General features: G+C 71.9%; 53 protein-coding genes. 24 read left to right on the plus strand and 29 right to left on the minus strand.

What is annotated here, in order from left to right; genetic code table 11:
- Positions 1-257: 257 nt before the first annotated feature.
- The 3 genes from C7C45_RS08155 to groES form a co-directional block, all read right to left on the minus strand.
- Positions 258-1,976, minus strand: a complete 1,719-nt coding sequence (locus tag C7C45_RS08155) for a molybdopterin-dependent oxidoreductase (protein WP_110563031.1) — start codon at positions 1,974-1,976, stop codon at positions 258-260.
- Between the two features lie 126 nt (positions 1,977-2,102).
- Positions 2,103-3,740 (minus strand): chaperonin GroEL, encoded by a 1,638-nt coding sequence (gene groL, locus C7C45_RS08160; RefSeq protein WP_110563032.1) that lies wholly within the window; start codon positions 3,738-3,740, stop codon positions 2,103-2,105.
- A 70-nt stretch (positions 3,741-3,810) separates the two neighbouring features.
- Positions 3,811-4,125, minus strand: coding sequence for a co-chaperone GroES (groES, locus tag C7C45_RS08165; RefSeq protein ID WP_030330046.1), 315 nt, complete (start codon positions 4,123-4,125; stop codon positions 3,811-3,813).
- 259 nt (positions 4,126-4,384) lie between these two features.
- Between groES and C7C45_RS08170 the strand changes: the two genes are divergently transcribed.
- The 8 genes from C7C45_RS08170 to C7C45_RS08205 all read left to right on the plus strand — a co-directional run bounded on the left by C7C45_RS08170 (position 4,385) and on the right by C7C45_RS08205 (position 11,923).
- On the plus strand, positions 4,385-5,581 hold the full coding sequence (locus C7C45_RS08170) for a THUMP-like domain-containing protein (RefSeq protein ID WP_110563033.1): 1,197 nt from the start codon (positions 4,385-4,387) through the stop codon (positions 5,579-5,581).
- A gap of 10 nt (positions 5,582-5,591) precedes the next feature.
- Positions 5,592-6,071, plus strand: coding sequence for a Cys-tRNA(Pro) deacylase (gene ybaK / locus C7C45_RS08175; protein WP_110563034.1), 480 nt, complete (start codon positions 5,592-5,594; stop codon positions 6,069-6,071).
- A gap of 180 nt (positions 6,072-6,251) precedes the next feature.
- Positions 6,252-7,346 (plus strand): sugar ABC transporter substrate-binding protein, encoded by a 1,095-nt coding sequence (locus tag C7C45_RS08180; RefSeq protein WP_110563035.1) that lies wholly within the window; start codon positions 6,252-6,254, stop codon positions 7,344-7,346.
- 111 nt (positions 7,347-7,457) lie between these two features.
- Entirely contained in the window at positions 7,458-8,276 is an 819-nt protein-coding gene (locus C7C45_RS08185; protein WP_110563036.1) for an ATP-binding cassette domain-containing protein, read from the plus strand.
- Positions 8,273-9,535, plus strand: coding sequence for a sugar ABC transporter permease (locus C7C45_RS08190; protein ID WP_110563037.1), 1,263 nt, complete (start codon positions 8,273-8,275; stop codon positions 9,533-9,535). Before C7C45_RS08185 ends, C7C45_RS08190 begins: the two co-directional genes overlap by 4 nt.
- 22 nt (positions 9,536-9,557) lie before the next feature.
- Positions 9,558-10,739 (plus strand): ROK family protein, encoded by a 1,182-nt coding sequence (locus C7C45_RS08195; protein WP_110563038.1) that lies wholly within the window; start codon positions 9,558-9,560, stop codon positions 10,737-10,739.
- Positions 10,740-10,758: 19 nt separating this feature from the next.
- Positions 10,759-11,058, plus strand: coding sequence for a DUF1707 SHOCT-like domain-containing protein (locus C7C45_RS08200; RefSeq protein ID WP_110563039.1), 300 nt, complete (start codon positions 10,759-10,761; stop codon positions 11,056-11,058).
- 124 nt (positions 11,059-11,182) lie between these two features.
- Positions 11,183-11,923 (plus strand): DUF4142 domain-containing protein, encoded by a 741-nt coding sequence (locus C7C45_RS08205; RefSeq protein ID WP_110563040.1) that lies wholly within the window; start codon positions 11,183-11,185, stop codon positions 11,921-11,923.
- Positions 11,924-11,947: 24 nt separating this feature from the next.
- On the opposite strand, the gene C7C45_RS08210 is transcribed toward C7C45_RS08205, so the two are convergent.
- Genes C7C45_RS08210 through tsaB form a run of 4 tightly spaced genes read right to left on the minus strand, consistent with a single transcriptional unit; the run spans position 11,948 to position 14,412 of the window.
- Positions 11,948-12,202: a hypothetical protein gene (locus C7C45_RS08210; protein WP_053660576.1), complete on the minus strand. Its 255-nt coding sequence runs from the start codon at positions 12,200-12,202 to the stop codon at positions 11,948-11,950.
- Positions 12,203-12,216: 14 nt separating this feature from the next.
- Positions 12,217-13,263 carry a tRNA (adenosine(37)-N6)-threonylcarbamoyltransferase complex transferase subunit TsaD gene (tsaD, locus tag C7C45_RS08215; RefSeq protein ID WP_110563041.1) on the minus strand — a complete coding sequence of 349 codons (1,047 nt, stop codon included), beginning with the start codon at positions 13,261-13,263 and terminating at the stop codon, positions 12,217-12,219.
- On the minus strand, positions 13,256-13,738 hold the full coding sequence (gene rimI / locus C7C45_RS08220) for a ribosomal protein S18-alanine N-acetyltransferase (protein ID WP_110563042.1): 483 nt from the start codon (positions 13,736-13,738) through the stop codon (positions 13,256-13,258). Before rimI ends, tsaD begins: the two co-directional genes overlap by 8 nt.
- Positions 13,735-14,412, minus strand: coding sequence for a tRNA (adenosine(37)-N6)-threonylcarbamoyltransferase complex dimerization subunit type 1 TsaB (tsaB, locus tag C7C45_RS08225; protein ID WP_110563043.1), 678 nt, complete (start codon positions 14,410-14,412; stop codon positions 13,735-13,737). Before tsaB ends, rimI begins: the two co-directional genes overlap by 4 nt.
- A 407-nt stretch (positions 14,413-14,819) precedes the next feature.
- Here tsaB and C7C45_RS08230 point away from each other — a divergent pair, with 407 nt between their 5' ends.
- Positions 14,820-15,524, plus strand: a complete 705-nt coding sequence (locus C7C45_RS08230; protein ID WP_110563044.1) for a helix-turn-helix domain-containing protein — start codon at positions 14,820-14,822, stop codon at positions 15,522-15,524.
- 98 nt (positions 15,525-15,622) lie between these two features.
- Here C7C45_RS08230 and ung read toward each other — a convergent pair whose 3' ends face one another.
- From ung to C7C45_RS08260, 6 genes are all read right to left on the minus strand, one after another.
- A complete protein-coding gene (ung, locus tag C7C45_RS08235; RefSeq protein WP_110563045.1) occupies positions 15,623-16,324 on the minus strand; it encodes a uracil-DNA glycosylase in 702 nt (233 codons plus the stop codon).
- 65 nt (positions 16,325-16,389) lie between these two features.
- On the minus strand, positions 16,390-16,872 hold the full coding sequence (gene tsaE / locus C7C45_RS08240) for a tRNA (adenosine(37)-N6)-threonylcarbamoyltransferase complex ATPase subunit type 1 TsaE (RefSeq protein WP_110563046.1): 483 nt from the start codon (positions 16,870-16,872) through the stop codon (positions 16,390-16,392).
- Positions 16,869-17,972, minus strand: a complete 1,104-nt coding sequence (locus C7C45_RS08245) for an alpha/beta fold hydrolase (RefSeq protein ID WP_110563047.1) — start codon at positions 17,970-17,972, stop codon at positions 16,869-16,871. The genes tsaE and C7C45_RS08245 overlap by 4 nt, the downstream gene beginning before the upstream one ends.
- Positions 17,969-19,087, minus strand: a complete 1,119-nt coding sequence (gene alr, locus C7C45_RS08250; protein WP_110563048.1) for an alanine racemase — start codon at positions 19,085-19,087, stop codon at positions 17,969-17,971. Before alr ends, C7C45_RS08245 begins: the two co-directional genes overlap by 4 nt.
- A gap of 89 nt (positions 19,088-19,176) precedes the next feature.
- Entirely contained in the window at positions 19,177-20,646 is a 1,470-nt protein-coding gene (locus C7C45_RS08255; protein ID WP_110563280.1) for an NAD(P)H-hydrate dehydratase, read from the minus strand.
- Between the two features lie 55 nt (positions 20,647-20,701).
- Positions 20,702-21,070 (minus strand): holo-ACP synthase, encoded by a 369-nt coding sequence (locus C7C45_RS08260; protein ID WP_110563281.1) that lies wholly within the window; start codon positions 21,068-21,070, stop codon positions 20,702-20,704.
- A gap of 175 nt (positions 21,071-21,245) precedes the next feature.
- Between C7C45_RS08260 and C7C45_RS08265 the strand changes: the two genes are divergently transcribed.
- Positions 21,246-21,542: a hypothetical protein gene (locus C7C45_RS08265; protein ID WP_110563049.1), complete on the plus strand. Its 297-nt coding sequence runs from the start codon at positions 21,246-21,248 to the stop codon at positions 21,540-21,542.
- Positions 21,539-23,131, plus strand: coding sequence for an alpha/beta hydrolase (locus C7C45_RS08270; RefSeq protein ID WP_110563050.1), 1,593 nt, complete (start codon positions 21,539-21,541; stop codon positions 23,129-23,131). The genes C7C45_RS08265 and C7C45_RS08270 overlap by 4 nt, the downstream gene beginning before the upstream one ends.
- A gap of 4 nt (positions 23,132-23,135) precedes the next feature.
- Here C7C45_RS08270 and glmS read toward each other — a convergent pair whose 3' ends face one another.
- On the minus strand, positions 23,136-25,049 hold the full coding sequence (gene glmS / locus C7C45_RS08275) for a glutamine--fructose-6-phosphate transaminase (isomerizing) (protein ID WP_110563051.1): 1,914 nt from the start codon (positions 25,047-25,049) through the stop codon (positions 23,136-23,138).
- A gap of 603 nt (positions 25,050-25,652) precedes the next feature.
- On the opposite strand from glmS, the gene C7C45_RS08280 reads away from it, so the two are divergent.
- Both C7C45_RS08280 and C7C45_RS08285 read left to right on the plus strand, forming a co-directional pair.
- Positions 25,653-26,312 (plus strand): MmpS family transport accessory protein, encoded by a 660-nt coding sequence (locus C7C45_RS08280; RefSeq protein ID WP_110563052.1) that lies wholly within the window; start codon positions 25,653-25,655, stop codon positions 26,310-26,312.
- A 39-nt stretch (positions 26,313-26,351) separates the two neighbouring features.
- Positions 26,352-27,548, plus strand: a complete 1,197-nt coding sequence (locus C7C45_RS08285; RefSeq protein ID WP_110563053.1) for a pyridoxal phosphate-dependent aminotransferase — start codon at positions 26,352-26,354, stop codon at positions 27,546-27,548.
- Between the two features lie 72 nt (positions 27,549-27,620).
- Here C7C45_RS08285 and glmM read toward each other — a convergent pair whose 3' ends face one another.
- The 9 genes from glmM to C7C45_RS08330 form a co-directional block, all read right to left on the minus strand.
- Positions 27,621-28,979: a phosphoglucosamine mutase gene (glmM, locus tag C7C45_RS08290; RefSeq protein ID WP_110563054.1), complete on the minus strand. Its 1,359-nt coding sequence runs from the start codon at positions 28,977-28,979 to the stop codon at positions 27,621-27,623.
- Positions 28,980-29,095: 116 nt separating this feature from the next.
- The gene (rpsI, locus tag C7C45_RS08295) at positions 29,096-29,563 is read right to left on the minus strand and encodes a 30S ribosomal protein S9 (protein WP_110563055.1); all 468 of its coding nucleotides are present in this window, start codon (positions 29,561-29,563) and stop codon (positions 29,096-29,098) included.
- Positions 29,564-29,583: 20 nt separating this feature from the next.
- Positions 29,584-30,027 (minus strand): 50S ribosomal protein L13, encoded by a 444-nt coding sequence (gene rplM / locus C7C45_RS08300; RefSeq protein WP_053653864.1) that lies wholly within the window; start codon positions 30,025-30,027, stop codon positions 29,584-29,586.
- Positions 30,028-30,236: 209 nt separating this feature from the next.
- Complete coding sequence (locus tag C7C45_RS08305) at positions 30,237-31,619, minus strand: MFS transporter (RefSeq protein WP_110563056.1); 1,383 nt, start codon at positions 31,617-31,619, stop codon at positions 30,237-30,239.
- A gap of 140 nt (positions 31,620-31,759) precedes the next feature.
- Entirely contained in the window at positions 31,760-32,053 is a 294-nt protein-coding gene (locus C7C45_RS08310) for a hypothetical protein (RefSeq protein WP_110563057.1), read from the minus strand.
- On the minus strand, positions 32,043-32,300 hold the full coding sequence (locus C7C45_RS08315; protein ID WP_088950199.1) for a DUF6364 family protein: 258 nt from the start codon (positions 32,298-32,300) through the stop codon (positions 32,043-32,045). The genes C7C45_RS08310 and C7C45_RS08315 overlap by 11 nt, the downstream gene beginning before the upstream one ends.
- Positions 32,301-32,390: 90 nt before the next feature.
- The gene (locus C7C45_RS08320; RefSeq protein WP_110563058.1) at positions 32,391-33,086 is read right to left on the minus strand and encodes a class I SAM-dependent methyltransferase; all 696 of its coding nucleotides are present in this window, start codon (positions 33,084-33,086) and stop codon (positions 32,391-32,393) included.
- A 418-nt stretch (positions 33,087-33,504) separates the two neighbouring features.
- Positions 33,505-33,699: a DUF397 domain-containing protein gene (locus tag C7C45_RS08325; RefSeq protein WP_030489632.1), complete on the minus strand. Its 195-nt coding sequence runs from the start codon at positions 33,697-33,699 to the stop codon at positions 33,505-33,507.
- A complete protein-coding gene (locus C7C45_RS08330; protein WP_110563059.1) occupies positions 33,696-34,463 on the minus strand; it encodes a DUF5753 domain-containing protein in 768 nt (255 codons plus the stop codon). The genes C7C45_RS08325 and C7C45_RS08330 overlap by 4 nt, the downstream gene beginning before the upstream one ends.
- A gap of 381 nt (positions 34,464-34,844) precedes the next feature.
- On the opposite strand from C7C45_RS08330, the gene C7C45_RS08335 reads away from it, so the two are divergent.
- The 6 genes from C7C45_RS08335 to C7C45_RS08365 all read left to right on the plus strand — a co-directional run bounded on the left by C7C45_RS08335 (position 34,845) and on the right by C7C45_RS08365 (position 43,097).
- A complete protein-coding gene (locus C7C45_RS08335; protein ID WP_110563060.1) occupies positions 34,845-35,123 on the plus strand; it encodes a hypothetical protein in 279 nt (92 codons plus the stop codon).
- 439 nt (positions 35,124-35,562) lie between these two features.
- Positions 35,563-37,695 (plus strand): molybdopterin oxidoreductase family protein, encoded by a 2,133-nt coding sequence (locus C7C45_RS08345; RefSeq protein WP_110563062.1) that lies wholly within the window; start codon positions 35,563-35,565, stop codon positions 37,693-37,695.
- Entirely contained in the window at positions 37,692-39,131 is a 1,440-nt protein-coding gene (locus tag C7C45_RS08350) for an FAD-dependent oxidoreductase (protein ID WP_110563063.1), read from the plus strand. The genes C7C45_RS08345 and C7C45_RS08350 overlap by 4 nt, the downstream gene beginning before the upstream one ends.
- Positions 39,128-41,665 carry a nitrite reductase large subunit NirB gene (nirB, locus tag C7C45_RS08355; RefSeq protein WP_110563064.1) on the plus strand — a complete coding sequence of 846 codons (2,538 nt, stop codon included), beginning with the start codon at positions 39,128-39,130 and terminating at the stop codon, positions 41,663-41,665. Before C7C45_RS08350 ends, nirB begins: the two co-directional genes overlap by 4 nt.
- Entirely contained in the window at positions 41,662-42,009 is a 348-nt protein-coding gene (gene nirD, locus C7C45_RS08360; protein ID WP_110563065.1) for a nitrite reductase small subunit NirD, read from the plus strand. The genes nirB and nirD overlap by 4 nt, the downstream gene beginning before the upstream one ends.
- Entirely contained in the window at positions 42,009-43,097 is a 1,089-nt protein-coding gene (locus C7C45_RS08365) for a uroporphyrinogen-III synthase (RefSeq protein ID WP_110563066.1), read from the plus strand. Before nirD ends, C7C45_RS08365 begins: the two co-directional genes overlap by 1 nt.
- 43 nt (positions 43,098-43,140) lie before the next feature.
- Here C7C45_RS08365 and C7C45_RS08370 read toward each other — a convergent pair whose 3' ends face one another.
- The 4 genes from C7C45_RS08370 to C7C45_RS08385 form a co-directional block, all read right to left on the minus strand.
- On the minus strand, positions 43,141-43,764 hold the full coding sequence (locus C7C45_RS08370) for a GTP-binding protein (protein ID WP_110563067.1): 624 nt from the start codon (positions 43,762-43,764) through the stop codon (positions 43,141-43,143).
- Entirely contained in the window at positions 43,745-44,110 is a 366-nt protein-coding gene (locus C7C45_RS08375) for a DUF742 domain-containing protein (RefSeq protein ID WP_007465174.1), read from the minus strand. Before C7C45_RS08375 ends, C7C45_RS08370 begins: the two co-directional genes overlap by 20 nt.
- Before the next feature lie 92 nt (positions 44,111-44,202).
- Complete coding sequence (locus C7C45_RS08380) at positions 44,203-44,610, minus strand: roadblock/LC7 domain-containing protein (protein ID WP_007465177.1); 408 nt, start codon at positions 44,608-44,610, stop codon at positions 44,203-44,205.
- Positions 44,607-47,738 (minus strand): sensor histidine kinase, encoded by a 3,132-nt coding sequence (locus tag C7C45_RS08385; RefSeq protein WP_110563068.1) that lies wholly within the window; start codon positions 47,736-47,738, stop codon positions 44,607-44,609. Before C7C45_RS08385 ends, C7C45_RS08380 begins: the two co-directional genes overlap by 4 nt.
- A 444-nt stretch (positions 47,739-48,182) precedes the next feature.
- On the opposite strand from C7C45_RS08385, the gene C7C45_RS08390 reads away from it, so the two are divergent.
- Positions 48,183-49,361 carry an ABC transporter substrate-binding protein gene (locus C7C45_RS08390; protein WP_110563069.1) on the plus strand — a complete coding sequence of 393 codons (1,179 nt, stop codon included), beginning with the start codon at positions 48,183-48,185 and terminating at the stop codon, positions 49,359-49,361.
- Positions 49,362-49,569: 208 nt separating this feature from the next.
- Here C7C45_RS08390 and C7C45_RS08395 read toward each other — a convergent pair whose 3' ends face one another.
- Entirely contained in the window at positions 49,570-50,430 is an 861-nt protein-coding gene (locus C7C45_RS08395) for an ABC transporter permease (protein ID WP_110563070.1), read from the minus strand.
- 101 nt (positions 50,431-50,531) lie between these two features.
- On the minus strand, positions 50,532-51,563 hold the full coding sequence (locus C7C45_RS08400) for an ABC transporter substrate-binding protein (protein ID WP_110563071.1): 1,032 nt from the start codon (positions 51,561-51,563) through the stop codon (positions 50,532-50,534).
- Between the two features lie 271 nt (positions 51,564-51,834).
- Between C7C45_RS08400 and C7C45_RS08405 the strand changes: the two genes are divergently transcribed.
- The 4 genes from C7C45_RS08405 to C7C45_RS08420 all read left to right on the plus strand — a co-directional run bounded on the left by C7C45_RS08405 (position 51,835) and on the right by C7C45_RS08420 (position 56,889).
- Entirely contained in the window at positions 51,835-52,620 is a 786-nt protein-coding gene (locus tag C7C45_RS08405; RefSeq protein ID WP_110563072.1) for an ABC transporter ATP-binding protein, read from the plus strand.
- Positions 52,621-52,622: 2 nt separating this feature from the next.
- Complete coding sequence (locus C7C45_RS08410) at positions 52,623-53,573, plus strand: LLM class F420-dependent oxidoreductase (protein WP_110563073.1); 951 nt, start codon at positions 52,623-52,625, stop codon at positions 53,571-53,573.
- Positions 53,570-53,881 carry a cupin domain-containing protein gene (locus C7C45_RS08415; protein WP_110563074.1) on the plus strand — a complete coding sequence of 104 codons (312 nt, stop codon included), beginning with the start codon at positions 53,570-53,572 and terminating at the stop codon, positions 53,879-53,881. Before C7C45_RS08410 ends, C7C45_RS08415 begins: the two co-directional genes overlap by 4 nt.
- A gap of 77 nt (positions 53,882-53,958) precedes the next feature.
- Positions 53,959-56,889 carry a hypothetical protein gene (locus C7C45_RS08420; RefSeq protein WP_146247293.1) on the plus strand — a complete coding sequence of 977 codons (2,931 nt, stop codon included), beginning with the start codon at positions 53,959-53,961 and terminating at the stop codon, positions 56,887-56,889.
- Positions 56,890-56,896: the final 7 nt, after the last annotated feature.

Below are 56,896 nucleotides of genomic sequence, written 5' to 3' on the forward strand. Positions count from 1 at the left end.
GAGCAGCAGGCCGCCGACCTGGTCGGCCAGTACTGGAACAGCTGACCCCCGAACGACCCGACCGCTGGCCGGCACCCCGAAACCCGGGGTGCCGGCCACCGGCATATCCACACCCCGCCAGCACGCCTGCGACCAACGCGCCCGCACCCGCGCCGCGCATCGCTGTTGACTGTCACGCGCTGACGCAAACTGTCCAAGGTCTGAACACTTCGCCGTCGATCAGCTGGACGGCCCGGCACTGCCCCACGAAGCGCGGGTCAGCGGACGGTGACGGTGACCGAGTGCCAGCCGGTGGCGCCGTCCGGGGCTACGCTCTGCGTACGCTCGGTCTGGGTCTCGCCGGTCGCGTCCGTAGCCCGGACCTGGAGCCGGTGCTCGCCCGGCGTGGCGTCCCAGCGCCAGGACCACTGGACCCAGGTGTCCACCGACACGGTCGGTGCCAGCTCTGCCTGCTGCCACTCTCCGCCGTCGACGCGTACCTCGACCTGGCGGATGCCCCGGTGTTGCGCCCAGGCCACCCCGGCGACGGTCACCGGGCCGGTGGTCAGCCGGTTGCGCCGTCGGGGGGTGTCGATCCGCGACTGAGTCTTGATCGGCCCCTGGGCGGACCAGCCGCGCGGCACCCAGTAGGCGTCGAAGTCGGCGAACCGGGTCAGCTCCAGCTCGGTCACCCACTTGCAGGCTGACACGTAGCCGTAGAGGCCGGGCACCACCATCCGGACCGGGAAGCCGTGCTCGACCGGCAGCGGCTCGCCGTTCATGCCGACGGCCAACAGTGCGTCCCGCCCGTCGCGGAGTGCGGCGGTGGGGGTGCCGCAGGTCCAGCCGTCGACCGAGCGGCCGACGACCTGGTCGGCGTCCGCGTCCGGCTCGACTTCGTCGAGCAACTCCCGAAGGGGTACGCCGAGCCAGCGGGCGTTGCCGATCAGGTCCCCGCCCACCTCGTTGGAGACGCAGGCCAGCGTGACGTACCGCTCGACGAGGGGCCGGGCCAGCAGGTCCGCGTAGCTGTAGGTGCGCTCGGTGCCGACTCGCCCGTGGATACGCAGCCGCCAGGTGTCCGGGTCCACCTGGGGCACCACGAGCGCGGTGTCGATCCGGTAGAACCCGAAGTTCGAACTGACGTAGGGCGCGACCTGTGCCAGTGAGAGGTCCGCGCCGGCCGGCACGGCCGGTGCGGGGGCGACCGGCGCGGGCAACCGGATCGCGTCCCGGGCGGCGGACACCCCGCGTCGACCGGCGAGCCAACGTCCACCGAGACCGCCGACCAGGGCCGTGCCGAGCAGTACTCCGCTGCCGGTGAGGAACCGTCGCCTCGACTCCGGGTCGACGTCCGACGACGGCCCGCTCGACCCGGCCACCACCGCAGGCTCAGCCGCAGGCCCATCCGAGCGCTCGACCGAGGGCTCGACCGGCGGCTGGGCCGGAGTCACCGGCACCGGCGCGGCGGGGGTCACCGGCACCGGCAGGCCCTCCCGAGCCGACGGGCCGGCTGGCGACACCGGCGCGATCGGGGTGGGTGGCGACCAGGGCCAGGGGTCCAGCTCGAACGGGCCTTCGATGAACAGCCAGAGCACCAGGGCGCCGAGGCCGGCACCGACAAGTGACGGCAGGGCGTCGGCGGCGTCCGCACCGGGGCGGGTCAGCGCGGCGGCCACGCCGATGGCACCGAACGCGGCGATGCCGGCCAGGCCGAGTGCCAGCCGGCGGACGGCCAGCACCCCGAACAGCGCGGCGAACCCTCCGAGCAACAGGCCCGTGATGACCAGCAGTGCGATCTTGTCGGCGGTGCCGAAGATGTCGATGGCGAACTGCTTCAGCGACTCGGGGACGGCGTCGACGACGACCCCGCCGACCGCGACCAGGGGCGCCGACCGGGGACCCGTCAGCACTGCCACCGGTTCGGCGATCCCGATCGCGACGGCGGCGGCGGTCACTCCGGCCAGCGCGGCGTACCGCCGCGACGTGGTGCTCATCGGCCCAGTGTGCGCGATCATCTCGCCCGGTCGCCAACAACGTCAGCGTCTGGTAATGACCCCGCGAAGACGAACCGGGGCGCACCGTCGTACGACGGTGCGCCCCGGACGGGTGTCGCTACCGGGTCAGAAGCCCGGGCCGTGCTGGTGGCCGTGGCCGTGCCCGCCGCCGGCGGCGGCCGGCTCGGCCTGCTCCGGCTTCTCCACCACGAGGCTCTCCGTGGTGAGCAGCAGACCGGCGATCGAGGCGGCGTTGGTGACCGCGTTGCGGGTCACCTTCACCGGGTCGATGATGCCGGCCTTGACCAGGTCGACGTACTCGCCCTTGGCCGCGTCGAGGCCGTTGCCCCACTTCAGGTCAGCGACCTTCTGCGTCACGACGTAGCCGTCGTGTCCGGCGTTCTGCGCGATCCAGCGCAGCGGCTCGACGAGCGACTTGCGCACGACCGAGACGCCGACCTTCTCGTCACCGGTGAAGCCCAGGTCGTCGTCGAGCACCGACAGGATCTGCACCAGGGCGGCGCCGCCGCCGGGCACGGTGCCCTCCTCGACCGCAGCCTTGGTCGCCGCGATGGCGTCCTCGATGCGGTGCTTGCGCTCCTTCATCTCGACCTCGGTCGCCGCACCAGCCTTGATCACGGCGATGCCGCCGGAGAGCTTCGCCAGCCGCTCGGCCAGCTTCTCCCGGTCCCAGTCGGAGTCGGAGGCCTCGATCTCCTTGCGGATCTGGGACACCCGGTCGGCGACGTCGGCCTTCTGGCCGCCGCCGTCGACGATCGTGGTGTTCTCCTTGTCGACCACGACGCGCCGAGCGGTGCCGAGCACCTCAAGGCCGACCTGGTCGAGCTTGTAACCCAGCTCCGGGGCGACCAGCTCGGCGCCCGTGGAGATCGCGATGTCCTGGAGCATCGCCTTGCGCCGGTCACCGAAGCCGGGGGCCTTGACCGCGCAGACCTTGAGGGTCTTGCGCAGCGAGTTGACCACCAGGGTGGAGAGCGCCTGGCCGTCCACGTCCTCGGCGATGATCAGCAGGGGCTTGCTGTTCTGCAGGACCTTCTCCAGCAGCGGCAGCAGCTCCTCGATCGCCGAGATCTTCTGGGTGGTGACCAGGATGTACGCGTCCTCAAGGACGGACTCCTGACCCTCCAGGTCGGTGACGAAGTTCGGCGAGATGAAGCCCTTGTCGAACTGGAGACCCTCGGTCACGTCCAGTTCGGTGGTGAGCATCGAGCCTTCCTCGACGGTGATGACACCATCGCGGCCGACCCGCTCCATCGCCTCGGCGATCAGATCGCCGATCGTGGCGTCCTGCGCGGAGATCGTCGCCACGTTCGCGATCGACTCCTTGCTGGTGACCTCTGCGGCACGGCTGAGCAGCGCCTCGGAGACCTTGGTGGCCGCCGCGTCGATGCCCCGCTTGAGGCCGGCCGGGTTGGTCCCGGCGGTCACGTTGCGCAGACCCTCGCGAACCATCGCCTGGGCCAGCACGGTCGCGGTGGTGGTCCCGTCGCCGGCGACGTCGTTGGTCTTGGTCGCCACCTCCTTGACCAGCTGCGCGCCGAGGTTCTCGTACGGGTTGGTGAGCTCGATCTCCTTGGCGATGGTCACACCATCGTTGGTGATCGTCGGCGCACCGAATTTCTTGTCCAGGACGACGTTGCGCCCGCGCGGGCCGAGGGTGACCTTGACCGCGTCCGCGAGGGCGTTGACACCGTGCTCCAGCAGGTGTCGGGCGTCGTCCGAGAAGCTCAGGATCTTCGCCATGAATGTCCCTTCGAAGCGCCACTGCCCCGGCCCGGCGAGCCGGACCGGGGCAATGGCACTGATCGGTTGCTTACTTCTCGATGACCGCGAGGACGTCGCGGGCGGAGAGCACCAGGTACTCCTCGCCGGCGTACTTGACCTCGGTGCCGCCGTACTTCGAGTAGAGGACGGTGTCGCCGACCTGAACGTCAACCGGAACCCGGTTGCCGTTGTCGTCGACGCGCCCCGGGCCCACAGCGAGGACAGTGCCCTCCTGCGGCTTCTCCTTGGCGGTGTCGGGGATCACGATGCCCGACGCCGTGGTGGTCTCAGCCTCGTTCGCCTGGACCACGATGCGGTCCTCGAGCGGCTTGATCGCAACCTTGGTCGCGGTAGTCACGGGCATACCCTCCTGGGGTACTGGTTTCGTTGCTGGCCGGCGGGGCCGACCAGCGTCAATCTGCCTCATGCCACCGGGCGGGGCCGTCGTCGCGGGTGCCGGTCCGCCTGGCGTGCGCACCCGGGTCGCGAGACCCGGAAGCTGGCACCCTCAGGGTGAGAGTGCTAATCGCAGGTTATTCCGTGGCTAGCACTCCGTCAAGGAGAGTGCCAGCGCGTCGCGCCCCGCCAGCCAGGATTTCCGAGCCGACCGGGACAATGACCGGGTGGATCTCGACCAGCTGACGGCGCTGCGTACCCCCGAGGGGTCGGCCGCACTCACGGCGGCGGCCGGGCTGGCCGGCGGTGACCCGCTGGCCGCGGCGTCGGCGCTGCGCGCTGCCGGGGTGCCGCCGACGCTGGCCGCGGCGGCGCTCACCCAGGCCGAACTCCGCCACCGGGCGGTCGGCAAGTTCGGCCCGGCCGCCGCTGGGATGTTCCTCACCCGCCCCGGCCTGGAGCAGGCCACCCGCCGGGTGGTCGCCGATCGTCGGGCCGCCCGGCTGCACGCGGCCGGCGTCCGCACCCTGGCCGACCTCGGCTGCGGCCTCGGCGCGGACGCGCTGGCCGCCGCCCGCGCCGGCATCCGGGTGTACGGGGTGGAGGCCGACCCGGTGACCGCCGCGATGGCCGCCGCCAACGCGGCGGCGGCCGGACTGGCCGACCTGTTCACGGTCGAGTGCGGCGATGCCACCGCGTTCGACGTCTCCCGCGTCGACGGGGTCTTCTGCGACCCGGCCCGCCGCACCACCGGCACCGGGCGGCGGATCTTCGACCCACGCGCCTACTCGCCGCCGTGGGATTTCGTCACCGGGCTGGCCGAACGGGTGCCGCGCACCGTGATCAAGGTGGCGCCCGGGCTGGACCACGCGCTCATCCCGGCCGGCGCGGAGGCGGAGTGGGTCGGGGTGGACGGCGACCTGGTGGAGGCCGCGCTCTGGTGCGGCGACCTGGCGGAGGTGCCCCGCCGTGCCACTCTCTACCGCCAGCAGGGTGCCGAGGTCCACCGCCACCAGCTCACCGGCTCGGGCGCCGACGAGGCCGGGGTCGGGCCGCCCCGCCGCTACCTGTACGACCCGGACCCGGCGGTGGTGCGCGCCCACCTCGTCGCGGAACTGGCCGTCGACCTGGACGCGACCCTCGGCGACCCGAGCATCGCCTACCTCTACGCCGACCGCCCGACCCGCACCCCGTACGCGCGCTGTCTGGAGATCACCGACGTGCTGCCGTTCTCGCTGAAGCGTCTGCGGGCGTTGCTGCGGGACCGCCGGGTGGGCCGGGTGGAGATCCTCAAGCGGGGTTCGGCGCTCACCCCGGAGCAGTTGCGGCGGGACCTGCGGCTGGCTGGCGACGAGGCGGCGAGTCTGGTGCTCACCCGGGTCGCGGGCGCACCGACCGTTTTGATCGGCCGGCCGGTCGACTAGCGTCGCCGGTGTGGCGGGACAGGGCACTCCGGCGACAGCGCTGGTGGTCAAGCGTGGGATCGCGCATCGCACCCATCCGTACCGGGTGGCACCAGACGCTCCGAACTACGGCGCGTTGGTGGCGGTGGCGCTCGGCGTGGCGCCGGAGCGCGTGTTCAAGTCGTTGGTGACCGAGGTCGACGGCGCGCTCACCGTGGCGGTCGTCCCGGTCACCGGCGAGTTGGATCTGAAGGCGCTCGCAGCGGCGGTCGGTGGCAAGCGGGCGACGCTTGCCGACCGGGCGGTCGCCGAGCGGGCCACCGGCTACGTACGCGGGGGGATCAGCCCGCTCGGGCAGCGCAGGCGACTGCCCACCGTGCTTGACGAATCCGCGCTGGATCTCCCGACGATCTACGTCTCGGCTGGTCGGCGCGGTCTGCAACTCGAACTGGCGGCGGCGGATCTGGTGGCGCTGACCGACGCCCGCACCGCCCCGTTGCAGACCCGCTGACGACTCTCGTTACGTCGACTCCACCGTGGGATACCCGTGGAGTAACAGTCGCGTTGCTGAATTGTTATCGCTGCCAACAAACTCGGTGCATGCGCGGTCTTGTGGAGGCGGTGTGACGCGCAATACGTTGCCGGACACAACAAAAACAACACCTCCCCCACCCCCGAAAGGACCCTGCACATGCGTAAGGGGATCCTCACCATCGCCGCCGTGGGCCTGCTCGCGACCGGCGGCTTGACCGCCTGCAGCGACGACTCCGGCACCGGCTCGGCCGACTCCAAAAAGACTCCCAAGATCGGCGTGATTCTTCCGGACAGCAAGTCCTCCCCCCGCTGGGAGACCGCGGACCGTCGCTTCCTGGAGGAGGCGTTCAAGACCGCCGGCGTCAAGTACGACATTCAGAACGCCCAGAACGACAAGGCCGCCTTCCAGACCATCGCCGACCAGATGATCACCGGCGGCGTCACCGCCCTCATGATCGTCAACCTGGACTCCGGCACCGGCAAGGCCGTGCTCGACAAGGCCAAGTCGCAGGGCGTCGCCACCATCGACTACGACCGGCTCACCCTCGGCGGCTCCGCCCAGTACTACGTCAGCTTCGACAACGAGACCGTCGGGAAGCTCCAGGGCGAGGGTCTGGCGAAGTGCCTGACCGACAAGGGCGCCAAGAACCCCGTCGTGGCGTACCTCAACGGCTCCCCCACCGACAACAACGCCACCCTGTTCAAGGCCGGCTACGACTCGGTGCTCAAGCCGAAGTTCGACGCCAAGGAATACACCAAGGGCCCGGACGACGCCGTGCCGGGCTGGGACGGCCCCACCGCCGCGACCATCTTCGAGCAGCAGCTCACCGCGACCAAGGGCAAGATCGACGGCGTGCTGGCCGCCAACGACACTCTCGGCAACGCCGCCATCTCGATCCTGAAGAAGAACAAGATCAACGGCAAGGTGCCGGTGACCGGCCAGGACGCCAGCGTGGAGGGCCTGCAGAACATCCTCGCCGGTGACCAGTGCATGACCGTCTACAAGGCCGTCCGGGAAGAGGCCAAGGCCGCCGCGGACCTGGCCATCGCGCTGGCCAAGGGCGAGAAGAAGGAGACCGGTCAGACGGTGAAGGACCCGGAGGGTGGCCGCGACGTCCCCTCGGTGCTGCTCACCCCGAAGGCGATCTACAAGGACAACGTCAAGGACGTCGTCGCCGACGGCTACGTGACCAAGGAGCAGCTCTGCACCGGTACGTACGCCAAGCTCTGCGGCGAAGCCGGCATCAGCTGACCGACGCCGCAGTACCCGCCGGGACGACCACCGCCGCCCGGCACGGGAGCACCCTCCCGTGCCGGGCGGCGCCGGCCGGACGGGCCCCGACCCTCCCTTAAGGAGACCCCCGTGTCCGCGACCCCCCTGCTGGAACTCCGCGGGATCGACAAGAGCTTCGGCCCCGTCCAGGTGCTCCGCGACGTCGCCCTGACCGTTCACCCGGGCGAAGTGACAGCTCTGGTCGGCGACAATGGCGCCGGCAAGTCGACCCTGGTGAAGTGCATCAGCGGCATCCACCCCACCGACGCCGGAGAGTTCCTGTTCAACGGTGAACCGGTGCACATCGGCAGCCCCCGCGACGCCGCCACGCTCGGCATCGAGGTCGTCTACCAGGACCTCGCGCTCTGCGACAACCTGGACATCGTGCAGAACATGTTCCTCGGCCGGGAGAAGCACAGCGGCATCGTCCTGGACGAGCCGACCATGGAACAGCTCGCCGCCGAAACCCTGGCAGGGCTCTCCATCCGCACCGTCACCTCACTGCGCCAGCACGTGTCCAGTCTCTCCGGCGGTCAGCGCCAGACCGTGGCCATCGCCAAGGCGGTGCTGTGGAACAGCAAGCTGGTCATCCTGGACGAGCCGACCGCCGCGCTGGGCGTGGCACAGACCGCCCAGGTGCTCGAACTGGTCCGCCGCCTCGCCGACAACGGCCTGGCCGTGGTGCTCATCTCGCACAACATGAACGACGTCTTCGCCGTCTCCGACCGGATCGCCGCGCTGTACCTCGGCCAGATGGTCGCCCAGGTGAAGACCACCGACATCACGCATGCCCAGGTGGTCGAGCTGATCACCGCCGGGCGTTCGGGCGGGCTCGGCCTCGCCACCGACCCGGGCAGCAACGGCGACGGCCCGCAGCCGGCCGACTCGATCTCAGGAGGCGCCCGATGACCACCACCGCCGTGCGGAAGGACGGCCCGGCGGCCGTCACACCGCCGCCGACCGTCGGGAGCCACGTCCGCAACTACCTGAGTCGGGTACGCGGTGGCGACGTCGGCGCACTACCGGCCGTGCTCGGCCTGGTCGTGCTCTGCACCGTCTTCGCGGTCATGCGGCCGTCGTCGTTCCTGTCGGCCGGCAACTTCGCCAACCTCTTCACCCAGGGCGCGGCGGTCACGCTCATCGCGATGGGCCTGGTCTTCGTACTGCTGCTCGGCGAGATCGACCTCTCCGCCGGCTTCGCCAGCGGCGTCTGCGCGGCGGTGCTGGCCAACGTGGTCACCGTGCTCGGCTACCCCTGGTGGGTCGCCGTGCTCGCCGCGGTCGCCACCGGCGTGGTCATCGGCACCACGCTCGGGTTGCTGGTCGCGAAGATCGGCATTCCGTCCTTCGTGGTCACTCTCGCCGGCTTCCTCGCCTTCCAGGGCGTCGTGCTGATGCTCGTGAAGGACGGCACCAACATCTCCGTCCGCGACGAAACGCTTGTCGCCATCGCCAACCGCAACCTCGCCCCCACCCTGGGCTGGGCGCTGGCTGCCCTCGCGGTTGTCGGCTATGGCGCGGTGCAACTGCTGCGGCACCGCAACCGGGCGGCCCGTGGTCTGATCACCGACCCGATCGCGGTGGTGGCGCTGCGGATCGGCGGGCTCGCCGTCATCCTCGGCACGGCGGTGTACGTCCTCAACCTGGAGCGCAGCCGCAACGTACTGATCGTCTCGCTCAAGGGTGTGCCGATCGTGGTGCCGATCATCGCGGTGCTGCTGGTCATCTGGACCTTCGTGCTCCAGCGCACCAGCTACGGCCGGCACATCTACGCCGTGGGCGGCAACCGGGAAGCGGCCCGCCGGGCCGGTATCGGCGTCGACCGGATCCGGATCTCCGTCTTCGTGATCTGCTCATCCATGGCCGCCATCGGTGGCATCGTGGCGGCCAGCCGGGCCAACTCCGTCGACCCGAACACCGGGGGCAGTAACGTACTGCTCTACGCGGTCGGCGCAGCGGTGATCGGAGGCACCAGCCTCTTCGGCGGAAAGGGCCGCGTCCTCGACGCCGTGCTCGGCGGCGCGGTGGTCGCGGTCATCGAAAACGGAATGGGCCTGATGGGTTACAGCGCGGGAGTCAAGTACGTGGTGACCGGCGTTGTGCTGCTCCTCGCCGCCAGCGTCGACGCGCTCTCCCGCCGCCGCGCGGCAGCCACCGGCACCCGCTGACCGCGCGGGAGGTAGCACCACGATGCGCCCAGGACCGAGTCAGGACGACGTGCGACGGCAGAACCTCGGTGCCCTGCTGCGACACGTACACGTCCACGGGCCGACGACGCGCGCCGAACTGACCACCACGCTGGGCCTCAACCGCAGCACCATCGGCGCGCTCACCGCCGACCTGTCCGCAGTGGGACTGGTCAGCGAGGGAGCGCCAAAGGAAACCGGCCGGGCCGGCCGACCGTCACTGGTCGTCCGGCCCGAGTCGGCCCGGGTCTACGCGTACGCGTACTCAGTGGAGGTGGACCGGCTGCGCGCGGCCCGGATCGGGCTGGGTGGGGCGGTCCTGGACCGCCGGGACCTGGACCGGCCGCGTGGCCTGCTGGCTGCGGAGGCCGCGCCGCTCCTGGCCGGTGCGGTGAAACAGATGCAGCAGATCGTGCCCTCCGACGCGATCTGCGTCGGTGCCGGCGTCGCGGTCTGTGGCATGGTCCGCCGCGACGACGGCCTGGTGCGGCTCGGCCCGACCACCGGCTGGGTGGACGAGCCGATCGGCGCGGCACTCGGTGCCGAGTTGGGCATCGACGTGCCGGTCACCGTGGGCAACGTGGCGGACGTGGCGGCGTTCGCCGAACACGCACGAGGCGTGGCGGCCGGCTGCGACAACGTCCTCTACCTGTACGGCGACGTCGGCGTGGGCGCCGGCATCATCGCTGGTGGACGCCGGCTGACCGGGCACGGCGGGTACGGCGGCGAGGTCGGCCACATGAAGGTGGTCCTCGACGGCAGGCCCTGTGAGTGCGGCTCCCGGGGCTGCTGGGAGACCGAGATCGGCGAGCACGGTCTGCTTCGCGCTGCCGGCCGCTCCGGCGCTCGAGGTCGTGGCGCGCTGCTGGCCGTCTTCGATGCCGCCGACCGTGGTGACGCCCGCGCCCAGACGGCCGTCCGCCAGGCCGGCGACTGGCTCGGCTTCGGGGTGGCCAACCTGGTGAACGTCTTCAACCCGGAAATGGTCATCTTCGGCGGGACCATGCGCGACCTCTACCTTGCGGCGGCGGCCCAGATCCGCAGCCGACTCAACTCCAACGCGCTCAGCGCCTGCCTGGAGCACGTCCGGCTGCGTACGCCGAAGCTGGGCGAGGACGCACCCCTGATCGGGGCCGCCGAGTTGGCCTTCGAACGACTCCTCGCCGACCCCCTCGACGTGGGCTGATCCGCGTACCCTGTTCGGCGTGGATGTCGAGCTGCGCGCTTCCGACGACGACCGCAACCGGGTGGTCGCCGAGCTGCACCGGCACACCACGGCAGGCCGGCTGACCCTTGACGAATTCTCCGACCGGGCCGGTGCGGTGTGGACCGCTCGGACCCTCGGTGACCTGGCCGCGCTGACCCGAGACCTGCCGGCCCTGCCCGACCCGACCACCGACGGCGACGAATCCGTCGGGCACGGGCGTCGGGAGTTGCTGATGGTGTTCGCCGCCGCCGCGCTCACCCTGCTGCTGCTTGGCGGCTTCATCGCCGTCACCCGCTGATCCGGCTCGCCCTCCGATGAACTGATCGCGCGATCAGTCCGTATCAGTGGGCGGACGGGCAGCCGGCAGGTGTGGCTGCCCGGTCCAGACGCGTTTCGGTCCGGACCGAGGAGGCACCACAGACATGGCACCGCTCAGATCCGCCCGTCGCCGGCTGGGCATCCGGACCCATCGAGCGGCGCTGCTGCTCATCGCGATCATCGCGGGGATCGGTGTCCTGCCCGGCGTCGCCATCGCCGCGCCCGCTGGCGGCCAGCAGCTCAACGCCGCCGACATGACGCTGCTCAACGGGGTGCGACTGGCCGGGTTGTGGGAGATGCCGGCCGGCCAGATGGCCGCCGAGAAGGGGCAGTCGGCCAAGGTACGGGAGATCGGCGCCGGCATCGCCAGCGAGCACCAGCGGCTCGACCAGCTCACGGTGGACGCTGCCAACAAGTTGGGCGCGAGCATCCCCAGCGAGCCGACGGCCGAGCAGAAGGGCTGGCTGGCGGAGATGCAGAAGGCCTCCGGCGCCCGGTTCGACCAGATCTTCGTCACCCGACTCCGGGTCGCCCACGGCAAGATCTTCCCGGTGATCGGCGCGGTCCGCGCCAGCACCCGCGACGCCACCGTCCGCAAGCTCTGCGACGACGCCAACAGCTTCGTCATGCACCACATGCAGATGCTGGAGAGCACCGGGCTGGTCCGCTGGCCGGAGCTGCCGCCGGCGGCGCTGCCCGCCCCCGGTGAGGATGGGCTGCTGGCCGCCGCCAAGGCGAACGCCGGCCCACAGGTCGGGGTCAGCAGCACCGTCGTCTGGCTGGTCTTCCTCGCCGCGCTGGGCACCGGCGGAATCGCCACGTACCGGATGCTGCGCCGCAGTTGACCGATCGCTCGGTGGTGGCTCGCGTCAGCGGTCGACCTGGGTGAAGTCCCAGGAGTGCGGGGCGCGGGCCACCAGCAGGGCGGGCGGATCCGGCAGCGGCCGGGGGTTGCTGCGCCACTTGGAGATGACCACGACACGGTGGTCGGTGGAGGAGAAGACCTCGCTGGACACGTGCAGCGGGTCATGCTCCAACTCCGGCAGGGCGGTGTCGCACACCCAGGTGATCAGGTCGGCGACGCCGTACGCCTCGGCCCGCGCCTCCCACATCCGCACGATCATGTCCGCCGCTTCCGTCACACGCTGACCGTGGTCAACGGCAGTGCCGAGTCGGCCGGCAGGTCCAGTCGGCTCGGTGCGACCCCCGCGGCGACCAGGTGCGAACCGAGCGCGGCCACCATTGCTCCGTTGTCGGTGCACAGCTTCGGCCGGGGCACGCGGACCCGGATGCCGTACTTCTCCGCCCGCTGCTCGGCCATTGCCCGCAGCCGCGAGTTCGCCGCCACTCCCCCGCCGATCACCAGCGTCTCGATGCCCTGCGCACGGCAGGCGGCGAGCGCCTTGCTGGTCAGGACGTCACAGACGGCCTCCTGGAAGGACGCGGCCACGTCGGCCACCGGCACCGGCTCACCGGCACGCTGACGCGCCTCGACCCACCGGGCCACCGCCGTCTTCAGCCCGGAGAACGAGAAGTCGTACCGGTGGGCGGCGAGATCCTTCGCGGCAGTCAGACCGCGGGGGAAGGCGATGGCGGCGGCGTCGCCGGCCCGGGCCTCCCGGTCGATCGGCGGGCCGCCCGGAAACGGCAGCCCGAGCAGCCGGGCGACCTTGTCGAACGCCTCGCCGGCCGCGTCGTCGATGGTGGCCCCCAGCGGGGTGACGCCCCGGGCCAGGTCGTCGACGAGCAGGAGGGACGAGTGACCGCCGGACACCAGGAGCGCGATGGCGGGTTCGGGCAGTGGGCCATGTTCGAGGGTGTCCACCGCGACGTGGGCGGCGAGGTGGTTGACGCCGTACACCGGTTTCTCGGCGGCGAGCGCGTAGCCCTTCGCGGCGGCGACCCCGACCAGCAGCGCGCCGGCCAGCCCCGGCCCGGAGGTGACCGCGATCGCGTCGATGTCGGCCAGGGTGACGCCGGCCTCGGTCAGTGCCCGGTCCATGGTCGGCACGATGGCCTCCAGGTGTGCCCGGCTGGCCACCTCGGGCACCACACCCCCGAACCGGGCGTGCTCCTCGACGCTGGAGGCGAGCGCGTCGGCCAGCAGGGTGTGCCCCCGCACGATGCCGACGCCGGTCTCGTCGCAGGAGGTCTCGATACCCAGGATCAGTGGTTCGTCAGCCATGGTCGTGTGATCCGTCCCCGGTCGGCTCGGCGTCGCGCCGCATCACCAGCGCGTCGGTGTTGCTCGGTTGGTAGTAGCCGCGCCGCACCCCGATCGGCTCGAACCCGTACGTCGCGTAGAGCCGCTGGGCGGCGGCGTTGTCCACGGCGACCTCCAGCAGGGTGCTGCGGGCGTCGCGCCGGGCCGCCTCGGCGAGCAGTTCCTCCAGCAGGGCACGGCCAACGCCGCGCCGCTGGACGTCCCGGCGGACGGCGATGTTCTGCACCCACACCTCGCCCGGCGGAACACCGGCGAGCCCGGCGTAACCGAGCACCGAACCGTCCGCGTCGACGGCGACCCGGTAGTGGTGCCCGTTGGCCAACTCGTTCCAGAACATGGCCGGCGACCACTGCTCGGCACCGAAGAGGTCAGCCTCGATCGGCAGCACGTCGTCGATGTGCCACCAGCGGAACGGGTCGAGTCGTACCGCGGTCATGGCAGGACCGGTTTGCGGCCGGTCGCCGCCACCGCGTCCGGGCGACGCAGGTAGAGAGGGGTGAGCCGCTCGCTGGGCGCGCCCGCCCGGATCCGCTCGGCAGCCAGCGACGCCAGCACGGTGGCGTCCGGGTACCGCGGCTCGACCCGAACGGGCAGATCCAGGGTTTCGGCGTACCGGTGCGCCCCGTCGCCGACCGCGATCGTCGCCCCCAACTCGCGGGCGCGCGCGGCGGCGACCACCGGCGTGGACACCTCGGGCCCGACGACCCGCTCGCCAGCGCCGTCGTAGACGGCCCAGTAGAGCTCCTTGCGCCGGGCGTCGCTGGCGGCCAACACCGGCTCGCCGGACGCCGCCGGGTAGCCGATGGCATCCAGCGAGCAGACGCCGTACGTGGGGATGCCGAGCACCTGACCCATCGTCGCGGCGGTTACCAGGCCGACCCGCAGCCCCGTGAACGGCCCCGGGCCGAGCCCGGCGACGATGGCGGTCAGGTCACGCGGGCGCGCGTCGGCATCGGCGAGGACCGCGTCCACCTGGGGCGCGAGCAGTTCGCCGTGGGCGCGGGCGTCGACGGTGCACCGGTGCGCCCGGGACGCCACGCCGTCCGCCGAGACCTCCACCAGCGCCGCGGTCACCGCGGGGGTCGAGCTGTCCACCACGAGTACGAGCACGGTAAGCCAGCCTAGCCGCCCCGCCAACGCCCCCAGCCCCGCCCCGCCCCTGCACACCGCGACCCGGACACGTCCCTCCCACACCAGCGGCCCGCCGGGGCCCGCCGGTTGGTCCGGCGCGACCGCACGGCCGAACCCACCGCACGGCCCCACCCACCGCACGGCCGAACCCGCCGCACGGCCCCACCCGCCGGGCGGCCGACATGGGAGAGGGCGACGGGCGACTCTCCCCACTGAGCGGTATACCTGTGAGTCATAGTTATGACTCACAGGTATACCGCTCATCAGGGAAAGGCCCGGTCGCCGAGACAGGTCACCCGCGGGCCAGTGAAATGGGACGAAGGCCGCCCAGTCGTGAACCCGCCTCAACGCTGTTCGCCACGGCCGGTGTGGTCCACCATCCCGACATGCCAACCACGCGCCTCGTCACCCTGCTCGGCAGCGCCGTTCGACAGCAGCGGCACCTACGCGACCTGACCCAAGTTGAGCTGGCTGAGTTGGCTGGGGTCAGCCAGGCGGCGGTGGCCCGGATCGAGAGCGGCAACCGCGCGCCCAGCATCGCCGTCCTCGAAGCGTTGCTCGCCGCGATGGACGTCCAACTGGTCGTCGGGGTCGAGCCGCTGGACGCGCACCTCGACGCACGGATCGACGACCTGGCCGCCCGGCCGATCGGCGAGCGGATCGACGGGTTGGGCCTGGATCGGTTGCTGGACCAGCTCTCCGACTTTCCCCAGGTCATCACCGGGAACACGGCGGCGCTGCTGCAGGGCGCGCCGGTGCCGGTCGAGGCCCTGGAGATCGCCCTGCGCTGGCAGGACTCCAAACCGTTCACCCGCTGGCTGGAGACGAACTACGGCCAGCGGTGGAACGCCCGCTGGGGTGAGTTCGGCGGAGTGTGGCTGGAGCCGGAGGAGCCGGGTGAGCATCGTTGGTCGACCCGGTACGGCGAGGTCAGGGCAACAATGTGCGACGAGCTACCCGAGACGATCGAGGTGCAGCACGGTGGGCGGATCTACCGGGTGGTGCCGCTCGTCGAGCTGGAGTTGACCGAGCCACGCGCCGGCGAGCTGTTGCGCCGCTACCGCGACCGGCAGACGGCCAGCGGAGGCTGAACCAGCGCCGGCGCGTGGCCAGCAGGAGCGTCGACGGCCGGCTCAGCCGGCGGCCCAGTCGACAGCCGGCTCAGCCGGCGGCCCAGTCGACAGTCGGCTCAGCCGGCGGTGCGCTCCCAGTCGATGGTGGGCAGGCCGGCGTCGGCGAGCGCCTTGTTGGCCGCGCTGAACGGGCGGCTGCCGAGGAAGCCACGCGGGTTCATCGGGCTGGGGTGGCCGGCCTCCAGCACCACGTGCTGCGGGTTGGTGACCAGGGCGGCCTTCTTGCGGGCGTAGCCACCCCAGAGCAGGAAGACCACCCGGTCCGGCGACGCGTCCAGCGCCCTGATGGTCGCGTCGGTGAACTCCTCCCAGCCGGAGTTGGCGTGCGAGCCCGGGGTGGCCTGGCGGACGGTCAGCACCGCGTTGAGCAGCAGCACGCCCTGTGCGGCCCAACCGTCGAGGTTGCCGCCGCGCGGCTTGGGGACGCCGACGTCCTCACCCAACTCCTTGAAGACGTTGCGCAACGACGGCGGCACCGTCACACCGTCTCGGACGCTGAAGCTCAGCCCGTGCGCCTGCCCGGCCCGGTGGTATGGGTCCTGCCCCAGGATCAGCACCCGGGTGCCCTGCGGCGGGCAGAGCCGGTATGCCGAGAACAGGTCCTCCAGGGGCGGGAAGACGGTCTGTGTCGCGTATTCCCGGGCAACGAACTCGGCCAGCGCGGCGGTGCGGGCCGCGTCCAGGTGCGGGGTGAGCACGGCACGCCAAGGCTCCGGCAGCAGGGCCAGCAGGTCAAGGGCGGGGGCGTCGTCGGGCATCAAAAACCTCTCACAGCGCGGGTCGGTCCCCCGCACTCTAGGCATCGGGTACGACAGCCACCGACCTAACCCAGGTCGGCGAGCCGCCGGGCCCAGTCCCCACCGATCGGATCCAGCTCGACGATCCGGGTGTCGTCGTCGCGGCGGTCGATGCGAACCCGCAGGTGCGCGTCGACGAGTTGCTCCACCAGGCCCTCGCCCCACTCCACCACCGTGACCGAGTCGTCGACCGAGGCGTCGAGGTCCAGGTCGTCGATCTCGGCGCGCGGATCGGTGGCGTCACCCAACCGGTACGCGTCGGCGTGCACCAGGGCCACCCGGCCGCCCCGGGACGGATCGGGACGGTGCACCCGGGCGATCACGAAAGTCGGCGAGGTGATGTCCCCGACGACACCGAGGCCGGCGCCGACGCCCTGGGTGAGCGCGGTCTTGCCGGCGCCCAGCGGGCCGGTCAACAGCACCAGGTCACCTGCTCGCAGCAGCCCGGCCAGGCGCCGGCCGAACTCCCGGGTGTCCTCGACGGTCGGCAGTTTGACGACGTGACTCACCGTTCCTCCGGCTCTCCAAGTGACTCGAGGAACCGCGCAAGCGCGGCGTTGACCTCGTCAGCGTGCTCCAGCATCACCACGTGACCGCTGTCCTTGATCTTGACGAACTCGGCGTGCGGCAGCCGCCGGACGATCTCCTCGGAGTGGGTCACCGGGGTAATCATGTCCTTGTCGCCGACCACCACCAGCACCGGCGTCGCGGCCAGCGCCGCCAGAGCCGGAAAGCGCGAGTGGGTGGCCAGGGTCCGCAGGTAGCGGGTCACCGTGTCGGCCGACGTCCGAGAGTTCATCATCTCCACGAAGGACACGAGCGCCGGGCTGGGCTTGCGGGTGCCGAAGCCGTACTTGCGGGTCAGCAGCCAGGCCACGTTCGACGTCGACTTGCGGGCCTTGTCGATCACCGGCCCGCCGTACCGGGTGGCGTTGCTGACCATGTAGAGCACCGGGCCGCCGACCCGGCCGAGCAGCGCGGGCGCGACCAGCTTGGTCTCCGCGATGAGCCCGCCCGAGGTGGCCATCAGGACGGTGCCCACCACCCGATCACCGAACAACTCCGGAAACAGCTCGGCGAACGCCATGATGGTCATGCCGCCCATCGAGTGGCCGACCAGGACCAGTGGCCCGTCCGGGGCGGTGCGGTCGATCACCTGGCGCAGCGTCTGGCCGAGCACCGTCAGGTCGTACTCTCCGGTCTCCAGCCGGCCGGACCGACCGTGACCGGGCTGGTCGTACGACACGATCCGGTGGTCACCGCGCGCGGCGAGCATCTGGCGCTGGAAATGGAACGTCCCCATGTCCAGGCAGAAGCCGTGCACCAGCACCACCGTCGGGTGCCCCGGCACCGGCCTGGTCGGCTCGACCACCTCGACGTGGATGTCCGTGCCGTCCGGCAGTGCGAGACGGAACGCCTCGTCGTACCGCTGCTCGCCGAACGTCTCGTGCGCGTAGCGGTCGGTCGGGTCGGTCTTGAGCCGGCGGACCAGGGTCCGCTCGGTCGCGACGCCGGCCGCCAGACCCGCCGCGGCCACCCCGACCGCGGCGCCGACGATCCCCGCGACCCGGCCCGCCGCGGTCCGCGGACGCGGAATGCGATAGCTCATGCCCGCTCGCCGTCGTAGACGCGCGGCACCCGGGTACTGCCGAACCGGGTGACGATCTCGTAGTTGATCGTGCCGACCGCCTCGGCCCAGTCGTCGGCCGTGGGCTCGCCGTCGGCGCCGCTGCCGAAGAGCGTCGCCACGTCGCCGTCGGCCACCGGGTCGTCGCCGCAGTCGAGCACGAACTGGTCCATGCAGACCCGCCCCGAGATCGTCCGCCGTACGCCGCCGAGCTGCACCGGCCCGGTGTTGGAGGCGTGCCGGGGAACCCCGTCGGCGTACCCGAGCGGCACCACGGCCAGGTTCGCCTCGCTCGACGTGGTGTAGGTGTGGCCGTAGGAGACGCCGGTGCCGGCGGGCACCCGCTTGGTGAGCATCACCCGGGCGCGCGCGGTCATCGCCGGCCGCAGCCCGTACGTCTCACCGGCCACCGGGGAGAGCCCGTAGATGGCCAGACCTGGACGGACCAGGTCGAAGTGCGTGTCCGGGCGGGTCAGAGTCGCCGCCGAGTTGGCCAGGTGTCGCCAGCGCGGGCGCAGTCCGGCCCGCTCGACCATGGCCAGCCCCTCGTGGAAGACGGCCACCTGACGATCGGTGGTGGGGTGGCCGGGCATGTCCGCGTACACGAAGTGGCTCCACACGCCGACCACCTCGACCAGGCCGTCGGCCTGCGCCTTGGCGGCGGCGTCCAGCAGCGCCGGCCAGTCGGCGACGGTCGCCCCGCCCCGGGAGAGCCCAGTGTCGATCTTGAGGTGCAGGCGGGCGGGGCGTCCGGCGAGCCGGCTCGCCTCGATCATCTCGTCCAGCTGCGGCAGGCTCGCCGCGCCCAGGTCCACCCCGGCGCTGACCCCGTCGTGCAGCGGCAGCCCAGGCGCCAGCAGCCAGGCCAGCACCGGCACGGTCACCCCGGCCCGACGCAGGGTGAGCGCCTCGTCGAGGGTGCAGACACCGAGCCAGTCCGCCCCGGCGTCGAGCGCCGCGCGGGCGGCCGGCAGCATGCCGTGGCCGTACCCGTCGGCCTTCACCACGGCCATCAGCTCGGCCGTGGTGCCGGAGCGGAGCGTGCTCACGTTCTCGCGGATCGCGTCAAGATCGACGCGTACCTCGGCCTGCCACATGCGCCCAGCCTACTTTCCGCCGAGATCACCGCGGGCGGCGACGCACGTCCCGGGCAGTCGATCCGATCGTCCCGCCTGGAACCGACCGATCAGCCCAGCCGGGCGACGACCGGGCGCAGGGCGGTCACCACGTCGGGCGCGGTCACCGGCCCACCCCGGGCCGCCTCCCGGCCGGCGAGCCCGTGCAGGTACGCGGCCGAGGCCGCGGCCCGTTCGGCGGGCACCCCGGCCGCCAGCAGTGAGCCGAGCAGCCCGGCCAGCACGTCGCCGGTGCCTCCGGTGGCCAGTGCCGGGGTGCCGGTCGGGTTGACGTACGCCCGACCGTCCGGCGTACCGATCACCGTGCGGTCCCCCTTGAGCAGCACCACCGCGTTCATCCAGGCGGCCAGCCGCAACGCCGCGCCGACCCGGTCGGCGCCGGGCTCCTCCCCGCAGAGTCGGGTGAACTCCCGGTCGTGCGGGGTGACCACGATCGGCGCGTCCCGACCCCGCAGCCGGTCGGCGAGCGAGCCGTCCACCAGCAGGGTCAACGCGTCGGCGTCGAGCACCACCGGCACCGAGGTGGCCAGCACGGCGCGCAGTTCGGCAGCCGCGTCCGCACCGGTGCCCAGCCCGGAGCCGCAGACCCAGGCCTGCACCCGACCCGAGTCGGCGACCCGCCCACTGGCGATCACCGACGGGTGCTGGTGCAGCACCTCGGTGCGGGCGCCGCCGGCGTAACGGACCAGGCCGGTCGGCCCGGCCAGAGCGCCACCCACGGAGAGCACCGCCGCACCCGGGTAGGTCGCCGAGCCGGTCGCCACACCCACCACTCCCCGGGTGTACTTCTCCGAGGCCGGGCCCAGCTTCGGCCACCAGTCGACCAGGTCGGACCACTCGGTGACCCGGAGCGCCGGGGTGCCGCGCAGCCACGGGCGCAGCCCGATGTCGACCAGCTCCACCTGCCCGGCCAGGGCGGCGGCCGGCCCGACCACCAGTGCGGGCTTCAGCGCGCCGAAGGCCACCGTCACGTCGGCGCGGACCGCGGTGGGTCGGCCGGACGCGGACAGCGGCACGTGGCCGGTGTCCACCGCGACCCCGCTCGGCACGTCCACCGCCAGCACCGTGGAGCGGTCGCCGTCGCGCCCACGCAGCTGGCAGAGACCCCGGACCACCTCGTCCGCGTTCGCCCGCAGACCTCCGGTGCCGCCGATGCCGACGATGCCGTCGAGGACCAGGTCGACCGGGCCGGTCGGACGGTCCACCAGTCGACCGCCGGCAGCTCGCAGCGCGGCCAGCCCGGCGGCGTGTGCACGCCCGGGGGTGAGGAGCAGGGCGGACACGTCGACACCCCGGCGGGCCAGTCGTTCCCCGGCGTACAACGCGTCGCCACCGTTGTCGCCGGAGCCGACCAGCAGCAGCACCCGACCGCCGTAGACTCCGCCCCGCTCGGCGAGCAGCAGCGCGGCACGGCGGGCCAGCCCGGCGGCGGCCCGCTGCATCAGCGTGCCCTCCGGCAGCGTGCCCATCAGTCCCGCCTCGGCCGCCCGTACGTCGGCCACCCGCCACACCGATCTCATGCCACCGTGTCCCATTCCGTTCGAGGGTGGACCCGATCGGCCCGCCCGGCCGACGTCACCGTTCCGCGACCACCATCGCCGACGCGATCCCCCCGTCGTGCGACAGCGAGAGATGCCAGTGGTTGACCCCGCGGGCGTCGGCCGCCGCCGCGACGGTGCCGGCGACGGTCAGCCAGGGACGGCCGTCCGGGTCGGACACGATCTCGCAGTCGTGCCAGTGCAGCCCGGCCGGAGCACCGAGCGCCTTGGCCACGGCCTCCTTCGCGGCGAACCGGCCGGCGAGCGACTCCGGGGAGCGCGGGTTGCCGGAGCGGGTGTGCCGCTCGGCTGTGGTGAAGAGTCGGTCGGCGAGCAGCGGCGTCCGTGCCAGGGCCCGGGCGAACCGGTCGACCAGGACGACGTCGATGCCGACAGCGACGATCACCACACCACCCTACCGGCGGCCGAGGCCGCAGATTAGCCGTCGGGCCCGCCGTGGGCAACGCCTGTGGACACGCCGGGGTACGGCCCACCGCCGGCTGTCCACAGGGCACCGCGGGGTCGCCGGGGCCGGGCCTAGCGTCAGCTCGTCGATGCCGATCGTCCACGGGGGTGTGGTCATGAACGATGAGCCGTTCGCTGTCCGGCCGGAGGAGCTGCGGGCGGTTGCCGTCAGCCTCGACGACGAGGCGCACCGGCTGGCGTTGGGTCTCGCGGGGGCGACCGGGCTGCTGGTGGTGGCGCCCGAGTGGCGAGCTGGCTCAGCTCTGGCCGGGTTGGAGGCAGCCGGGCATGCCTGGTTCTGCCGGCTGGGCGCCCAGGTCGCGGTGGCCTCCGGTGGGGTCCGGGAGGCGGCCGAGGCGTACGAGACGGTGGACGACCGGGCCGCCGACCGCTTCGCCAACCTGCCCCGGTGACCGTCGGCTACCGGCAGCTCTGGGCTGCCGATCCGGGCGGATGGCGGGTCGCCGGGGCGGCCTGGGCGGGGCTGGTCGGGCCGGTCGACCGACGCGTCGACGAGCTGCGTGGGGCCGCTGGGCGATTGCGGGGCGATTGGTCCGGTGCGGCCGCCACGGCGGCTGACGCTCGGTTCGCCGGTCTGGCCGACGAACTGACCTCGGTCGCGCCCGCGCTGATCGAGGTCGACCAGGTGCTGTCCGACCTGGCCGGACGGCTGACGGTGGCGAAGGCACGGCTCGCCGCAACGGTCGCCCAGGCGGACGCCGCCGGGCTGATGGTGGACCGCGCGGGCGGGGTGCACATCGATCCCACCCGGGTCTCACCCACCGAGCGGGCCAGCGTGGCGGCAGCCCGGGTGGCGGCGGCCCTGCGCGACGCGCTCGACGGGGCCGGGGCGGCAGATCGGGCCGCCGCCGACCGGTTGGATGAGTTGGCCCGGGCCGCCGACTCCGGCTGGGCCTCCCCGCCACCGCCGGGCCGGCCGGCTGCCGGTGCCGCACCGGCGCTGGTCCGCGCCTGGTGGTCCGGGTTGACACCGGCGCAGCGACGGTGGCTGATCGGGCACGAGCCGGCCCTGGTCGGCCGGTTGGACGGGTTGCCGGTGGCCGCCCGTGACCAGGCCAATCGGCTGCGGCTCGGGGTCTGGCGCGAGGAGTTGCTGGCTGAGCGGCGACGCTTGCTGGCTCGGGTGCCGCCGGGGCCGCTCACGTCGATCCGGCTGCACGGGTTGGCCGGACGGTTGGCCGGCCTGGACGCGCTGGCCGGGCGGCTGGCGGCCGGCGGGGAGCCGCGGGCGTACCTGCTCGGGTTGGATCCGGCTGGTGAGGGTCGGGTGGTGGTGGCGCTCGGCGATCCGGACCATGCCGACCGGGTGCTGACGTACGTGCCGGGGATGACCTCCGGCCTGGCCGACGCCCCGGGTGAGCTGGGCAGGGCGGCGCGCGTGCTGGACCGGTGCGTCGAGCTCGCCCCGGGTGAGCGCAGCGCGGCGGTGCTCTGGTTGGACTACGACGCTCCGGACTTCCTGGGCGAGGCCGCCTCGGCCGGCCAGGCCCGGGACGCCGGCCCGGCGCTGCACCGCTTCCAGGAGGGGTTGCGGGCCAGCCACGAGGGGCCACCTGCCCGGCAGACCGTGCTCGGGCACAGCTACGGGTCACTGGTGGTGGGAGTGGCCGCCCGGGAGCACGGGCTGGCCGCCGACGCGCTGGCCTTCGTCGGCTCACCGGGGGTCGGTGCGTCGCACGCCGCCGAGTTGGGCGTGCCACCCGGGGAGGTCTGGGCGAGCAGCGCTCCTGACGACGTGATCCGTGCGGCCCGCCCGCCGGATGAGCTGGGCCGACGGGCCCTGCTGGGTTCTGCCCCGCTGGCGGCCGTGCTGGGTTGGCCCAACCGGACCGGGCACGAGCTGTGGTTTGGTCACGACCCGTCAGATCCCGGCTTCGGCGGCCGGGTCTTCGACAGCGGGCGGGGCGGGCACACCGGTTACTGGGACCCGGGCAATCCCGCGTTGGACGGGATGGCCCGGGTCGTCCTGGGCCGCCGCTGAGGGCTTACTCGACGGTGACCGACTTGGCCAGGTTGCGGGGCTGGTCCACGTCGTGCCCACGGGCGGCGGCGATCTCGGCGGCGAGCACCTGCAGCGGCACCGTGGTGACGAGCGGGGCCAGCAGCGTCGGCGTACGCGGCACGTAGATCAGGTGGTCGGCGTACCGGACGACGGCCTCGTCACCCTCCTCCGCGATCACGATGGTCCGCGCGCCGCGCGCCCGGACCTCCTGGATGTTGGAGACGACCTTGTCGTGCAGCATTCCCCGGCCGACCGGCGAGGGCACCACGCAGATCACCGGGGTGCCCTTGTCGATCAGGGCGATCGGGCCGTGCTTCAGCTCACCGGCCGCGAAGCCCTCGGCGTGCATGTACGCCAGTTCCTTGAGCTTCAGCGCTCCCTCCAGGGCGACCGGGTAGCCGACGTGCCGGCCGATGAACAGCACGGTGGGCTCGGACTTCAGCTCCCGGGCCAGCTCACGGACGGGCTCGATCCGGGCCAACAGCTCGCGCAGCTTGCCCGGCATCTCCTGCAGTTGGGCGACCACCGCGCCCACCTCGTCGGCGAACTTGATGCCGCGCACCTGGGCCAGGTGCAGGCCGATCAGGTAGCAGGCGACGAGCTGGGTGAGGAACGCCTTGGTGGAGGCGACGGCGATCTCCGGCCCACCGTGGGTGTAGAGCACGGCGTCGGATTCACGCGGGATGGTCGAGCCGTTGGTGTTGCAGATCGCCAACACCCGGGCCTTCTGCTCCTTGGCGTGGCGCAGCGCCATCAGGGTGTCCATCGTCTCGCCGGACTGGGAGATCACCACGATCAGCGTGGACCGGTCGAGGACCGGGTCGCGGTAGCGGAACTCGCTGGCCAACTCCACCTCGCACGGGATCCGGGTCCAGTGCTCGATGGCGTACTTGGCGACCATGCCGGAGTGGTACGCGGTGCCGCAGGCCACGATAAAGATCTTGTCGACGTCGCGCAGATCCTGGTCGCTGAGGCGAACCTCGTCGAGGGCGATCTCACCGGTTTCGGTGAGCCGGCCGAGCAGCGTGTCGGCGATGGCCTGCGGCTGCTCCTCGATCTCCTTGAGCATGAACCAGTCGTAGCCGCCCTTCTCGGCCGACGAGGAGTCCCAGTCGATGTGGAAGTCCTTGCCGGTGGCGGGCTGGCCGTCGAAGTCGGTGATCTCGATGCTGTCACCGGTGATCAGCACGATCTGGTCCTGGCCCAGCTCGACCGCTTCCCGGGTGTGCTCGATGAACGCGGCCACGTCGCTGGCCAGGTAGTTTTCCCCGTCGCCCCGGCCGACCACCAGTGGCGAGTTGCGCCGGGCACCGACGACCGCGCCGGGCACCGAGGCGTCGACGGCGAGCAGGGTGAAGGCGCCTTCCAGCCGCTGGCAGACCACGCGCATCCCGGCGGCGAGCAACTGCGGGCTGTCCGGCTGACCGGCGGCGCGCAGGTCGGCCAGCGCGGCGGAGAGCAGGTGCGCGGCGCACTCGGTGTCGGTGTCGCTGGTGAACTGGACGCCGTCGGCCTCCAGCTCGGCGCGGAGCCTGGCGAAGTTTTCGATGATGCCGTTGTGGATCACCGCGACCCGGCCGTCGCCGGCGACGTGCGGGTGGGCGTTGCGGTCGGTCGGGCCGCCGTGGGTGGCCCACCGGGTGTGCCCGATGCCGGTGGTGCCGTCACCGATGCCGATCGGGCTGGCCGCGCAGGAGGTCGGGTCGTCGGCGGCCCGCTCGGACAACACCTTCTCCAGGTTGGCCAGTTTGCCGGCCTTCTTCTCGGTCAGCAGCTGGTCGTCGCAGACGATCGCGACGCCCGCCGAGTCGTAGCCGCGGTATTCCAGCCGCCGCAGCCCGTCGAGGACGATGCCGAGTGCGGGGCGTGCGCCCGCGTATCCCACGATTCCACACATGGCTCGCAGCCTAACCCAGTTTCACTCATCTTGGGTGCTCGAAAGTCGGGTTATCAATCACGGAATCTGAGCGATCGGTGGGTGGCGGCTCGCAACGGGACGAGCTTCCCGGCTCGCCCAGTGCCCCAGCCTCGGCGGACGGGGTTGCGGCGGGCCTTTGGAGTACGAAAGTCTCTCGGCGGGTTCGGCGTGCCCGTCCACGGCCCGTTCGTCCCATACCCACTCCCGCCCGGAGCAGCCATGTCCGACGCGCCCCCGCCCGAGCCGTCCCCCTCCTCCCCTCCGGACCCGCCGTCGCCCCCACCACCACCGCCGGATCCGACGGCGCAGCCCGCCTCGGCTCCGTTGCCGGTGCCCGACCCGTTGGCCCCGGGCCAGCCGTGGGCACCGCCGACGCCCTGGACACCGACCCCGTGGACACCACCTCCCCCGGCCGCACCCTGGACGCCGACCCCGTGGGCCCCGTCTCCGCCGGCCGTGCCCTGGACGCCGGCCCCGGGGGCGGCCCAGTGGACCCCCGAACCGTCGGCGCCTCCCGGGCCGCCGCCGCCCGACGACTCGGGCCCGGCACCCGCCGGATCGCCGCCGCCGGCAGGGTGGCCCATGCCCGCCGCACAGCCACCCTCCGCAGGCTGGTCGCCACCGGCCGGCGGATGGCCGCCGCCCGGCTATCCACCGCCGTACGCCTACCCCGGGCACCCACAGATCAGCGGCAGTCCGGCGACGGACAGCGGCCGGGTCGTCGGGATCGTCATCGCGGTCTTCGCGGTGCTGGTCCTGATCATCTGCGGCTGCCTGTGCGCGGGTGGCCTGCTACTCAACAGCGACAGCCCGGATCCGGTCGCCGACGACCCGTACGTCCTTCCCGACGACGACTGGACCGGACCCACCGCCGGGCCGCTCATCCCGGAGCGACCCACCGCGCCGCCGCCCACCCGGGCACCCACCCCCACCAAACAGCCGATCACCGCACCGACCTCGGGGCCGGCCCCGCTGACTGTCGTCTACGAGGTCACCGGGTCGGGTACGGCGGACATCGCGTACTTCGACGCCGAAAGCGACCTCATCCACGTTGACGACACGAAGCTGCCCTGGCGCACCACCATCAGGACCAACGGCCAGAGCCGGGTGATGGTGGAGGCCACCTGGCCCGACATCGACTATCACGGACCACTCGACTGCACCCTCACCGTCACCGGTGTCGGCAAGCCGGTCGTCGACAAGACGCGGGGATACTGGCGGACCACCTGCTCGGTCGAGTGAGGCTGGGGTTCACCCCGGGGGCACCCGTAGGCTGGCGCGGTGACGACGAGCACCGATGTCGACCCGCTGGTGGCCCGGATGCGCCCCTTCGGCACGACGATCTTCGCCGAGATGTCCGCCCTCGCCACGCGGACCGGCGCGGTCAACCTCGGCCAGGGCTTCCCCGACACCGACGGCCCACCGGAGATGCTGGCCGCCGCCGCCGAGGCGCTGCGCGGCGGGCAGAACCAGTACCCGCCCGGGCCGGGGATTCCCGTCCTCCGTGCGGCGGTCGCGGCCCATCAGCGGCGGTTCCACGACCTGGAGTACGACCCGGACAGCGAGATCGTGATCACCGCGGGCGCGACCGAGGCGGTCGCGGCGAGCATCCTCGCCCTCTGCGAACCGGGCGACGAGGTGGTCTGCTTCGAGCCGTACTACGACTCGTACGCCGCCTCGATCGCGCTGGCTGGCGCGGTCCGGCGGCCGGTGACCCTGCGCCCGGCGGCCGACGGCCGGTACTCCTTCGACCCGGCGGCGCTGCGCGCGGCGTTCGGCCCGCGCACCCGGCTGGTGCTGCTGAACTCACCGCACAACCCGACCGGCAAGGTCTTCGCCCCGGCCGAGCTGGCGCTGATCGCCGAGTTGTGCCAGGAACACGACACGTACGCGGTCACCGACGAGGTGTACGAGCATCTGGTCTTCACCGACGCGGCGCACCCGCACGTGCCACTGGCCACCCTGCCCGGGATGCGGGAGCGGACGCTGCGCATCTCGTCCGCGGGCAAGACGTTCTCCTGCACGGGCTGGAAGGTCGGCTGGGCGAGCGGCCCGGCGGCCCTGGTCTCGGCGGTGCTGCGGGTGAAGCAGTTCCTCACCTACGTCAACGCCGCGCCGCTGCAACCGGCGGTCGCCGTGGCGCTGGCGCTGCCGGACGACTACTACACCGGTTTCCGGGACAGCCTCCAGCAGCGGCGTGACCAGCTCGTCGACGGTCTCACCGACGCCGGGTTCGCGGTGCTCGACTCGGAGGGGACGTACTTCGTCACCGCCGACATCACCGCCCTCGGCGGCCGGGACGGGGTGGAGTTCTGTCGGTCGCTGCCGGAGCGCTGCGGCGTGGTGGCGGTGCCCACCCAGGTCTTCTACGACGACGCCGACGCGGGCCGGCGGCTGGTCCGCTTCGCCTTCTGCAAGCGGCCCGAGGTGTTGGCCGAGGCGGTCACCCGGCTGCGCGCCTTGGCCCCGATCGGCTGACCCAGCAAGTCGCTGTCCGGAGGCTGTGGAGCTGATGTCACAGACGATTCAGCTCCACAGCCTCCGGCTTACCTAGGACGCGACGGGGCTGGCGGTGCGGACCAGCTCGGCGATCCGCTCGGCGACCGCACGGGCGGTCGCCTCGGTGGCCGCCTCGACCATCACCCGGACCAGCGGCTCGGTGCCCGAGGGGCGCAGCAGCACCCGCCCGGTCTCACCCAGCTCCGCCTCGGCCCGCTCGACCTCGGCGCGGACGGCCGGTGCGGCGGCACCGACGGTCCGGTCACCGACCGGAACGTTGATCAGCACCTGGGGCAGCTTGGTGACGACCGAGGCCAACTCGGCGAGAGACTTGCCGGTGGCCGCCATCCGGGCCATCAGGTGCAGGCCGGTGAGCACACCGTCGCCGGTGGTGGCGTGCGCGGGCATGACGATGTGGCCGCTCTGCTCACCGCCGAGCGCCAGCCCGGAGGCGCGCAGAGCCTCCAGGACGTACCGGTCGCCGACCTTGGTCTCGATCAGCCGGATGCCCTGCGCGGACATGGCCAGCCGCAGGCCGAGGTTGCTCATCACGGTCGCGACGAGTGTGTCCTGGGTGAGCGTGCCGGCATCCCGCATGGCCAGCGCGAGGATCGCCATCACCTGGTCGCCGTCGACCTCGTCGCCGTCGGCGCTGACCGCCACGATGCGGTCGGCGTCACCGTCGTGGGCGATGCCCAGGTGCGCGCCGTGCTCGACGACGGCCTCGCGCAGCCCCTCGATGTGGTTGGAGCCACAGTCGTCGTTGATGTTCAGCCCGTTCGGCTCGGCGTTGATCGCGATGACCTCCGCGCCGGCTTCCCGGTAGGCGACCGGGGCGACCTCGGCGGCGGCGCCGTTGGCGCAGTCGACCACGACCTTGATCCCGTCCAGCCGGTGCGGCACGGCGCCGACGAGGTGCTGGACGTAGTGGTCCGCGCCGTCGAGCAGGTCGTGCACCCGACCGATGCCGGCGCCGGTCGGCCGATCCCAGGCGGTGGTGGCGTTTGCCTGCACGGCCGCCTCGATCTGCATTTCGATCTCGTCGGGCAACTTGTGCCCGCCGGCGGCGAAGAGCTTGATGCCGTTGTCCGGCATGGGGTTGTGCGACGCGGAGAGCACCACGCCGAGGTCGGCCTTGGCCTCGGCGGTGAGGAACGCCACCGCCGGAGTGGGCAGCACGCCGACCCGCACCACGTTGGCGCCGGCACTGGTCAGCCCGGCGACCACGGCGGCCTCCAGCATCTCGCCACTGGCCCGGGTGTCGCGACCCACAACGGCCAGCGGCGGGTGGCTGCGGTCCGTCTCGGCGAGTGTGTGCGCGGCGGCCACCGCGAGCGCCAGCGCCAACTCAGGCGTGAGATCCGCGTTTGCCCGCCCGCGTACGCCGTCCGTGCCGAACAACCGACCCATACCCGCCAACCTCCGATGCGCACTGCCGATGTGGAGAAAGCGGAACGGCCGGCCACCTCCCCGCGCAGGGGGAGGCGGACCGGCCGTCCGTCAGAAGTACAACGCGCTGGTGAAGATCAGCGCTTCGAGTACTGGGGAGCCTTACGGGCCTTCTTGAGGCCGTACTTCTTGCTTTCCTTGACCCGGGCGTCCCGGGTGAGGAAGCCGGCCTTCTTCAGGGCCGGGCGGTCGTCCGGCTCGTTGACGATCAGCGCCCGGGCGATGGCCAGCCGCAGCGCACCGGCCTGGCCGGTGGTGCCGCCGCCACGCAGGTTGGCGATGACGTCGAACGCCTCGGGCTTCTCGGCGGTGACCAGCGGGTCCTTGATGAGCTGCTGGTGCACCTTGCTCGGGAAGTAGGCCTCGAGGTCGCGGCCGTTGCAGGTGATCTTGCCGGTGCCCGGAACGATACGGACCCGGACGATGGCCTCCTTGCGCCGACCCACGGTCTGGATCGGGCGGTCACCACGCGGCGCGCGGGCGACGGGCGCCGGCGCCTCGGTGGCCTCGGGGGCAACCTCGGTCTCGGTGGTGATGTCGGTCATGCTGCTTCCTTCGCCCGCGCTCACTGCGCGATCTGCTTGATCTCGAACGGCACCGGCTGCTGCGCGAGGTGCGGGTGCTCGGCACCGGCGTAGACCTTCAGCTTCTTGATCAGCTGACGGCCGAGCTTGTTGTGCGGGAGCATCCCCTTCACAGCCAGCTCGATGGCGCGCTCGGGCCGCTTGGTCAGCAGCTCGTCGTAGCCGATCTGCTTCAGACCACCCGGGTAACCGGAGTGGCGGTAAGCGACCTTGGTCTGGCGCTTGTTGCCGGTCAGCGCAACCTTGCCCGCGTTCACGATGACGACAAAGTCGCCCGTGTCGACGTGCGGCGCGAAAGTCGGCTTGTGCTTACCACGCAGCAACGTGGCGGCGTGGGTGGCCAGGCGGCCCAGCACGACATCAGAGGCGTCGATGACGTGCCACTGACGCTCGATCTCACCCGGCTTCGGGCTGTACGTACGCACAGGTCTACCTTGTCTCGTCGTCGGTCTGGGGTCGCGCGCCGAGGTGACCAGATCTTGCAGGCCGGACCAGCGCGCACGAACGACCAAGCGTACCTGATGGGGCACGCCTCTGGATGTCGTACAACAGCAGGCAACGATACCCGGCGCGGTGTCCGCAGGTCAAAACGGGGGTGGGGTCTCGCGCGACGACGCGCCGACCGTGGCCCAGCTCACACGCCGGCGAGGCGATTTGCCCTCGGACGACGGTAGACGGCCCAGGTGACCGCGAAGCACAACGCGTACCAGCCGATGAAGGCCAGGTAGGCGGCGTCGGCGTTGCCCGAGCCGAGGAACGACTGCCGGAACGCGATGTTGACCAGCACCCCGCCGGAGGCCCCGATCGCACCCGCGATGCCGATCAACGCGCCGGTCATCCGTCGCGCCCAGCGCGCGGCGGCCTCCGGGTCGCGCCGGCCCGCAGCCACCGCGTCCGCCGCTCGGGCCCGGAAGATCGCCGGGATCATCTTGTACGTGGAGCCGTTGCCGATACCGGAGAAGACGAAGAGGGCGAGGAACCCGGCCAGGTAGAGCCCGAACGAGTGCTCCCGGGCCGCGTACAGCACGGTGGCCGCGCCGGCCGCCATCGCCACGAAGTTCCAGAAGGTCACCCGGGCCCCGCCCAACCGGTCGGCGAGGTGACCGCCCAGCGGCCGGATCAACGAGCCGACCAGCGGGCCGAGGAAGGTCAACCAGGCGGCGTCGACCGGAGTGGGGAACCGCTCGGCGAACTGGAGCTGGAGCACCTGACCGAAGGCGAAACCGAACCCGATGAACGAGCCGAAGGTGCCGATGTAGAGCACCGACATGACCCAGGTGTGGGGGTCACGGGCCGCCTCGCGCAACGCGCCCGGCTCGTTGCGCGCCCCGGGCACGGTGTCCAACCAGCGGGCCGCGGCCAGCGCGGCCAGCACGATCAGCGGCAGGTAGACCGCCGGCACCAGCCGGGGGTACGCGGCACCGGCGGTGGCGAGGACCGCCAGCCCGACCAACTGCACCGCGGGTACGCCCAGGTTGCCGCCGCCGGCGTTGAGCCCGAGGGCCCGGCCCTTGAGCCGAGCCGGATAGAAGAGGTTGATGTTCGCCATCGAGGAGGCGAAGTTGCCGCCGCCGACCCCGGTGATGCAGGCGAGCACCATCAGGGTGGTGTAGGACACCCCGGGCTCCAGCAGCACCGTCATCGGCACCGTGGGCACCAGCAGCAGCAGTGCGCTGATGATCGTCCAGCGCCGCCCGCCGAAGCGGGCCACCGCCAGCGTGTACGGCAGCCTCAACACCGCGCCGAGTGCCGCCGGCACTGCGGTGAGCAGGAATTTCCCGGCCGGGTCGATGCCGTACGCGGGGCCGAGGAAGAGCACGGTGACCGACCAGAGGCTCCACACCGAGAAGCCGACGTGCTCCGCGAAGATCGAGACCCAGAGGTTGCGCCGGGCGATCGGGGCACCCGTCGCCTGCCAGAAGTCGGGGTCCTCGGGACGCCAGTCGTCGAGCCGACGCCCACGCCCGGTGGCGACCGACGGTGCGGCGGTGACTGCGGTGCTGGTGAGCGTGCTCACGGCGGCTCCTCCTCGTCGATGTGACGAGGAGAAACGCTAGGAACGCCGGGTTACCTGGCAGTGCCCGTCGCGGGTCGGCCCGGAAACGGGGACCGCACCACGGGCCGGCGGCGATGGTGAGCACACCACCAGACCCGTGGTCAGAGCTGCTGGAGGATGCGCAGCGCGCGGCCGACCCGGAGCATGGTGTCGGTGTCGGCGACGTCCACGCAGTCGGTGAACCACTTCTTCATCGGCGAGGAGATGCGGTCGGGCATCACCACGTACCGGCCCATCGTCACGGCGAGCGGCGAGTCACGCAGCAGTGACTCCTCGACGACCTCGACCACGATCACGATGGGTACGTCGGTGGAGTTGTAGACGTCTGAGCTGATCACGAGGCCGAGGCGTTCCCGGGCGCCCTCGATGCGCCAGACCTCTCCCCTACGCAGCACGCGGTCGCCCGCCGGAGAGCAGGTCGTTGACCATGCCCACCTCGCGGGCGTCGGCGAGCGCGGCGGACTCCAGGTCCAGACCGGCACGGCCCACGGCGGCGGCGTGCGCGGTGAAGACCTCGCGCAGCGCCTTCTCCCGGGCGGCCTGGTCCATCCAGGCGGAGAGCGACAGCCCTTCGCGCTTGGCGAACCGCCGTGCCTCCTCGATCGTCTCGTCCGTGAACGACAGAGTCACCTTGGCAGTCATGCCGCTGAGACTACCCAGCGGTATGACCACCAGTCATCCATCCGCCCACCAGCTCGCCCACCAGCGTCGAAACGCCCATTCCGGCGGCTCTCACCTGACCCGACCGCCGAACACCGCGAAGCGCCACTCCTTGAAGTAACAATCGACGTCGACCAGGCCGGCCTCGGCGAGCCACCGGCACTGATCGGCCACGGTCGCCGGGCGGTCGTGCCGCATCCTCCCCTGGGAAGCGGCGATCTCCTCGGGGGACGCGCCCAGCTCGGTGATCCGCTCCAGCCACACCTCGTCGTAGCGCCGGTCCAACTCGGGGGTCGGGCCGGCGACCTGCTCGGCGTTGACGAACACCCCGCCGGGTGCCAGCGCGGCGGCGGCCCTCCGGTAGAGCGCCCGCTTGCCGGCGTCGTCCAGGTGGTGGATCGCCAGCGCGCTGACCACCGCGTCGTACCGGCCCGGCGGCAGCTCGTCGGACAGGTCGGCCTGGATGGACCGGTGCGGCACGGACCGGGCGCGCAACTGCTCGGTGGCGCGGGCGAGCATCGCCGGCGCTCCGTCCAACAGGGTCAGCCGGACTCCGGGCACCGCCGCGGCCAGCAGCAGCGAGAGCAGGCCGGTGCCGGCGCCCAGGTCCAACACCTCGGGGGTACGTCCGGCCGCGAGCGCGGCGCGCAGCGGTGGCGCGGCCACCTGGACGGCGGCGCCATAGAAGGCGTCGAAGCAGGGAATCAGGCGCCGACGCTCCTCGTCGTAGGTGCCGGCCACCGCGTCGAACACGTCCGCCACGCTCATCGCGCACTCCCAAATTTTGAGACAGATTTCCCACATTATAAGCGCTGTGGTGCGGCGAACAACGCTGATGCCGTCGGCGATTCAGCTTGAAAGGGCACCGATCGGGCCCGCGCCAACGCTCCTGACCCCCGACAAGCGAAAGACCCCCGGCGCGAACCGGGGGCCTCTGCGCCATGAGCCTGTGTCGTCGCGCGCACCATGGAGGGCTGGCGGCCTCGGTGCTCGGCGGGGGTGGGAGTGTTGCTGATGAGCGGTATACCAGGGAGTCATATTCATACCTGAGAGGTATATGGACTACCGGGGCGGCAGCGCCCGGCGGCGGGATGGCACCACCTCGCCGAGGACCAACCCCGGGACAAGCAGAAGACCCCCGGCTTCCTGGTATCCAGGGTGCCGAGGGCCTTACGTGCTGCGCTGGTCAGCCGACGGGGCCGATCGCCTTCGCCAGATCGACGAAGCCGGCCCATGCCGCCGGTCCGAAGGTCAGCGTCCCGCCGTCGCGGTCTTTGGTGTCGCGGACGAGGACGACGCCGGGGAGGTTGTCGGCGACCTCGACGCACGAGCCCCCGTTGTTTCCGCTCTTCGTGCTCTTACGCCACTGCGCGCCGGTCATGTCCATGATCCCGCTGCTTTCCTGATCAGGTCTAGGGACTGATGACGGGAAAGAGCTTCGCTTCTGATGCGTTCCCATCTGCGATTCAGCGTAGCAACGTCCGCAGCTCCATTTACGATCTGCGCCCGGACCTGGCTGTCGATGTGTGCGACCTGCTCGCCGTCGGGCAGCTCGGCCACGATGAAGCCCCCGCCAAGGCCCGGATACATCCCGACGTCTTGCGGCACTACGAGCACCCGCACAGCGGGCAGCCCCGCGCACTCGGCGAGGTGGGCGACCTGCTCACGCATCAGCGATCGGTCGCCGTACGCCGACTGGTACAGGACCAGCTCGTGTACGACTGCGATCAGCAAGGGCGGGCGTTCGCGGCGGAGGATGGCCTGACGGTCGATGCGGGAGGCGACCACGTCGTCAACTTCGTCCCTCGTCAACGCTTCGCCTGCCAATGTCGCCCGCGCATACGCCTCGGTCTGCAGGAGGCCGGGCACCCATGTGTGCTCGAACCAGCGAATCGCAACGGCTTCGCGTTCCCAGTCGACCCATTCACGCAGCCATTGCGGCTCGCGCCGTTTGAGGACATCCGGCCAGAGGTCCCCGACGTCCCTCCCGAGGATGACAGCCAGCTTCGCGCGCCGACGGGGCTGCGGCACGCGTCCCGGGCTTATCCACCGCGCTGCCGTCTTCGGATCGACGCCCGTCTGAGCTGCCAGGCTTTCGGCTGTCTCGCCAGCTTCGGCCATGGCCGCTTGAAGTGCATGATTCATCCTGCCTCCAAGATGAACGTCCCGAACGTCCCTGGAGAATAAGGCAACGTCGTGTACTGGTCCTGTCGCTCTCGGCAATGTGGTCGGTAGATGGCGCGGCCGGCAGGGATCCCCGAAACCTGGCGGACGCGTTCGTAGCGGGGCCGCCCTTGGCGGGCGAGCACTCACGAGGGCGGCCCCTTCCCAAGAGCGACGACCAGGGGATCACCCGTGCCGGACAAGCCGCCCGATCGGAAACCCAAACCGAGGCCGAACACCGGCCCCGCCGCCGTCGCTGGGCGTGCCCTGGCCGCCAGGGACCGTCGTCCCGCCCTGGCGGGTGAACCGCCTCAACCGCGTCGCCGAGCAGAGCGGGGTGAGCGCACGAGCGGGTCCGCGCGGATGCCACACACCGGTGACGTCCTGCACCTGACCCGCGCCGCGAGTGTGCAGTTCCTGCGCCCGATCTTCGTCCGCGTGATTCGGGTTCTCGATTGGCCGACGTACGACGGGTGGCTGTGGATTGACGGTTACGAGCTGGCCGCGAACGGCGATGCGGTCGCACGCCGGACCCTGTTCGTGATGCCCGCAGGCCTGATCTGGCCGGACAGGCCCGCCACGGCGGCCCGGCGCCCAACCACCCGCACGCCCGTCAAGCGCGGTTCGGTGAGGGTCGGATGACCCGCCGCCCTCGCTCGCACCATCCGATGCGCCCGGCGTGGCTCTGCCGTAGCTGCGCCGCTCCCTGGCCGTGTGCGCCGGCCCAGCTTCACCTCGCAACCGAGTTCTACGGCCATTCGATCGCCCTGGCGTTCTACCTGGCAGCGAACATGCAGGACGCGGTTGACGACCTGTACTCCCTAGGCGTTCGTCCTGACCTGCGAGCACTTCACGTCCGGTTCCTTGGCTGGCTGTCCCTGACCCGCCGACAACACCGCGCCGACCTGGGCTGACCGCCTCTGGGACACCGGCGGCGCTGATCCCGGCCGACGGACGGCAGGGTCGGCCCGCACCGCCCACCCGTCACGCCCGCTGCCCCGGTGCGGTGTGAGCCCCACTTGACAGGACCGAAACAGAAGGGACCCGGACTGGAAACTGCCCGGCGGCACGCTTTGCCGACATGACAGACGGTGCGCGGTCGGCAACTCGATCGGGGCGGACGCCCCGGGAAGTGGCGACGCACTGCCCGTACTGCGCACTCCAGTGCGGGATGGTGCTGCGTGAGGACGACGCCGGGGTGTCGGTGCACCCCCGCCAGTTCCCCACCAATCGCGGCGGGCTCTGCCAGAAGGGTTGGACCGCCGCCGAGTTGCTCGACCACCCGGAGCGGCTGACCACTCCCCTGGTGCGCGACCCGGCCACCGGCACGCTGCGCCCGGCAAGCTGGGACGCCGCCCTCGATCGGGTCGTCACCGGCATCCGCGCCATCCAGAACGACGCCGGCCCGGACGCGGTCGCCGTCTTCGGCGGCGGTGGCCTGACCAACGAGAAGGCGTACGCGTTGGGAAAGTTCGCCCGGATCGGGCTGCGCACCCGGCACATCGACTACAACGGACGGTTCTGCATGTCCTCGGCGGCAGCCGCCGGGATGCGCGCCTTCGGCATCGACCGAGGGCTGCCGTTCCCGCTCGCCGACCTGGGCCGGGCCGACACCCTGTTGCTGGTCGGCGCGAACCCGGCGGAGACCATGCCGCCGCTGGTGCGGTGGCTCACCGAGCAGCGCGCCAACGGCGGCCAACTGATCGTCGTCGACCCCCGGGTCACCGCCACCGCCCGCCAGGCCGACCTGCATCTGCAACCGCTGCCCGGCACCGACCTCGCGGTGGCCAACGCACTGCTGCACATCGCCCTCACCGAGGGTTGGGTCGACCGGGAGTACGTGGCCGAACGCACCGCCGGATTCGAGGCGGTGCGCCGCAGCGTCGCCGCCTGGTGGCCGGCCCGCGCCGAGCAGATCTCCGGTGTGCCGGTGGCCGACCTGGAGGCGACCGCACGCGCGCTGGGCACCGGCGGTCGAGTGATCATCCTGACCGCGCGCGGCGCCGAGCAGCATGCCAAGGGCGTCGACACGGTCTCCGCGTACGTCAATCTCGCCCTTGCCCTCGGCCTGCCCGGTCGTGCCGGCTCGGGGTACGGCTGCCTCACCGGCCAGGGCAACGGCCAGGGTGGACGGGAGCACGGGCAGAAGGCCGACCAACTGCCCGGGTACCGGCGGATCGACGACCCGGCGGCCCGCGAGCACGTGGCCGGCGTCTGGGGAGTGCCCGCCGACGAACTGCCCGGCCCGGGTGTGCCGGCGTACCAACTGCTCGACTCGCTCGGCACACCCGACGGCCCGCGCGCGTTGCTGGTGTTCGGCTCGAATCCGGTGGTCTCCGCGCCACGGGCGGGGCGGATCGAGCGCCGGTTGCGCGACCTGGACCTGCTGGTCGTCGCGGACCTGATGCTCTCCGAGACGGCCGCGCTGGCGGACGTGGTGCTGCCCACCGCGCAGTGGGCCGAGGAGGACGGCACCATGACCAACCTGGAGGGTCGGGTGCTGCGTCGGCGCGCGCTGCGCCCACCGCCGCCGGGTGTCCGGACCGACCTGGCGATCATCGCCGACCTCGCGGCGAGGTTGGCCCCCGACGCTGCTGCGGCCACCGACGCGGCGGCCCGGTTCCCGGCCGACCCGGCCACCGTCTTCGCCGAGTTGCGTCGGGCCTCGGCCGGTGGGGCTGCCGACTACGCCGGCATCAGCTGGGCTCGGATCGACGCCGCCGACGGCGTCTACTGGCCCTGCCCGACCGAGGAGGGGTCGGACACGCCACGACTCTTCACCGACCGGTTCGCCACCCCGGACGGCCGGGCCCGGTTCCACCCCGTCGACCACCGGCCAGCCGCCGAGGAGGTCTGCGCGGCGTACCCGCTGCACTTCACCACCGGCCGGGTGCTGGCGCAGTACCAGTCCGGCACCCAGACCCGCCGGGTCGCCGCGCTGCGCCGCGCCGCCGCCGAGGCGTTCGTCGAGCTGCACCCCGACCTGGCCGGGCGGCTGGGCATCGACGACGGAGACCCGGTGCGGGTCACCTCGCGCCGAGGTGAGTTCAGCGCCCCGGCCCGCCTCAGCGCCGGGATCCGGCCGGACACCGTCTTCGCCCCGTTCCACTACGCGGGGGCGGGACGGGCCAACTCGGTGACCAACGACGCGGTCGACCCGATCTCCGGGATGCCCGAATTCAAGATCTGCGCGGTCCGGGTGGAGAAGGCATGACCGCCCGGGTGGTGATCGTCGGCAACGGGATGGCGGGTGCCCGCCTCGCCGGTGAGCTGCATGCCCGGGAGGGAGACCGGAAGGTCACCGTGCTCGGGGCCGAACCGCACCGGGCGTACAACCGGATCCTGCTCTCCACCCTGCTGGCCGGGCGGGTCGACGAGCCGGACATCGAGCTGACCGAGGCCGCCGGGCACGGCATCGACCTGCGCACCGGCGTACCGGTGGCCGCGATCGACCGAGCCGCCCGGGAGGTTCGGACCGACGACGGCGAACGCATCTCCTACGACCATCTGGTGCTGGCCACCGGCGCCCGGGCGGTGCTGCCGCCACTGCCCGGCCTCGACCCGGCGAACCTGCCGGAGCGGGTGGTCCCCTTCCGGACCCTGGACGACTGCCGACGGATCCTCGCCGCAGCGGCCGGCGCACGCAGCGCGCTGGTGCTCGGCGGTGGGTTGCTCGGGCTGGAGGCCGCCCGGGGGCTGGCCATCCGAGGGCTGACCACGACCGTGGTGCACCCGCGGGGGCACCTGATGGAACGGCAACTCGACCCGGCAGCCGGTGCGGTGCTCGCCGGCACGCTCGCCGATCTCGGCGTCACCATCCAACTGGCGGTGCCGGCAACCGGCGTGGCCGCGGACGCCACCGGCGTACGCCTCGACCTGGCCGACGGCCGAACGCTCCACGCCGACCTGCTGCTGCTCTCCTGCGGTGTACGCCCGGACACCGCCCTCGCACAGGCGGCCGGGCTGACCGTCCGACGCGGTGTGGTGGTGGACGACCAGCTCCGCACCGACGACCGGTCCATCTCGGCGATCGGCGACTGTGCCGAGCACGACGGCGTGCTCACCGGGCTGGTCGCACCCGCCTGGGCTCAGGCCCGGGTGCTCGCCGACGTACTGACCGGTTCGGACCCGCTGGCCCGGTACCGGCCCCGGCCGGTGGTGACCCGGCTCAAGGCCGCCGGGATCGACCTGGCCTCGATGGGCGACGCGGTGGGCGGTGGGCCGGGCGAGGAGCTGACCTTCACCGACCCGACCCGGGGCACGTACGCCCGGTTGCGGATCAGGGACGAGCGGCTGGTCGGCGCGATCCTGCTGGGTGACAACCCGGCCGTCGGCACGGTGATCCAGCTCTTCGACCGTGGCCACCCGGTGCCGACCGACCGGCGGGCGTTGCTGCTCGGCCGGGCACTCGGCACGGCCGGTGCGGCGCCGGCCGCGTCACCGGCACTGATGCCGGACGCGGCCACGGTCTGCCAGTGCAACACGGTGAGCAAGGGCGCGCTGGTCCGCAGTTGGCGCTCCGGGGCCCGGACGGTCGACGCGGTGGTGGCGGCGACCCGGGCCGGCACCGGATGCGGCGGATGCCGGGACGCGGTGGGCGGAATCGTCGATTGGCTGAGCCAAGCGGAAGCGGTGGAGGTGACGCGATGAACGGCGGTGATCTGGTCGTCATCGGCAACGGCATGGTCGGGCAGCGCTTCGTCGACGCGCTGCGTGCCCGTGACCCACAGGGCCGTTGGCGGGTGACGGTGCTGGCCGAGGAGGGGCGTCCGGCGTACGACCGGGTGCGACTCTCGGCGTACTTCGACGGGGTGAGCGAGGACGAGCTCAACCTGCACACACCGCACGACGGGGTGCGGCTGCGACTCGGCGAGCCAGCCACCGCCATCGACCGGGACCGGCAGGTGGTGACCACCGCCGTCGGCGAGTACCGCTACGACATGCTGGTGCTGGCCACCGGGTCGTACGCGTTCGTGCCGCCGGTGCCCGGCGTGGAGCTGCCCGGGGTCTTCGTCTACCGGACCCTGGACGATCTGGCCGCGATCCGGGCCTATGCGCAGGGTCGGCGGACCGGTGCGGTGATCGGTGGTGGGCTGCTCGGTCTGGAGGCGGCGAACGCCCTGCGGCTGCTGGGCCTGAGCACCGACGTGGTCGAGTTCGCGCCCCGGCTGATGCCGGTGCAGGTGGACCAGGCCGGCGGCGCGATGCTCCGCCGCTACGTCGACGACCTGGGCGTACGGACCCATCTCGGGGTGGCGACCACCGCCATCCAACCCGGCCCGGACGGCGGTGTCGCAGCTCTGGCCCTCTCCGACGGTGGTGCCATCGACGCCGACCTGGTGGTGGTGGCCGCGGGCATCCGGCCCCGGGACCAGTTGGCTCGGGACGCCGGTCTGCCCCTGGGTCCGCGCGGCGGGGTGCTTGTCGACGCGACCTGCCGCACCGCCGACGAGCGGATCTGGGCGGTCGGTGAGTGCGCGGCGGTCGACGGCACCTGCCACGGTCTGGTCGCCCCGGGGTACGCGACAGCCGAGGTGGTGGCCGACCGGCTCGTCGGCGGCGCGGCGACGTTCCCGGGTGCCGACACCGCCACCAAGCTCAAGCTGCTCGGCGTCGACGTGGCCTCGTTCGGCGACGCGCACGGCGCGACCCCGGGCTGCCTGGACGTCACGTTCACCGACCCGGCCACCCGGGTCTACGCGAAGCTGGTCCTCTCCGACGACGCACACACCCTGCTCGGCGGTGTGCTGGTCGGTGACGCCAGCGCGTACCCGACGTTGCGGGCCAGCGTGGGCGGCCCGCTGCCGGCCGCGCCACTGGCGCTGCTCGCCCCGGACGGCGGCGGGGCGGACGCCGGTGCGCTGCCCGCGAACGCCCAGGTCTGCTCCTGCAACGCGGTGACCCGGGGCGACGTGGACGCCGCCATCGCCGACGGCTGCACCGACGTGCCGACGTTGAAGGCGTGCACCCGGGCCGGCACCAGCTGCGGTTCCTGCGTGCCGATGCTGAAGCAGCTCCTCGACGCGGCCGGGGTGGCGCAGTCCACCGCGCTCTGTGAGCACTTCGACGTCAGTCGGCGCGAGTTGTTCGAGATCGTCCGCGTACGCGGCATCCGCACCTTCTCCCGGTTGGTCGCCGAGCACGGTCGGGGGCGCGGCTGCGACATCTGCAAGCCGGTGGTGGCGTCGATCCTCGCGTCGCTGGGCAGCGGGCACGTGCTCGACGGTGAGCAGGCGTCGTTGCAGGACACCAACGACCACTTCCTGGCCAACCTGCAACGCGACGGCAGCTACTCGGTGGTGCCCCGGATCCCGGGCGGTGAGATCACCCCGGAGAAGCTGATCGTGATCGGCGAGGTGGCCCGGGACTTCCAGCTCTACACGAAAATCACCGGCGGGCAGCGGATCGACCTGTTCGGGGCGCGGGTGGAGCAGCTACCGCAGATCTGGCGGCGGCTGGTCGATGCCGGCTTCGAGTCCGGCCACGCGTACGGCAAGGCGCTGCGGACGGTGAAGTCCTGTGTGGGCGAGACCTGGTGCCGGTACGGAGTGCAGGATTCGGTGGGGCTGGCCATCGCGCTGGAGTTGCGCTATCGCGGGCTACGCGCCCCCCACAAGATCAAGTCTGCGGTCTCCGGATGCGCCCGCGAGTGCGCCGAGGCGCGCAGCAAGGACTTCGGCATCATCGCCACCGAGACCGGCTGGAATCTCTACGTCGGTGGCAACGGCGGCTTCCGGCCCCGGCACGCCGACCTGTTCGCCACCGACCTGTCCACCGAAGCGCTGATCACGCTGATCGACAGATTCTTGATCTATTACATTCGCACCGCCGACCGGCTGCAACGCACCGCGGGCTGGGTCGAGGCGATGGACGGTGGCCTGGACCATCTGCGCGCGGTGATCGTGGACGACTCGCTCGGGCTCTGCGCCGAGTTGGACGCCGCGATGGCCCGGCACGTGACGACGTACTCCGACGAGTGGCGCGACGTCCTCGACGACCCGGACCGGCTACGCCGCTACACCTCCTTCGTCAACGCTCCCGACGTGCCCGACCCGTCGATCACCTTCAGCCAGGAACGTGGCCAGCCGGTGCCAGCCGGCGACTCTCAACCGGCCCAACCACTGCCGACCAACGGTCACCGTCGGCAGCCGGTCGCGCTGGGACTACCGGAGGTACGGCGATGACTCAGACCATCATGCTGAACTGGACAACCATCTGCCCGCTGGATCGGCTCGAACCGGACCGGGGCGTCGCCGCCCTGGTCGACGGGGTGCAGATCGCTCTCTTCCGCACCCCGGACGGGCTGTTCGCCATCGACAACCGCGATCCGGTGTCCGGGGCGTACGTGCTGTCGCGCGGCATCGTCGGCAGCCGTGGCGGAGTGCCGACAGTCGCCTCACCTCTGCACAAGCAGGTGTACGACCTGCGCAGCGGGCACTGCCTCGACCTGCCCGGGGTGGCCGTGGCCCGGCACGACGCGCGTTGCCGCGACGGGCTGGTCGAGGTGCGGTTACGACAGGAGGGTTGATGCGGGAGGAACTGGCGGGCTTCACCATCGGGGTGACCGCCGACCGGCGGCGCGACGAGTTGGCCGCGCTGCTCGAACGTCGGGGCGCCCGCGTGGTGCTCGCCCCGGCGTTGCGGATCGTGCCCCTGTCCGACGACACCGAGCTGCGCGAGGCGACCCGCGCCTGCCTGGAACAGCCGCCGGACATCCTGATGGCCAACACCGGCATCGGCATGCGCGGGTGGCTGGAGGCGGCCGAGGGTTGGGGGCTGGCCGAGCCGCTGCGCTCGGTGCTGGCCAGCTCGTACGTGGTGGCCCGCGGCCCGAAGGCGCGCGGCGCGATCCGTGCGGCCGGGCTGCACGACCAGTGGTCGCCGGCCTCGGAGAGCTGCGACGAGGTGGTCGACCACCTGCGCCGGCGCGGCGTGGCCGGGCAGGTGATCGCCATGCAGTTGCACGGTGAGCGGCAGCCCGAGTGCACGCTCGCACTGGAGGCGGCCGGTGCCACCGTGATCGAGGTGCCGGTCTACCGCTGGGCCCCGCCGACCGACCCGGCACCGCTGCACCGGTTGATCGACCTGATCGCCGGCCGGTTGGTGGACGCGGTGACCTTCACCTCGGCGCCGGCGGCCGAGGCACTGCTACGCGCGGCCGGGGACCGTACCGACGCGGTGGTGTCCGCGTTCCGCGGCGACGTACTGGCCAGTTGCGTCGGCGCGGTGACCGCCGAGCCGCTGCTGCGGCGCGGGGTGCCGGTGAGCGCCCCGGGCCGGGCCCGGCTGGGGGCGCTGGTGCGGACCATCGTCGACGAGTTGCCCCGCCGGACCGTGACGTTCAAGGCCGGCGGGCACCTGCTCACGCTGCGCGGGCACGCCGCAGTGATCGACGGAGAGTTGCGTCCACTCGCCCCCGCTCCGATGGCGGTGTTGCGGGCGCTGGCCCAGTCCCCCGGCCGGGTGCTGTCCCGCACGGCGCTGCTGCGGACGCTGCCTCGGGGCGCGGACGAGCATGCGGTGGAGATGGCGGTGGCCCGTCTACGGGCCGGCCTGCGCGCGCCCCGCGTGGTGCAGACCATCGTGAAGCGCGGCTACCGGCTCCAGGTCGACTGACGTCACGGCCGGCAGGTGTGTGTGCCGGCCGTGACGCGACAGTTCAGCCGACCGGCGTGGGGAAGCCCCGCCCGTGCTCGGACTGCAACCGAAGCATGGCGTGCTCGACGACCGTCACCAGCACCTGCTTGACCGAATCCCGGTGCCGGGCGTCGGTCATCACCAGCGGCACCTGTGGCGAGATGGCCAACGCCTCACGGACCTCCTCCAGATCGTACTGGGGAGCGCCGTCGAACCGGTTCAGTGCCACCACGTACGGCAGGTTGCGGTTCTCGAAGTAGTCAAGTGGGGCGAACGCATCGGTGATCCGGCGCGTGTCCACCAGCACGGCGGCACCCACCGCGCCCCGGATGATCTCGTCCCACATGAACCAGAACCGGGTCTGACCGGGTGTACCGAAGAGGTACAGGATCAGATCCTGAGCCATGGTGATGCGGCCGAAGTCCATGGCGACCGTGGTGGTCTCCTTGCCCGGCACCTTGGACGGGTCGTCGATGCCGACACCCGCCGCGGTCATCAACGCCTCGGTGGTCAGCGGTGTGATCTCGGAGATCGCCCCGACCAGTGTCGTCTTACCGACGCCGAAGCCGCCCGCGACGACGATCTTCGCGGAGACGATTCCCCGGCCCGGCCGCCCCCCTGCGGGGTCATAGCCTGCGAAGTCCACTTAGCACCCTTCCAAGCAGTTCCATCCGCTCCTCGAACCCCTCGGCGGGAGCAGCAGTGTGTAACGTCAGCAGGCTCTCGGCCACCATGTCGGCGACCAACACCCGGGCGACGCCCAGCGGCATCCGGGTGTACGCGGCGATCTCCGCCAGCGACTGTGCTCGGCCCTCGCAGACCGTGGCGATGCGGTGCTTGTCATGGCCGGCGAAGCGGGATTCGGCGACCTGGGTGGGAGACGCGGTGAGGACGGCTTCCAGGGCAATGTCCTGCCGAGGCTCGGTACGACCACGGGTGACCGCGTACGGACGTACCAGTGCGCCACGCGGGTCAGCGCGTCGCTGGTCCATGTCCAGTCACCTCCTCGTCCCTTGTGGAGCTTTTCTGTACCGCCTTGCCGTCCCTGCTCCGGCGCACGACCCGAGCGCCGTCCTACCCCCTGCTACGAGCGCACCGCGTCCCGCGGCAGCGGCACCAGTGCGGCACCCACCCGCTCGACGAGCAGCGCCATCTCGTAGCCCACCTGACCCACGTCGCAGCTACGCGCGGCCAGTACGGCCATCGACGAGCCGTCACTGATCGACATCAGGAAGAGGTACCCGCTGTCCATCTCGATGACTGTCTGCAACACCCCGCCCGCGCTGAACATCCGGGCCGCGCCCTCGGTCAGGCTCACCACGCCGGAGGTGATCGCGGCGAGCTGGTCGGCCCGGTCCCCCGGCAGATCCCGGGAGGACGCGAGCAGCAGCCCGTCGGCGGACACCGCCACCACGTGGGCGATTCCCGCCACGCTGTCGGCGAAGTTGGTGAGCAGCCAACCCATGTCCTGCATGGCAGCTGGCCTGTTCATCGGCTCTCCTTGGTCGAGGTGCTGTTCAGGTCCGTTCCGGCCGTCCGACCGCGCTGCACACCGCGGTGGTAGGCCGACAACAGACCGCGTACTTCATCGGGGGTCCGCCGGCTGCGGTCCCGGCCGCTCTTCGGTTCGATGCCACCCGGTACGAGCTGCTGCTGCGGCACCCGCTTGGGCAACCCGGAGCGGGTGGTCCCGGCGGGAGACGGTTCGGCGGCCTGGCTGGCCCGTGACCAACCCTCGTCCGCCGCCGTCCGCCAGGCGTGCGGGTCCACGGCGGGCGCCGTGGGGGCCGCCGGTGCCGCGGGGGCCGTCCGGGCGGCCGGTGGCGGGGAGTACGACGGCGGCGTGCCGAGCCCGCCGGCGGACGCGCTGCCGCGCCCCCCGGTGGCCGGCGGGGTGCTGCCGTCGGTGTTGGAGCTGCCGGGGGTGCGGGTCGGCAGTGGCGGTCGGGCCGGCGCGGCGGTCGGCATGGACGCGGCACTCGGCTGACCGCCGTTGCCCGTGCGCAGCCCGGCATCGGCCGCAGCGGCGGCGGGCGCTGGCGGCTCGTCGAACTTGGGCCGGGTGAAGATCGCGGTGGCGTCGTCGCCGTGCGACCGGAACCAGACCGCCTCCATCTCCCGGAAGATCGGTGCCTCGGCGGGGAATTCGGGCCGGGTGCTGACCGGTACGGCGGGCACCGACGGCGCGGCGGGCGGTGCCACCGCGCCAGGCCCGGCGACCGGCCCGACCGGCAGACCCGAGGCGTTGCGCCCGTCCGCGGCATCCGCGGTCGTTCCGCGCCGGGGCAGCGAATCGATCGTCGGGTAGGCCACGGTCGGGCTGCCCATCGAGGCACCCGCGCCGTTGCCGTACGCGGGCCGCGCCGGCGGGAGTGGGGCGACGGGCGCCGGGGTGGCCGGCGCCGGCGGCACCGTCGAACGCGGGCCGGTGTAGCCACCCGCCTGGACGGCCGGGGTGGTGTCCCGCGAGTCCAGCGGAGACTGCCACTGGGCGGGAGCCGGCGCGTTGGTCCGCCACTGGTCGGGCAGAGTGGCCGCCGACGTCGCGGCACCGGCGAGCTGCTCGGTGTGACCGACCGGAGTGAGCGGAGTCTGCTCCACGGCCAGCGGTTGACGTGGCCGACCGAGCGCCTGCTCGCGGCCCCGATTGGTGGGCAGCACCACGGTGGCGGCGGGCAACGTCACCTGGGCGACGGTGCCGCCCTCGACGTTGCGGCGCAGCTCCACCCGGATGCCGTAGCGGGAGGCGAGCCGACTCACCACGGCCAGACCCATCAGCCGGAACGCGGCGACGTCGACGCTCGGCGGCGCGGCCAACCGGCGGTTGAGCGAGTCGAGCTGCTCGTCGGTGAGGCCGAGCCCACGGTCCTCGATCTGGATCAGGACGTAGTCGCGGATCCGGCGACCGTCGGCGACCACCGTGGTGTTCGGCGGTGAGAACCGGGTCGCGTTGTCGAGCAGCTCGGCGACGAGGCGTACGACGTCGTTGACCGCGTTCGCGGCCACCGAGATGTCGGTGTCCACCGTGCCGAACTCGATGCGGTTGTACAGCTCGACCTCGGACTGGGCGGCACGCAGCACGTCGACCACCAGCGCGTCGTCGCGGCGCGGCACGGCCGAGTCGGCGCCGGCCAGGACCAGCAGGTTCTCGTCGTTGCGGCGCATTCGAGTGGCCAGGTGGTCAAGCTCGAAGAGCTGCGCGAGCCGCTTCGGGTCCTCCTCGCCACGCTCGATCGCGTCCAGCTCGCCGATCATCCGGTCGACCAGGGTCTGACTACGGCGTGCCAGGTTGAGGAACATCGCCGAGACGCTGGTACGAAGCGCGGCCTGCTCGGCTGCGACCCGCACCGCCTCCCGGTGGACGACGTTGAAGGCCAACGCCACCTGACCGACCTCGTCGCGGCTGTTCAGCTGGATCGGGTCCCGGACCTGGCGGACGATCTCGTCCACCCCGCCGTCGCCGACGCTGCCCATGGTCTGCAGCCGCTGCACCGCGTCCGGCAGGTCGTGGTTGGCCACCGAGAGCGCACCCTCACGCAGTCGGCGCAACGAGTGGTTGAGCGAACGGGCCAGCACCACGGCCAGCGACACGGCGATGATCAGCGTCAGCAGAACCAGGATCGACTCGATCACGGCCTGCCGGATGACGTCCGCGCGCGCCTGGTCGGCCTGCTGGAACAGCCGGTCCTGCAGTTGGATCTCGGCCCAGCGCATCAGGTCGTTCACCGCGCCGATGGCGGCGGTGGCGTCCTGCGCGGTGACCAGCGGGCGCTGCCCGACCGAGCGGGTGATGTCGGTGGCCACCCGGTCGGCCAGGCCGACCGCGTCACCGGAGACGGTGCTGTCGACCAGGGCTCGCTGCACCGGGTCTGCCGCCAGGGAGAAGGCGAGCAGGGCCTCCTGCTGGCCGGTCAGGGTGGCCACGAAGGAGGAGAACTGCTCCGAGTCGAGCTGGCCCGCCGACAGGGCGGTGAAGGCGACCGCCTCCTCCTCGGCGACGGAAGCCTTGGCGCGGGCGAAGGCGGAGACCGCGCGGCGGCTGTCCGACAGGCTCTCGTCACCGGGCAACTGGGCCAGGCCGTCACCGTAGGCGACCAGGTCGGTGAGGATGACCCCGTAGCGGAGCACGGCCTCGGCGACCGCCATCTGCCGGTGGTCCAGCACCTCCTGGCGGGTGCCGTCCAGGGTCGACAGGTGGTTGTCGATGACGGCCAGGCGGTCCCGCAGGGCCGCCGGCACCTCGCCGATCCGAGCCCGCTCGGCGCGGTACTCGTCCACCTGCCGCTGCGTCTCACGGACCCGCAGGTTGTACGCGTCAGCCGACAGCTGCGAATTGGCCAGGTAGGCCGCCGCGGCCATCCGCTCGGACTGGAGGTCCTGCGTGAGAGCGCTGACGTCGATGGAGAGGGCCGTCAGCGACCGGGCCCGGGTGGCATCGAAGGCGCCCTCGCCAACGGAGATCAGGCGGACCGTGGCCAGCGCGATCACCGCCGCCACCGGGACGACAAGAATCAACGCCAGTTTGGACCGGATCCGGGCATCCCGCAGTCGCGGCAACCGTCGGCGCGTACGCCGACCGCCGTCGCCGAGCGCGGGCAGGGTCATCGGTCCGGTGCTCACGACATAGCCTCCGTCGTTTCTTCCCCGCCTGAGCCGCCGAGCCATGCCGTAAGCGGAGGGGACCACGCGCGGCACGGCCGCGATTTCATCAGAGAAGATCCTGTTTGGGAAGCCGCAGTGAGGTAGGAAACGGTCGGACGGAGCGCGTCCCGTGATCCGGGCAACTGATACCTTCATTTCCGCAAGCCCCTGAACAGGGCATGTAACTCCTGAGTGGTCACGCGTGTATGCAAAGTGAGCTTTTGCAAACATTGCGTTACCCCAGCATGTGGGATGGCCGTCCCGAAAGTGCTGCCGGGGTCCGCGCTTGACCACAGCGCCGGCCATTGGCAAGGTTTTGCAGGCTTCGCGCACACCGTACGGCAGAGGAGATCCCGTCTTCCACTGAGGACGGATTAGCGGCGGTGACCGGGCAGCGCCCGCGCCCGCACCTGGAGGACTGAGTTGAGCCCCATCCGCTCCGCGACCATCGCGGCGCTCGCATCGGCCGTAGTGGCCACCACGCTCGCCGGCTGCCAGTTTGGCGGGGCGGAGCAGGACACAAGCCCGATCTGGATCGCCGCCGACCTCGAACTCTCCGGCGCCGCCGCCCCGGTCGGGCGGACCTACCAGCGGGCCCTCGACCTCAAGGTCGAGCAGTTGAACTCCTCCGGCGCACTGAACGGCCGGGAGATCAAGCTGAAGGTGAAGGACAACCGTTCCGACTCGGCCGAGTCACTTCGCAACATCGCCGACTTCAGCAGCGATTCACGCATCAGCGCCATCATCATGGGTGGCTGCAACGAATGCGCGGTCGGCGCGGTCGGAACCATCAACGAGAAGCGGATTCCCACCATTGCGCTCGCCGCTTCCGGCGCGATCGCCGACCCAGTCGCCGAACGGCGCTACGTGTTCAAGCTGGGCCCCAACGCCCCGGACAGCGCGGCCGCGCTGACCACCGAACTGCGCCGCAACAACATCCGCAAGGTGGGGATGCTCGTCAGCGACGACGACTACGGCCGGGAGGGCGCGGCCGCGCTCAAGAGCGAGCTGGACAAGGCCCGCATCGCGCTCCGGGAGCAGAGGGCCAAGGCCACCGACACCGACGTCAACAAGCAGATCCAACAGCTCGCGGCGGGCAAGCCCGACGCGCTGGTCTTCTGGACCCCTCCGGAGCAGGCGACACTGGCCGCCACCAGCGCCCAGCAGACCACCTTCCGGGGTCCACTCTTCTTCGACGCGGGCGCAGCCGGCGACCTGTTCCTCGGCGGGGCGGCCAAGGCGACCGAGCGGGCCACGCTGATCTTCACCCAGACGATGGTGATCGACGACGTGATCGCGACCACACCGGCCAAGGCGGCGCGGCGGCAGTGGTTCCAGGACTACACCGCGCGCTTCGGCGGTTACAACGGGTCCTCGTCCTTCGCCGCGGACGCCGTCCAACTGATCGTCGACGCGGAACTTCGCGCCGGCGGCGAAGCCGGGAAGGTCAACCGCAACGGCATTCGGGACGTGCTGGAGACGTCCCAGATGGACGGCCTGTCCGGCCCGATCCGGATGACTCCCGACAACCACAGCGGGCTGATGCCGCAGGCGCTCACCACGCTGGTCGCCCGCAATGGTCGGTGGCGGTTGGCGGGGTAAACGCTTCTGGACCTCGTGTAGCTCGCGGGTTCGTCGGGGTGCCGGGTGGGGTGTGGCCGACCGTGCCCGACTCCGGGCGGTCAGGCTTGATCCCTCCGCCGGGCACGGTCGGCCACACCTCAGCGCGTCACCGTTTGACGAAAGGGCCGGCCTCCTCGTGGGGGGCCGGCCCTTTGCGTTTCTTGGTGTTGATCTTTGGTGTGGATGGTTAGCGGCTGCTGGTGGTTTCTTTTACCCAGGGCAGCGCGGTCCGCTCGATCAGCAGGAGCGCCGAGTAGAGCAGGATGCTCACCAACGCCACCAACATGATCGCCGCCCAGGCGGTGGCGGTGTCGCCCACTCCGGCGTACTGCAGGATCAGGTAGCCAAGGCCACTCTCGCCGGCCTGGAACTCGCCGATCACCGCACCGATCGCGGCCAGCGGCATGGCCACCTTGAGCCCGACGAAGATCTGCGGCAGCGCCGCCGGGAAGCGCACCTTGCGGAACGCCTGCCAGCGGGAGGCGTTCCAGGAGCGCACCAGCTCCGCCAGGTCCGCCGGCGTGGTCGTCAGCCCGGTCGCGGTGGAGAGCACGATCGGGAAGAAGCAGAGAAGGAACACCATGGTCAGGATCGGCTTCTGACCCCAGCCGAGCGCCACCACCAACAGCGGCCCCAACGTGATCTTCGGCACGGCGTTCACCGCGACCAGCAGCGGGGTGAACATCCGCTCGACCGTGCGGGAGCTGGCCAGGGAGAGTCCGATCAGAACACCGGCGACCGCCGAGAGGGCGAAGCCGGTCAGGATCTCCAGCAGGGTGTCCCAGGTGTGCTCCAACATCTGGGCGGGCTTGTCGACGAACGCGGCGAGCACGTCGCCGGGCGGCGGCAGAGCCGCGGGGTGGACCAACTCCAGCCGGGCGATCAGCCACCACGCCGCCAGGGCGACCAGGAGGCCGGCTGCGGGCAGCAGCGCCGCCCCGGCCCCGGTGCGCAGACCGGCACCTCGACCCGCCCGCCCTGACTCGGGGCCACTGCCCGCAGGTGGAGGTGCCGCCACCGCCGAATCCGCCGACCGGACGTCGGTCATCTTGTCCTCCTCGAAATCCCACGGCCCCCGGGGGCCGACGTGCGACGGGGGTACGTCCCACCGGAATCGGCGGGACGTACCCCCTGGTGGCGACCGGACGATCAGGCCTTCGGCGCGAGGCTGAAGTCGATGATCTGCTCGGGGGTGATGTTCTGCTTCAGCGAACCAGCGCCCTGCAGGATGGCGATGCTCTTGGCGACCCGACCGCTGTCCAGGGTGCCGATCGCGGTGCCGGTGTTGCCGGAACGGACGTACGCGGCCATCAGCTCAAGCTCGGCGGCGGCGGCGGCCGGGTTGGCGGCCTCGACGTTCTTCTTCAGGATCTCGCCGGCCTCCTTGGAGTTGGCCAGGCTGTACTCCAGGCCCTTGAGCAGCGCAGCGGTGAACCGCTTCACCATCTCGGGCTTCTCCTTGGCGATCTTCGAGGAGGTGATCAGCACGTTGCCGTAGAGGTCCTGCATCACGTTGCTGTACGGCAGCATGACGGCCTTCTTCCTGGCCGCCGCCTCGATGGTCGGCTGACCCACGACGAACTGGCCAATGCCGTCGACCGAGCCGTTGGCCAGCGTGCCGATCAGGGTCTGCGCGTCGCCGTTGACCCAGGTCACCTTGCTCGCGTCCACGCCGGCGAGCCGGGCGTACGTCGGGAAGAGGTTGCGGACCACGGAGCCGGGGGTGTCGGCGAGCTTCTTGCCCTCCAGGTCCTTCGGCGAGGCGATGCTCTTGCCCTCGAGCGTGGCGATGCCCGCCATGGTGCGCTGCTGGATCGCGGCCACCACGGTGAAGTCCTTCGCCTGGCCGTTGCCGACCTGGAGCAGACTGCCGGTGAGGTCGACCGGGCCGAAGTCGGCCTGACCGCCGACGATGGTCTGGATCACACCACCGGTGCCCTGACCGGCCTTGATCTCGACGTCGAAGCCGGCTTCCTTGAAGTAGCCCTTGTCCTTCGCCACCCAGGCGTAGGCGTCGCGGCCGAACTGACCGAAGGAGGTGAGGTAGGTCACCTTCTCCAGCGCCTTGCCGTCACCCCCCTTGGCGTCGTCGGCCGAATCCGACCCGCTGCTGCAGGCGGAGACAAGAGCGAGGGCGGTGGCCAGCGCGGCCGTAGCGACCGTACGGGTCAGCCTTCTCATCAGTGCACCATGTCCTTTCCGACCGGGGGCGGCTGGCCACCGGAGGGGGTTGTATTTGACGGGCCGGCAGGAGGGGTGGGAGCCGGGCGTCGCTGTAGTGAGGGGACTCTTCGCGGCCACAGCGTACGAGAAAGCCACGCTTGCGACGCCAGGCGTATCGGGTTGCGGAACGGAAACAACCTGATGACCACCCCGGACGGTGCGATACGCAGACAGGCCCGCTAGCCTTTGCCGGATTCCTGACCGTTCACTCAGCGGAGGTCCGCCGGAGATGATCCAACTGGCCGGGGTGTCGCGTACCTTCGAGGGCCGATCTGGTCGGGTGGAGGCCCTGCGTGGCATCAACCTCGACGTCGCCGAGGGCGAGTTCGTCGCCGTGCTCGGCCGCTCCGGCTGCGGAAAGTCCACCCTGCTGCGACTGATCGCCGGCCTGCTCCCGCTGACCGCGGGCGAGATCACCGTGGCCGGTACGCCGATCACCCGCCCTCGGCAGGACATCGCCATGCTGTTCCAGAAGCCGGCGCTGCTGCCCTGGCGCACCGTGCTGGACAACGTCCTGCTGCCGGTGGAGATCTTCGGCTGGGGCCGCGCCAAGCACCGCGAGCGGGCCCGGCAACTGCTTGACGTGGCCGGGTTGGCCGGCTTCGAGAAGAGGCTGCCGCACGAACTCTCCGGCGGCATGCAGCAGCGGGTGTCGCTGTGCCGGTCGTTGATCGGTGAGCCCCGGGTGATGCTGATGGACGAGCCGTTCTCCGCGCTTGACGCGCTCACCCGCGAGGAACTCTCCGGCGAACTCCAGCGCGTACACATGGAGAACAAGCCGACCATCGTCTTCGTCACCCACTCGATCGACGAGGCGGTGCTGCTCGCCGACCGGGTGGTCGTGCTGAGCCCTCGCCCCGGCCGGATCCGCAAGGTGGTCGACGTCAACATCCCCCGGCCCCGCACCCTGGGCCGCAACGCGCACCTGGCCGATGTCGCCCAGGTCAGCGCCGACCTCCACGAGCTGTTGATGGAACGCGACCAGCCGGCCACGACCGACTCGGAAGGACGATGAACATGCGGGTTTCGGTCTTCACCGAGCCGCACCGGGGCGCCAGCTACGACGACCAACTCCGGTTCGCCCGGCTGGTCGAGGCCTGCGGGTACGAGGGTTTCCTCCGCGCCGACCACTACCAGTCGATGGGCGCCGACCCCGGCCTACCCGGCCCGACGGACGCGTGGCTGACCCTCGCCGCGCTGGCCCGGGAGACCGAACGGATCCGGCTCGGCACCCTGGTGACGTCCGCCACCTTCCGCCTGCCCGGCCCTCTCGCGGTGCTGGTGGCGCAGGTCGACCAGATGAGCGGCGGCCGGGTCGACCTCGGCATCGGCGCCGGCTGGTACGAGCGTGAGCACACCTCGTACGGCATTCCGTTCCCGCCGGTCGGCGAGCGCTTCGACCGGCTGGCCGAGCAGCTCGAAGTGATCACCGGGCTGTGGCGCACCCCGTCCGGCGAGACCTACAGCTTCACCGGCGACCACTACCGCCTGGTCGACGCCCCGGCCCTGCCCAAGCCGGTGCAGGTGCCCGGGCCACCGATCATCGTGGGCGGGCGCGGCCCCAAGCGCACCCCCGAGCTGGCCGCCCGGTACGCCGACGAGTTCAACATGCCGTTCAAGTCCGTGGCGGACACGGCCAAGGCGTTCGACCGGGTGCGTGAGGCGTGCGAACGCACCGGACGGACGGAGTCCGGGCGCGAGCCGTTGGTGCTCTCCGCCGGGATCGTCGTGGCCATCGGTCGGACCGACGCGGAGGCCCAGCGGCGTGCCGCGCCCCTGCACGAGAAGAGCGCCCTGCCGCCGGAAGACCCGGTGGTCGGTTCGCCCGCGCAGCTCGCCCAGCGGATCGGCGAGTTCGCCGCGATCGGCGCCACCCGGGTCCACCTGCGCCTGATCGACTTCGCTGATCTCGACCACCTCGAGCTGATCGCGGCCGAGGTGCTCCCCCAACTGGACGGAGAACGATGAGCGACGTGATCGTCGACGGAACCGAACTCGGGCCGGTGGGCCAGGAGATCGTGTACGAGAACGACCGGGTCCGGGTCTGGCACATCCGCCTTGAGCCGGGCGAGCGGCAACCGCTGCATCGGCATGATCACCCCTACCTGGTGGTGGCGATCGAGGGCGCGAAGAACATCGTGCAGACGATCGACGGCACCCGGATCGACGCCGACGAACCCACCGGCGGAGTGGTCTACCGGGACCCGGGGGCAGTACACATGCTCACCAATGTCGGAGACACGACTTACCTCGCTCGGCTGGTCGAACTCAAGTAGACCCGCCGAGCGTGGGCCGACGCGCCGCGCGGCGCGCCGGTGGCGATCGGGTGTACCGGGTGCGTAACGTGCCGGTCATGGCCTTTCGGACCTGGGGCAGACTGCTGCTCACGGCGCTCGGGGTGAGCGTGCTGGCCGGGGCCGGCCAGCTCGGCGTCGCGTACGGTTTCGGCATCGTCCGGCTCACCGGCGCCTTCACCGGTACGACCGTCAACCAGTGGCCGGCCCAGCTCGTCTGGGTGGGCTGGTTCGCCGCGAACGCCGCCGTCGCCGGTGCCGTCCTGACCGGACGCCTCGCTCACCGCGACGCTCCGGCGGCGAGCACCGGCCGGCAGTTGGCAATCGGTGGCGCGGCGGCGCTCGGTGCCACCGTCATCGCCCCGCTCTGCATGCAGCCCGCCCGCGCCGCGGAGTTGATCTCCGTCGATCCGGTCTGGGCGGTGGGCATCTGCGCCGTACTCGGTGCGGTGATCGGGGCGGGCGCCGCGATCGCTGTCCTGCTCCGACCCGAGCTGGGCTGGAACATGGCGGCCGTGGCCGGCGCGGTCTGGCTGCTGGCGCTGATCTCCGTCCTGCCCTCGCTCGGTACGGCCGGCCCGCTGCCGACCGTCCGGCTCGGGGTGTTGGAGCCGAGCTGGCTGAACGACGCGGCCGCACAACAGTTGGCGCTGCTCCTGCTGCCCACCGTGGCGCTGCTGGCCGGTGCCGCGACCGCTGGCCTGGCTCGCTGGCGGGGCCAGGCACCACTTGTCAGCGGGGCGACCGGGGTGGCCGGCCCGGTGCTTGTGGCGTTCGCCTACCTGACCGCCGGCCCGGGCGACCCGGTGGACCGCTACCAGGTCAGCCCCTACTACGCCGCGCTGATCGCGATCCTCGCCGGCGCGCTCGGCGCGGCCGCCGCGGCGCTGCTGCGCTGGCCTGCGGGCACCCGCGCCGCGGATCCGCAGGCGATCGAGCCCAGCGACATCCTGCGCCCGCTGCCCGCCAGCCCCCTCCTGCCCGGCACCGCCTCGGCAGGTTCGACGAACGACCGGGACACCGTCGAACGCACCGACGCGCAGCTCGCCAACACAGATTCGCCGGCCGGGCAGCCGGCGGGCGCGGAGCTGACCGGCACCGAGCTGACCGGCACCACCCCGGGTCCGCGTGCCGCAGGCGGCTCCGATGGCGTACGCACCGTCCCGGCGCACTGGGACTGGCCGGCGACCACCGCGAGCGGCCAGCACGGTCCGACCCCCGCCGCGCCGACGACGCCTGCGGCATGGCGGACCGATCCGACCACTGCCTTCTCCACCGAAGCGCTGACGCGCAGGTCGAGCCGGGACGAGGCCACCTCCCCGGCCGACACCGCGCCCCCGGCCACCGACGCCACCAGCTCGACCGAGGCCGCCCCGACCAGCACCACAGCCGGACGCGCCGGCGCTGCCGCTCCGGCAGGTGGCCCGGCCGACGAGCCGACGGGCAGCGCGACGACGGTCACCGGCGACCGACCAGCCGCCACCGGCAAGGACGCCCCCACCGCCGAGCCCTCCAGTGCGGCCCCATCCAGCGCAGGCACGACCAGCGCAGGCACGACCAGCACAGGCACGACCAGCGCGGGCACGACCAGCGCGGGCACGACCAGCACAGGCACGACCAGCGCGGGCACGACCAGCGCGGGCACGACCAGCGCGGGCACGACCAGCGCGAGCGAAGCCGACGCACCGCTGACGCCCAAGCCGCGCCGTATCCGTAAGCCGAAGGTCAGCCCGGCCGCCACCACCTCCGACACGCCGGACGGCGCACCGTCATCCTTGTCGGAGACCACCGACGAGACGCCCACCGGTCGGGCCACGAAGGTCACCCGGCCCGGAAAGTCGGCCGGCCGGACCGGCCCTGGCAAAGCCACCGACACTCCGGAGCGCAGCACGGAGAGCCAGGACACCGCGTCCGGTCTGACCACCGAGGCCATTCCGGCCGCTGAATCCGGCACGCCAGCCGCAGCAGCAGCCGCGCCGACCGCCCCGACTGCCGCAACCAGCTCCACCCCTGCGCCGGCTGCCCCGACCGGCTCGACCGGGGTGCCGGCCACCCCGACCGTCGCAACCGACTCCACGACGGAAGCCGCCGATCCGGCGCGCACCCCGGCCGCCACTGCCACCGGTCCCACCGGGTCGCCGGCCGAACCGGCAAGTGGATCAACAGCCACCAGTACCGACGAGACCGACAGTGAGCGGCCCGCCGCCGAGGACAGTTCCACCGCCGGGTTGTTCGGGATCGCCGCCAGCAGCGACCCGGACGCGGACCGGTGGACGCCGACCGCGCCGGCCTGGCCGGTCGCCTCGGCGCGGACGGTGCCGCCGCAAGCCTCCGACCCGGGGCCAGCAACAGCGGAGACAGGCTCTGGGCCGGATGAGCCGAGGCCACGGCACCGGGCGCCGTTGCCGGACCTGAGCCGGGCCAGCACCTGGGACGCCTTCAACACCACCCGCCGTGCCGGGCCGGCGCAGTCGTCGAACACCGCCCGGTCGACGTCGACTGATTCCGCAGCAGCCAGCGAATCGGCTGCCGCTGCCGAACCAGCCACCCGCGCCGAACCTGCGAGCCCGACCGCGTCTCCGGTCGTCCCGGGCCAGGCCGCCACCGCCAAACCGGCCGCTCCCCGGCGGCAGCCGAGCCCCGCAGCGTCACCAGTTGTCCCGGGCCAGGCTGACACGCCCTCCGACGCCGCCACCCGCGCCGCCGGCCCGGCGACTACCGACGACGAGTCGGCTGCCACACCGACCACCGGAGTGGTGGCGGAGCAGCCCTCCCGGCGAGGACGGCTCGGCGGTCTGTTCCGCCGCAAGGGGTCCCGGACCGAAGAGGAAAGCCAGGAGCCGTCGGCTGAGACGGAGCCGCTGCCGACCCAGGACGAGGAGTTCGTCGACTGGGTCGCCGGTCTGAGCAAGCCGGTGTCTGACAACGAGCCGGAGCAGGAGAGCGGCCGCCGGTCGCTGCGCTCCACCGGTCGGCACTACCGCGACTGACCCACGA

The organism is Micromonospora arborensis (assembly GCF_003205615.1).
Taxonomy (GTDB): Bacteria; Actinomycetota; Actinomycetes; order Mycobacteriales; family Micromonosporaceae; genus Micromonospora; species Micromonospora arborensis.

Coding starts and splice junctions, on each gene's coding strand:
- C7C45_RS08155 (WP_110563031.1), bottom strand. CDS start 1,976: ATGAGCACCACGTCGCGGCGGTACGCCGCGCTGGCCGGAGTGACCGCC.
- groL (WP_110563032.1), bottom strand. CDS start 3,740: ATGGCGAAGATCCTGAGCTTCTCGGACGACGCCCGACACCTGCTGGAG.
- groES (WP_030330046.1), bottom strand. CDS start 4,125: ATGCCCGTGACTACCGCGACCAAGGTTGCGATCAAGCCGCTCGAGGAC.
- C7C45_RS08180 (WP_110563035.1), top strand. CDS start 6,252: ATGCGTAAGGGGATCCTCACCATCGCCGCCGTGGGCCTGCTCGCGACC.
- C7C45_RS08190 (WP_110563037.1), top strand. CDS start 8,273: ATGACCACCACCGCCGTGCGGAAGGACGGCCCGGCGGCCGTCACACCG.
- C7C45_RS08195 (WP_110563038.1), top strand. CDS start 9,558: ATGCGCCCAGGACCGAGTCAGGACGACGTGCGACGGCAGAACCTCGGT.
- C7C45_RS08205 (WP_110563040.1), top strand. CDS start 11,183: ATGGCACCGCTCAGATCCGCCCGTCGCCGGCTGGGCATCCGGACCCAT.
- C7C45_RS08210 (WP_053660576.1), bottom strand. CDS start 12,202: ATGATCGTGCGGATGTGGGAGGCGCGGGCCGAGGCGTACGGCGTCGCC.
- tsaD (WP_110563041.1), bottom strand. CDS start 13,263: ATGGCTGACGAACCACTGATCCTGGGTATCGAGACCTCCTGCGACGAG.
- rimI (WP_110563042.1), bottom strand. CDS start 13,738: ATGACCGCGGTACGACTCGACCCGTTCCGCTGGTGGCACATCGACGAC.
- C7C45_RS08230 (WP_110563044.1), top strand. CDS start 14,820: ATGCCAACCACGCGCCTCGTCACCCTGCTCGGCAGCGCCGTTCGACAG.
- ung (WP_110563045.1), bottom strand. CDS start 16,324: ATGCCCGACGACGCCCCCGCCCTTGACCTGCTGGCCCTGCTGCCGGAG.
- C7C45_RS08245 (WP_110563047.1), bottom strand. CDS start 17,972: ATGAGCTATCGCATTCCGCGTCCGCGGACCGCGGCGGGCCGGGTCGCG.
- alr (WP_110563048.1), bottom strand. CDS start 19,087: ATGTGGCAGGCCGAGGTACGCGTCGATCTTGACGCGATCCGCGAGAAC.
- C7C45_RS08255 (WP_110563280.1), bottom strand. CDS start 20,646: ATGAGATCGGTGTGGCGGGTGGCCGACGTACGGGCGGCCGAGGCGGGA.
- C7C45_RS08265 (WP_110563049.1), top strand. CDS start 21,246: ATGAACGATGAGCCGTTCGCTGTCCGGCCGGAGGAGCTGCGGGCGGTT.
- glmS (WP_110563051.1), bottom strand. CDS start 25,049: ATGTGTGGAATCGTGGGATACGCGGGCGCACGCCCCGCACTCGGCATC.
- C7C45_RS08280 (WP_110563052.1), top strand. CDS start 25,653: ATGCCCGCCGCACAGCCACCCTCCGCAGGCTGGTCGCCACCGGCCGGC.
- glmM (WP_110563054.1), bottom strand. CDS start 28,979: ATGGGTCGGTTGTTCGGCACGGACGGCGTACGCGGGCGGGCAAACGCG.
- rpsI (WP_110563055.1), bottom strand. CDS start 29,563: ATGACCGACATCACCACCGAGACCGAGGTTGCCCCCGAGGCCACCGAG.
- C7C45_RS08315 (WP_088950199.1), bottom strand. CDS start 32,300: ATGACTGCCAAGGTGACTCTGTCGTTCACGGACGAGACGATCGAGGAG.
- C7C45_RS08320 (WP_110563058.1), bottom strand. CDS start 33,086: ATGAGCGTGGCGGACGTGTTCGACGCGGTGGCCGGCACCTACGACGAG.
- C7C45_RS08325 (WP_030489632.1), bottom strand. CDS start 33,699: ATGACCGGCGCGCAGTGGCGTAAGAGCACGAAGAGCGGAAACAACGGG.
- C7C45_RS08330 (WP_110563059.1), bottom strand. CDS start 34,463: ATGAATCATGCACTTCAAGCGGCCATGGCCGAAGCTGGCGAGACAGCC.
- C7C45_RS08335 (WP_110563060.1), top strand. CDS start 34,845: ATGCCACACACCGGTGACGTCCTGCACCTGACCCGCGCCGCGAGTGTG.
- C7C45_RS08345 (WP_110563062.1), top strand. CDS start 35,563: ATGACAGACGGTGCGCGGTCGGCAACTCGATCGGGGCGGACGCCCCGG.
- C7C45_RS08350 (WP_110563063.1), top strand. CDS start 37,692: ATGACCGCCCGGGTGGTGATCGTCGGCAACGGGATGGCGGGTGCCCGC.
- nirB (WP_110563064.1), top strand. CDS start 39,128: ATGAACGGCGGTGATCTGGTCGTCATCGGCAACGGCATGGTCGGGCAG.
- nirD (WP_110563065.1), top strand. CDS start 41,662: ATGACTCAGACCATCATGCTGAACTGGACAACCATCTGCCCGCTGGAT.
- C7C45_RS08365 (WP_110563066.1), top strand. CDS start 42,009: ATGCGGGAGGAACTGGCGGGCTTCACCATCGGGGTGACCGCCGACCGG.
- C7C45_RS08375 (WP_007465174.1), bottom strand. CDS start 44,110: ATGGACCAGCGACGCGCTGACCCGCGTGGCGCACTGGTACGTCCGTAC.
- C7C45_RS08380 (WP_007465177.1), bottom strand. CDS start 44,610: ATGAACAGGCCAGCTGCCATGCAGGACATGGGTTGGCTGCTCACCAAC.
- C7C45_RS08395 (WP_110563070.1), bottom strand. CDS start 50,430: ATGACCGACGTCCGGTCGGCGGATTCGGCGGTGGCGGCACCTCCACCT.
- C7C45_RS08400 (WP_110563071.1), bottom strand. CDS start 51,563: ATGAGAAGGCTGACCCGTACGGTCGCTACGGCCGCGCTGGCCACCGCC.
- C7C45_RS08405 (WP_110563072.1), top strand. CDS start 51,835: ATGATCCAACTGGCCGGGGTGTCGCGTACCTTCGAGGGCCGATCTGGT.
- C7C45_RS08410 (WP_110563073.1), top strand. CDS start 52,623: ATGCGGGTTTCGGTCTTCACCGAGCCGCACCGGGGCGCCAGCTACGAC.
- C7C45_RS08415 (WP_110563074.1), top strand. CDS start 53,570: ATGAGCGACGTGATCGTCGACGGAACCGAACTCGGGCCGGTGGGCCAG.
- C7C45_RS08420 (WP_146247293.1), top strand. CDS start 53,959: ATGGCCTTTCGGACCTGGGGCAGACTGCTGCTCACGGCGCTCGGGGTG.